The organism is Winogradskyella luteola (assembly GCF_019203985.1).
GTDB classification, from domain to species: Bacteria; Bacteroidota; Bacteroidia; order Flavobacteriales; family Flavobacteriaceae; genus Winogradskyella; species Winogradskyella luteola.
In genome coordinates, this window is record NZ_JAGSPD010000005.1 from 173014 (window position 1) to 230684 (window position 57671).

Consider the following 57671-nt stretch of genomic DNA (forward strand, 5'->3'; position numbering starts at 1 on the left):
AAGCCACTTCACTTTGCATTTCGTTACGTTCTGTACTTGTAGTATCTGTAAGGTTTTCGCGTTCGCGTTCATCTGTTTGTTCTGTTGTAAACTCTGAGCTTGTTAGACTTCTTGTGGAACGTTCCTTGTACTCACGGGCCATTACATTTTCTATATGAGATACCTCTCCCGGTACATAGCAGCATACTTCTTGCTCTACGCGTCTAAAATCTGCTATACCTAAATTGGTGACTCCATAGATTTTACCAAATGTCGAGACACTTTCTTCTGGTGTTTCTTCTTCACTTTCACAACTAAAATCCAAAACTTTAACTCCGCTAAGACTTCTAAGTGATGGAAGCATTACTATGGTTTCGGTGAGCTCTAACTCTGTACCGTTTGTTAAGGTAATAGTTACAGTTAGTATCGGATTGCCCACTTGATCGGGCTTTGTAATATCCCCTAAATCACCAAACAAACGAACTTTAGTGTGGTTAGGCAATGTACTAAAGACTCCTAAAGCACTACTTGTTATAGCACTAGCGTCGTTTGTAAAACTTAATGATTGCTGTACAGATGCAATAGTTGAAATTTCATCATTATAAGTAACTCCTAGAACAAAGCTCCAATCTCGATTACCTTCTTTGGTTTTTGGAGATGCGCTTGCTACAACGCTAACTTTATAGCAAGATGATGAATCTGCCTGTTTAGGGTCGATCTCTGAAGCTACATAAAGCGGAATATATTCGTTGGAAACCTCATCTTCTATCATTTGTGCAGCTATCGAATCTGCATCACCAAAATTGGACAATGCTTCATTAAAAGGGTCTTCAAGACGCATGTTAACGCCTCCTTTTAATACTGACTTGCTTGTCTTAGGCAACAATTGTTCTACTTTATTCGACTTTTCCTTTAAAAGGAGTTTAACCTCCTTAAAAATGGCATTATACGATGTAAGATTATCTAGTTTGTGATCTGTAATATATTTATAACTTAGATCAGATAACCCTGCTTGTAATGTTTGAGTGTCTATCTCAACAGCCTTTGTATATGTAAATTCAGGTAACGGCTCATGGACCAGTTTTTCTACTTGAATGTATACCTGCTTTTCGACATCCCATTGATCTACTAATTGTACAGTTCCGTTATTTAAAATGAGATCTACATCCTTTTGATGGTTGTCCAAAGCTGTTTTATACTGGGCAGCTTCACTGGCCTCATACGATTTTTGAAGATCCTTTAATTCTCCCGTAAGCTTCTTTAGGGCTACTCTATCGTACTTTGCGGTTAGCAAATCGCTTAATCTTTTTTGATGTTTTGTATCCGCTCGCTTAGTTTTTGTGTTTACGGGTTCATCATTATAAGTTTCCAATAACAACTCCTTAGAAATTACAACGCTTGCATTGGCAAATCGTTTAAATTGTTTTTCTTGGTCTTCCGTAAATGTAATATCCCCTGATAAGCCTTCTGAAAATTTATTAAAGTGCTCTAAAAACTTATTAGCTATTAATAGTTGAATTAATGCCTCTCTAACATACACAGATTTTTTTGCGATGGTTTGGTAGATTAAATTATCCCAAACAAGGTACAAATCCTCATCTCCTAAAGTCTCTGCGCTATTTAAGTTATTGGAAATTTCCGCGTATGATAATGCATTTTTGTTTCGCATTAACCAAGATGAAAAGTTATAAAGATCTTCATTGACTTCTTTAACATCAGCTTTCTTTTCGAAAAGTAAAGGAGAACTAGCGAAACTGTTTTTTGAATCTATTAATGCTTGTTTTTTTTCGCCTTCTAATGCGGCATTAAGCGGAGGGTAAAAAATTCCACTCTGTTTATGTGGATGATATACAAAGCCTAATTGCTTGTCCTTTTCGTCTATTAATTGTGGACTTCGCAATGTTACAAACCTAAATAGGTTGTTTTTAATGTTTTGACTCATTTTAATTGTTTTAAAGTTTATACTAATTATTAAGCTCCTATTTAGGAACTGTTATATTTTTCGCTTTTCTAACAGTTTACCCTAATACAAAGTCTTAATACTTAAGACATAAACTTTCATCACATTCCGTATAATGTTGGAACATGTTACCGCCAAATTATCTTTTTATGTAAAAATGATTTTAAATTCTAGAAATTTTGCTTTTAAAACACCACAAATGTTTAATTTTAAAGTGTTTTTTGTATATTAGCAATTATTCAGATTACAAATATAAAACATTTTACAAATATAAACTAACATAATTTTAATTTTTTTGTAAAAAGTTTAATTTAAAAACTTGCGGCTTATGGAGGGAATCGACGAAAAAATATCGGCAATAATCAGTCATTTTAACCTTAACAATTTTTCATTTTCAAAACGTATTGGTGTTACTGGAACCACTATAGATAGTATAGTTAACGGTAGGCCGCAATCGGACGGTACAAGAAAAAAAACCAAACCAGGGTACGATGTTCTTAACTCAATTATAGAGACATTCAACATCAATCCTGATTTTTTATTTGGTAAAAGTACGGTAATGCTAAAATCGGATATTACAAAAAACCAAACATATTCGGGAATGCCACAGGTTATTGCCGTAAACCAGACCGGAGATGAAAATGTAGTCTATGTTCCCGTTAAAGCCAGAGCCGGTTATTTAGATGGTTATGGAGATCCTGAATACATAGAAACCTTGCCATCGTTTAACATGCCGCATCTCACTAACGGCACGTATCGTTGTTTTGAGGTAAAGGGAAACTCTATGGTTAGAACATTTTTTGATGGTGATCTCGTTTTTGGTAAATATGTTGAAGACCTAAGGGATATTAAAGATGGCAGGGTTTACATTATTGTTAGTAAAAACGATGGTATTGTCCTAAAGCGTGTTATCAATAGAATTGCTGAACGCGATAAGCTAATTTTAAAAAGTGACAATAAGGACGGTAACTATCCTACCTATACAATTAATGCTGAGGAAATTGTTGAGGTATGGTACGTTACCATGTATGCTTCTAAGCAAATGCCAGAACCTGTAGATATTTACGATCGTTTACATGAATTAGAAAGTAAGATTGTAGATTTAGAAGGTGCGCTGCAGCGTAAGGCTTTAAGTTAATTCTTAAACCACGACTCATTTTGGTACATCTTTTCTTTAGAAACACGTTCTCTATTGTATAAAAGCACGTGATTCTCATCTATTTGTTTATTCCTGTAGCCAAATAAATGAAATATAGATTTCGCCATAAATCGTGTTATAGATAGATTGGCTTTTAAAATACCTTTTTCTTTGTTGTGCCAAGTAATTCCTGGAAGAAATGTTAATAAGCCATCAGCCTTTATGTTTCTCAAAATTTCTGAAAGCTTCAAGAAAAATTTTGGTATTGGTCTTATTATAAAAAATCCATCATTACCTGATTTCTGATAGAGTGGCATAAAAAGTTTAGCATTAAACCTTGAATGTATTTCAATACCATCTGATATTGCCAACAGTCTTCCTTTCTTAATATTTTCAAAGCTTTTAAAGCCTTTTAACATTTCAAAGTCTTGGTTAGGTTGTATGTGATGCTTATAAATGACTTCAAAAATTGAAGTGATATTATTGCATGATTTTTTCAGAATATTTTCGTGCTTGGCTACATCTGTCAGCTTTAGATGTCCGGCATGCTTAAGTGTTAAACAAATAAAAGCTTCACAATTAGAGATGGCAACTGGGTCTACATGCTGCCCTGCCTCAAAACCAAGCGACACATAGCCCAAAGTATTTAGATAGCTTAAAAGTGGGCCGTCTAAGTACTCTTCAATACCCAACACAATTGGTACAGGAAAACAACTCGAAAACTTTCTGTTGATTAAAGCATCGTTTATGGTAATAAACGGAAGCGACTTGCTAGAAGTTGTGTGCAAATCTATAAAATATAAGGGATTTTCATTTGTGTTTAAAAGTTGACTTAGAAAACGAAATATATTTTCTTGTTCCTGCTCTTCCTCATTTAAAGAGGACTTATTTTTTAAAGCATTTAATTGTTTTGCAGTCCACATTCTATTAAGGTCGGACTTTAGAAAACGCTTATTTTTTTCTAACGCTTTCATGTTTCCGTAAACACCATAAATATCCCCACAAACATCTTTAGTTTTAATGGTCTTCAATACATTATCCAACGCCCTAACACCTGCATATTCATTACCGTGTACACCTGCAAAAAAAACGATTGTAGCCCCTGGTTTTTCACCTTTAATATGATGAAAAATTCGATTCTGAGGTTTTGTATTTGTTTTATTTACCTTAAGTGCAGTATACATCATTCTATAGATCATTAGAGGTTAAAATACCTAATAATTCCTTATTTCTAACAACAGGTAAACAGTTGATACTGTGTTTCTCCATCAACGCTTTAGCTTTGTTCAAAGGTGATTCTTGCGAAATTGTAATTAAATCTTTTGTCATTACATCCTTAACACGTAAGTGCAAGTCTTTATTGCCAAGTTTTATTAAATCTGTCCAAGTTAGTAGTCCTGTCAGTTGCTTTTTCTTGTTTATTACCGGTAAATGGTGAATCTTTTTCCATTTCATTATATTGCTTACCAGCTCTAAGCTATCGTTTTGATCTACAAGAAGCATCTTTGTATTCATATTGTGCTTTACAATTCGGCTAATATCTATTTTTAAATTTTCATCTGGATCGAAAATTCCCCATTGATCTACAGTAGCTTCTTCGAGTTGATGCTTGTGCATAAAAGCTGCTATGTTCTGTAACGCTTCAAAATTGGTTTTGTTTTTTTGAAGGTTTCTAAAGTTTTCTACCATCCACTGCGATCCATTGTTAGACCTCGCACGCTTCTCTATAATTGAAAGGTATTTGTTAATATCACCTTCATCTATTTCAATACTACGTAAACCATTATAAGCCATAGGTAAAAATTCGTTTAATATTAAATCTTTGGCAGGTATTAACTTACCGTCCCAATTAAACTGAGTTTCCATTCCGTTTCTAGCCGCTTTAAAGAAATTACTTTTAATGTCCTTAAAATCCATTTTAGTACGGATGTTTTTATACTTTTCTGGTTGCCCAAGCATTAAACCCACCCAAAATACCATGTTGGCAATTTCATCTAACAATGTTGGTCCCGAAGGTATGTAACGACATTCTATTCTCAAGTGGGGTTTTCCGCCACCAACACCATAACACACACGATTCCATTTGTAAACCGTGCCATTGTGAAGTTGTAATGCTTTCAATTTGGGGATTTCTCCACGTTCTAGTTTATCTAAACTATCGTCGTGCTCGTCTGAAGTCAATAAACTTCTAAATCTTGATATATGATCTCTAAAAATATCGGTCACTGTGCCACTTTCCCAATCAGAGCCAAAGCTAACACGCGATTGTTTTTCATTATAAATAAATGAGTTCGCTCTTGTGTCTATGCTTTGCGTAAATAATGCAATTCGTGTTTCTGCCCAAAGTTCTCTACCAAATAAAATAGGCGAATTGGTGCAACTACTCAATACTGGTCCAGAAATCGCTTGGGCCCAGTTGTATTTTTCTACAAACTCGTCTGGATGAATTTGTAAATGTGTTTGAAAACTCGTGTTGCAAGCTTCTAACATTACACTATCGTGAATTAAATTTAACTCATCAACACCCTTAATATGCACATTAAAACATTCTCTTCTAGTACTCTTTAAAGCATTATTCAATACGTGATACCTTGGCATATCTGTCATATAATTTTCTGAAATATGCTTAAGCCGAAGGGTAGGAAGAATGCCTGTTAACACAATTTTTGAATCATTTTTCTTGGCGGCTTCTTTTGCTTTTTTAAGCAGCTTATTGAGTTGGTCTTGTAATATTGAAAAGCAATTTCCTTTTAAAACTAAAGGATCTGAGTTAATTTCAAGATTGTATTTTCCAATTTCTGTTGTAAAATGTTCATCGTTAATAGCTTCTAAAACATCAATGTTGTTGTTATTGGGGAAAAATTGATTGGTCGTAACACAAAACTCTTGTTCTGCACCAATTCTAATAGGCTCTTTTTCAATTAAATCGTTTTTAAGCATTATATCTAAAGCTTCAAGATCTCTAACAAGATGATGAATATATAATGCCTTATCTTTGGGGTTTTTAAGTTGTTTTACGTCTAAATATCCCATAATTTAAGGGGTAAAATTAATTAGTTCTTGTAAGTTACTCTAAATAAAGGGTTTAAAATATGATTTTTATCATGGACAATTCCTGAGTTGCTTTGGTAATGTAAAATACTATTCTAAATTTATGCCTGCAACACAATCCTTATATGTCGTTTAAATACAATAAAAAAGATAAGCTTAAAAGTAAAAAACTCATTGATAAGTTATTCAATGAGGGTAAGGCAATTACGGTTTATCCGTTGCGCTTGGTTTATCTAAAAACTGATTTTGATGATGGCAGCACTTTAAAGACTGGGGTTTCAGTTAGTAAAAAACTTCATAAAACAGCTGTAGCAAGAAACAGAATTAAAAGACTCTTAAGGGAGGCTTATAGACTAAATAAACCACTATACTTTAACAATAGTTCAACATCTTATGCGTTTATGATTTTATACCTTAGCAAGGATGGAACAACTTTTGATGCATTAAATGACAGTATGAAAAGAGTGTTTAAAAAATTTGTCGATAAAACTTCAGATTCATTAAATTGATGCGTTTTTTAGATTTTATTTTAAAAACACCGAAGATTCCAAATAGGACGATAAAAAATTTACAAATGAAAAAACTTTTACATAAAAAAATTCTTATTCCAACATTAGCGATTGTTGTGTTTTTCAGTACAACCGCTTTTAAAAACGATTTTTTTGAAATCGCCAAACAAATAGAAATCTTTACTACACTCTTTAAAGAACTCAACATGAATTATGTTGATGAAACCAATCCTGGTGATTTAATGGATACTGCTATTAAAAGTATGTTAGATGATTTGGATCCCTACACACGTTTTTTTAACGAACAAGATGTTGAGTCTGCAAGAATTAACAATGCTGGTGATTATACAGGTATTGGTGCTAAAGTATTAACCTTAGAGGATAAATTGGTTATTGTAGAACCGTACAAAAATTATGCTGCTGATAAGGCCGGTCTAAAAGCTGGTGACGAAATTATAAAAGTGGACAATGTTGTGGTTTCAGACTTTAAGGAGGATGCTGCAAATCTTCTTCAAGGTGCTGCTGGTACAGAAGTTAATGTTACTTACAAGCGACAAGGAAAAACCAATACCGTAAAAATAGTTAGAGAATCCCTAGAGATAAAAGCGGTTCCCCACTATTCAATGATTAATGAAAAAACAGGTTATATCGTTTTAAGAAAGTTTAATGAAAAAGCTTCTGTAGAAACGCTTGGTGCATTGCGCGCGCTAAAAAACCAAGGAGCTACACAACTTGTTTTAGATTTAAGGGGAAATCCTGGCGGATTGTTAAATGAAGCTGTTAATGTCACTAATATTTTTGTGCCTAAAAATCAGCTGGTGGTGACCACAAAATCTAAGGTTAAAAAATATAATAAGACCTATTATACCAAGCGAGATGCTATTGACACCGAAATTCCTCTAGTGGTTTTAATTGATGGACAAAGTGCTTCTGCTAGCGAAATTGTCTCTGGTGCTTTGCAAGATATGGATAGAGCTGTAGTGGTTGGTGCACGTAGTTTTGGTAAAGGTTTGGTGCAAAGACCAAAATCTTTGACTTACGGTACTCAGATGAAAATAACTATTTCGAGATACTATACACCTTCCGGACGTTGTATACAAGCTCTAGATTACTGGAATAGAGATGAAAACGGGAAAGCTACACGGGTAAAAAAAGAAAACTTCAATGCGTTTAAAACCCGTAATGGCCGTGATGTTTTTGATGGTGGAGGAGTACAGCCAGATGTAGAAATAAAGTTATCTAAACAAACACCAATAACAAAAGCTATATTGAATGAAAATTTAGTTTTCAACTTTGCAACACAATACTATTATGAAAATAAAGTTGAAGATTTAAATAGTTTTAAATTATCCGATTCGGATTTTAATGCGTTTAAATCTTATTTAAAAACCACAGGTTTTAATTTTGAAACTAAAACTGAAAAAGCTTTAGATGATGCTATTCTTATTGCAAAGGAAGAAGAACTTAGTGGTGCAATAAAATCGGAAATAAATAATTTAACTAATGCATTACAGACCTATAAATCTAATGCCATTAATGTAAATAAAGTGCAATTAAAGTCACTATTAACTGATGAAATAATAAAACGTTTTTTTTACAGCGAAGGCTTGTACGACTATTATACAGCGAATAATACAGAGATTAAAAAGGCTTTAGAAATCCTTAATAATCCTAAGCAATATGCTAGTATTTTGAGATAGAACATAAAATTATCTATATTTATAATTATAGAATTTTTATAATTATAAGAAAATTCAACACAAATGAAGGCCCTACTCCTTTTTATAACTCTTAGTTTTCAACTAGCTTTTGCTCAAAAAGAGATAAAGCACCAAGTTTACTTTCTCACAGACCAATATGAAATCCCAGAGACTGAAGAAAGCCGTCTTTTACTATTCTTATCTGAAATTGAAAATATGGATATCAAAAAAGTTTCTATTTATGGCTTTTGCGACGACAGAGGTAGCGATTCATATAACATGGTTTTATCTCAACAACGTGCAGATGCTATAAAAACAGTATTTTCTAACAATGAGTTTGACGAATCTGTTATTACCAATGTGGATGGAAAAGGAGAAATTCTTTTAAATGTTGTCAATGATAAAGACCTTTATAAAATCCGTGGGTTGAATCGTAAAGTGGAAATTATAGTACAGCCTTACGATCCTCCTCGAGTAAAAGTAGAACAACCTAAAAAAGAAACTACCGAAGAGCTTTTAAGTGGCGAACTTAAAGAAGGTGATAAAATTAAACTAGAAAATATTTTATTTAGAACGGGTTATAGTTACCTCACTAAACAATCTAAAGCTGTTTTAGATAATATTGCAGAAATTCTTGTAAAACGAACAGATGTCTATTTCACCATAGAAGGTCATGTGTGTTGTACACACGGCACCCGAGATGCTATAGATCGTAAAACTAAAAAACGAAATCTGTCTTTGGCTAGGGCAAAAACGGTTTATGATTATTTGGCTGATAAAGGAGTAAAGCGTTACAGGATGAAGTTTGTAGGGCAAAAAAGAAAGTTTCCTTTAGGTGGTGAGCCAGAACTAGATAGGCGTGTTGAGATTGTGGTCACCAGAATTATTAAGCCTAAATCTTCTAACTAAGATTTAAGCATATTTATATGTGGAATACCGTCTTCTAGGTACTCCTCGCCTATTTCAAAAAATTCTAAATTATTATAAAAACGTTTGAGGTATGTTTGGGCAGAAATTCTTATTTCTGAAACGTTATAATAGTCTTCAATGACTTTGATTGAAGCCTTCATAATAGCATAACCGTATTTGTATTTTCGTTCAGATTGCTTTACCAATACTCTACCGATGCTGGCTTCTTTAAAATAATCGTTTGGTTTAAAAATACGGGCGTAGCCAACCAAAATTTCATTTTTATAAGCAAGAACGTGTAATGCTTTTTGGTCTTTACCATCAATATCTTGGTACACGCAATCTTGCTCAACTACAAAAACTTCACTTCTTAGTTGAAGCAGATCGTAAAGTTCTTTAGTAGTTAATCCTTGAAAGGTTTTGGTTTTAATTTCTAGCATAATATTTTACTTATCATTACAAGCATAATAACCTCTTTAACAATCAATAAATTTATCAATCTTGTACAATAACATCTTTGGCATCACACTTTCCAAATTCCGGTTGAATATTAATATGATTAATTTCATATTTACGGTAAACCAATTCTTCTATTTCATTAAGAATTAAATCAAATTCAGACAACGTAATGTCTTTATTAAAATCTATGTGTGCTTCTAAATGAATTTCATCTTCATTCAATTGCCAAATGTGAACATGATGTACATTTTTGATAACATCTATAGTTTGAATATCTGTAACAATAGCATCAACAGAGGTAGATTCTGGTGTAAATAACATCAGTACCTTAAACGAGTTTTTTAATAAATTCCAACCCATTACAATTAAATAAACTGCTATTGCAAATGTTAATACGCTATCTATCCACCAGATTTGGTAAAACTTCATCAGTAAACCACCAATTAAAACAGCCACACTCGCCATCATATCCGTTAATAAATGAAGGTAAGCACTTTTCATATTCATGTTATCATCTGCATTTCCTCTAAGTAATAAAACGCTAAAACCATTACCTAAAATAGCAATAATAGACAGCCAAATAACAAGATTCGATTCAATTTCTTGGGGATTTTGAAAACGTTCAAAAGCTTCAAAAATAAGTAGAATAGCCACTATTATTAATGTTGCAGCATTAATAAAAGCAGCTAATATCTCAGCGCGTTTGTAACCAAAAGTTCGTTTTAAAGAGGCCTTTTTCTTTACAAGTTTATTTGCAATTAAGCTGATAATTAGCGATAAAACATCACTAAAATTATGAAGCGCATCACTCAATAAAGCTAAACTACCAGATAACAGACCACCAATAACTTGTGCTGCAGTAATTGCAATGTTAAGAAGTATAGAAATAAATAAATTACGACCGTTAAGATCGTGTGTATGAGAGTGGTTATGCGAGTGCGAATGACTCATTTTATGCCAATTTTAAATTGGTATCAACATGATAACGGAATCTTATTTACTCTATTTTGATGACGACCACCTTCAAACTCTGTATTTAAAAATACATCCACCATTTTAATGGCTTGTGGTATGGATGTAAAACGCGCAGGTATACAAATAATATTTGCATTATTATGTAAACGCGTTAACTCTGTAATTTCACTTGTCCAACACACTCCTGCCCTAACCTTTTGATATTTATTGGCTGTCATGGCCACACCGTTAGCACTTCCACATATTAAAATACCACAATCTACCTTATTATCATTTACATCTTTAGCAACCGGATGTACAAAATCTGGGTAATCTACACTATCTAAAGTGTCCGTACCATAATTGGTAATGGTATGCCCTTTAGCTTCTAAGTGCTTCACAATAGCTTGTTTATATTCTGGACCAGCATGATCGTTACCTATAGAAATATTCATTACTTATTTTCTTAGTCTGCCACTTAGAGTAAATAGAAGAATTTTAAAATATAAAATAATCTTCAGTCACTTGTTCCTCTTGTTTGACAAAATGATTAATAACTTAACTTTTAACAAAATTACAAATAATAAAACCTAGTTGATAGTAGTATGCATTACTTGTTAATAACTGTTGACAAGTCTTAAAAAGAAAAATTAGGATTATCTATTTATTTTTTTAAACCAAAATACATTCTTAACAACCTAATTAGTTAATCCTTTTTTTCAAGGAAGTTATTAATAGTCGTATAAGACGAAATTAACAGTATGTTTTTAAAAACATATCATTTTATTCTATTAACATCAGTTATCAACAGTTGTTTACAAGAAGTTTACTTAGCTTGATTTATAAGTGATTACATGTAAATTTAATGTTAACTAAACCGTAATAAAATGTAAACTATAGGTTTTCAAAATAAAAGCTAAAAAAGTTATACTACCTATTAACACACTATAATAACCATTATTTTATTTTTTAAATTTTAAAAGAAAAATGATAATATGTATATATCTGTTAATAAGTTAAAATTCTAAATTTAGGTAGGTAATTTTTATATAGAATTGTTATATAAGAAATAGATTTTATGAAAAATTTTGCTTTATTTTTTATGTTATTTCCTCTTATGAATTTTTGTCAAATTCAAATAGGTCAAGATATTGAAGGTACAAGTTCAGATAGACTAGGATCCAGCGTTGCATTATCAGCAAACGGTAATATTTTAGCCGTTGGAGCGGAATTTGGTGATGGTACTGCTTTTAACTCTGGTATTATACGTGTCTATGAAAATATAAATAATTCTTGGATACAAATAGGAAATGATATTAATGGTTCGCAAAATAATGGAGCTATGGGATTTAGTATGGATATGTCTGCAGACGGAACCATTTTTGTAGTAGGTGCACTTGGAGAAGATACTACACTAACCAATCCTGGAAGAGTATCTGTATATAAATATGAAAATAACACATGGTCTTTACTTGGTGGTGTATTAAGTGGTGCTACAGCTTCTGAACAATTTGGTAGATCTGTTGCTATTTCAGCAGATGGAAACATTATAGCTGTTGGTGCTATGCAAAGTGATGCTAATGGAGATATATCCGGGCAAGCACGTATTTATGAATTTCAAAATAATACTTGGGTACAATTGGGTGGTCCTATAAATGGTATTGCTCAATTTAATAGACTTGGCGCTAGTATTGATTTATCAGCTGACGGAACTATTTTTGCTGTAGGTGCTGTAGGTTATATTTCAGATACCTTTGGTAGTGGACAGGTAAGAATATATGAATATATAGGTAGTGATTGGAATTTAATGGGAAACCCTATTGAGGGTCAACCTGGTGTTGGTGTTGAACAGTCTGGATCTAGTTTAAGTTTATCCTCAGATGGTAAGTCTATTGCTATTGGTGCGCCAGGTAATAATGTTAATGGGAATATTTCAGGAAGAGTTAGTGTCTTTGAATATCAAAATGATTCATGGCAACAAGTTGGAAATGATATGTTAGGTATACAACAAGATGATAATTTTGGTTTTAGTTTAGCTCTAAATGGAGATGCAAGTGTAGTTGCTGTTGGTGCTTATAAAAGCGATGGTAATGGTGTAAATTCTGGGCAAGCACGTTTTTTTAAAAAAGAAAATAATGCTTGGATTCAAATAGGAAATGAAGTTAATGGTGTAGCTTCCGAAGATAAATTTGGATATAGTATTGCTATCTCAAACGATGGATTAACAGTTGTAGCTGGTGCGCCAGATAATAATGAAAATGCAATAAGTTCTGGACAAGTTAGAGCATTTGATTTAACAGAAGCATTGTCAGTAGAGAAATTTAAAAAATCAGATATTAAAATATTTCCAAACCCAACAAGTAATGAATTCTCTATTCAATTAGATAGCTCTTTAGAATTATATAAAGTAGACATATATAATAGCATAGGTCAACAAGTATTAACTTCTAAAGAAAAAATTATAGATATATCAAAACTAGCTTCTGGTATGTATCTTGTGGAAATAGAAACCACTAAAGGAAAAGGCTCTAAAAAGCTTATTATAGAGTAGTTTAATTATTTAATATAAAAAAAGCACTGTGAATTTCACAGTGCTTTTTCATTTATTTAACAGTATCTAAACACTATTAAAATTTAATACCGTAGCTTTGCATCAAACTTAATATCTTATTAACGTGGTCACTGAGCGTAGTCGAAGTGAAAAACGTTTACCTTCTTCGCCTTAAGAATTAAGTAACAAAACAATAAGATTCCTTTTTCAAAGGAATAAAATGATTACAATTTAAATGACAAGAAAGAAAAAAAGGAAATCTAGAAACAATAAGATTTCTAACCTTACAAATACAATCTTAAGTATATTAAAAAAGGAGAGAAACAAATCCTTTAACTATAAACAAATTGCAGCCAAACTTGGTGTTAACGACGCAAGTAGCCGTAACCAGATTATTAAAAAATTACAGCAATTAAAGGCTAAACAAGAAATTGAAGAAGTTGAACATGGCAAGTTTAAAGCTCTTGTAACTACTGAATATCATACAGGTATTTTAGACTTATCTTCTAAAGGAAATGGTTATGTTATATGTGATGATTTTGAAGAGGATATTTTTATTGCTTCAAACAACCTCAATAAAGCTTTAGATGGTGACGAAGTAGAATTCTATGCCTACAGAAGAAAGCATAGAGGCAAGCAAGAAGGGGAAATAACCAATATCATCAAACGTGCTAAAAGCGAATATGTTGGTACCATTCAAATTCAAGATAAAAAGAACTTTGCTTTTGTAGTACCAGATAGCACAAAAATGTATAAGGATATTTTTGTTCCCATCAATAAAACCAAAAAGGCCGAAGATGGCGATAAGGTTTTAGTATCATTAACGGATTGGCCAGAAAAAGCCGATTCCCCATATGGAAAAGTTTTGGAAGTGCTAGGAAAACCAGGAGAGCACAGCACAGAAATTCATTCCATTTTAGCAGAATATGGTTTACCTCACGAGTTTCCACAAGAGGTTGAAGCCTATGCCAACAAACTAGATACGTCTATTGCTGAAGAAGAAATCGCAAACCGACGCGATATGCGTAAAGATTTAACCTTTACCATAGATCCTAAGGATGCTAAAGATTTTGATGATGCCTTATCCTTTAAAATTTTAGAAAACGGCTTATATGAAGTCGGCATACATATTGCAGATGTTTCGCACTATCTTGAACCCGGAACAGTTTTAGATGACGAAGCTTACGAGCGCGCTACTTCAATTTATTTGGTAGATCGTGTAGTGCCAATGCTACCAGAAATATTATCTAATGGAGCATGTTCATTACGGCCACATGAAGAAAAATATACGTTTTCTGCAGTTTTTAAAATGAATAATAAGTGCGAAATTAAACATGAATGGTTTGGTAGAACAGTAACCTATTCCGACGCACGTTTTGCTTATGAAGAAGCACAGGCAATCATAGAGAACAACCCAGACTTTGTGGTGACTTGGCGAAGTCGAAGCGAAGTCGACCCATCTCATTTAAATATTCAGATTCCACAAGAAGTTTCACTGACAGGAAAACAATACAATACAAAACCAGAAATCGCTGAAGCCGTTTTGGTTTTAGACAGATTGGCTAAAAAAATGCGCTCTCAACGTATGCGCTCGGGTGCCATATCTTTTGATAAAGTTGAAGTAAAATTCAATTTAGATGAAGAGGCCAACCCAACAGGAATTCATTTTAAGACCAGTAAAGATGCCAATAAACTCATTGAAGAGTTTATGCTATTAGCCAACCGAAAGGTGTCAGAATTTATTGGTAAGCAAAACCCAAAGAAGACCTTTGTATACCGTGTACACGATGAACCAGACGAAGCCAAGCTTGCACAACTACAAACTGTTGTTGGTCGTTTTGGTCATAAACTTAATTTTAAGGATCGTAACAGTGTAGCTTCATCACTTAATAAACTATTATCTGATGTAGTTGGAAAAAAAGAACAGAATTTAGTGGATACACTTACGATTCGTACCATGTCCAAAGCAGAATATACAACACATAATATAGGGCATTATGGCTTAGCGTTCGATTATTATAGTCATTTTACGTCGCCAATTCGTCGTTATCCAGATGTTATGGCACATCGTTTATTACAACATTATTTAGATGGTGGCAAGTCGGCCAACGAAGAGGTTTACGAAGAAAAGTGTAAGCATAGCAGTAATATGGAATATTTGGCAACAAAAGCAGAACGCGATTCTATAAAGTATATGCAAATTCGTTTTATGCAAGATCATCAGGATGAAGAGTTTTTGGGAGTGATTTCTGGTGTTACGGATTGGGGAATTTATGTTGAGATAATTTCTAACAAATGCGAAGGTATGGTTAGTGTTAGGGATATGAAAGATGACCATTACGAATTTGATCAGACACATTATGCCATGGTTGGACGAAAATCGGGTGTAGTATACCAATTAGGCGATGAGGTTGTTGTAAAAGTTAAAAACACAGATTTGATAAAAAAACATTTAGATTTCTATATGGTTGGCAAGCCAAAAGACTAAATTTTATGTAACAAAAGATATATAGCTGTGACTCATATAAAACAATTTAAAGTATATAAATTATGAAAACAGATATATGTAGCGTATGTGGTTCTTCAAAAATAATGCACGATATGCGAATTGTTGATTTTGGACATGGAAATGCAAAAAATGATTTATCCATAGAGATTAAGACAACAGATAGATTACTTTTTAATAATTTTGAAAAAGGAGCTTTAAAAGCACAAATCTGTGGGTCTTGTGGTAAAGTAGATTTATTGGTCAACAACCCAAGTGATTTGTGGCAAGCCTACTTAAAAGCAAAAGCATTATGATACTAACAACCACAAACTCTATCGAAGGCTTTAAAATAATAGATTATTTAGGTATCGTCACTGGTGTTGCCATGAATGAAGATACCATAACAATGGGCTTTAGTATATCTAAATACTATAAAAAAATTCAAGAAAGTATAGATAAAGTTAAGGAAACAGCATTTCAACGTTTGCAAGACAACGCCAAGCAATTAAATGCTAATGCCATTGTTGGGATAAAGGTTGAAATAGAATTAACCACAAGTAATTATGCCATGGTTTCAGTAACCGGAACCGCAGTAAAAGTAGTCGCCTAGTTATGAAAACAAGTACTAAAGCAGGTCTATACGTTTTTCTTATTTTTCTCGTTATTTATCTCATAGTTAGATTTATACTTCAAATCATTTTCAGTGATATAAACATTTATTTGCTTTCGGCCATATCAGCTGCAATAACAGTAGTTTTATCACCCCAAAGACGAATAATTAAAAAACAATCTGGAGAAGAAATTCAGCTTAAATGGTTATTCAGTAAAAAAGTAATTATCTTAAAATAGCATCATGAAAAAAGTCGTTTTTATTCTAATTTTATTGGTAGGATCTATAACCAATGCACAAGAAACCATTGAAAAAACAATTGGTGAGTTTAAAACTGTAAAAGTCTATGATTTAATAAATCTTAAAATGATGAAATCCAATGAAAACAAAGTAGTCATATCGGGAGAAAATCGTAAAGATGTAGATATAGTTAATAAAAACGGAAAACTTAAAATAAGAATGAGCCTAGAGGAAAGCTACGACGGAAATGATACAATGGTTATTCTTTATTATACTTCAGTGGATGTTATTGATGCTAATGAAGGATCTCAAGTAGTTGTAAATAAGCTTATTGAACAGTTTGAAATTGACTTAAAAACCCAAGAAGGTGCAGAAATCACAGCAGAGATAAAAACAACCTATGCTAATTTTAGAGCGGTTACAGGTGGAATAATCAATGTTACGGGGAATTCCAAAAATCAAGATATTTCCATTTACACGGGAGGTATTTTTAATGGCGAACATTTTATCACAGAACAAACAGAAGTTTCTATAAACGCAGCAGGAGAAGCTTATATTAATGCTACAGAATATGTAGATGTTAGAGTAAAAGCTGGAGGAGATGTTTTTATTTATGGAGAACCAAAAATAGTTGACGAAAACCGAGTTCTTGGTGGCAGAATAAAACGTATGTAGTTAGCTTAAGCCAAACTAGTAAATACATTTCGAAAACCTCGAAGGGTTTTCAAATTAAAATTATGGAGTAATTTCCTATTAGATTTTGTTACATTTGTGTAAACTGCAAGTTTACATGTTTGATGACATATTAACAGCCATTCCTTTTGGGATTATCTTAGCTTTTACCATTGGCCCAGTATTTTTTGTACTTTTAGAAACCAGTGCAACAAAGGGGTTTACAAGTGCGTTGATTTTTGATCTAGGGGTTATTTTAGCAGATGTTATCTTTATTCTTTTAATCTTTAAAAGCACAGACACACTTTTAGATAAAATAAAAGACGATCCTAAGCTTTTGGTTTTCGGTGGTGTTTTACTTGTAATTTATGGTATTATAAGTTTTATTAAAACATCAAAATCTTTCCGATCTATCGTTAGGGAACACCATAGAATACAACTTCCAAAAAAGGATTATGGCAAGCTTTTTATGAAAGGCTTTTTACTCAATTTCATCAACATTGGTGTGCTTTTGGGTTGGCTTGGCTTTATTGTTATTGGCACATCCATAACAACGTCTAAAAATGGGGTTTCTATTTTTATAACGACTATGTTAATATCTTATTTTGTATGTGATCTTTTTAAAATAGCAGCAGCAAAACGTCTTAAAAGCAAACTTACTCCCAGACGAATATTCAAAACCAAGAAAATAGTTGCTTTGGTCATTTTAGGTTTTGGAATTTTGCTATTGTCACAAGGCCTTTTTCCTGATTTATATGAAAAAGGAAAAGAGCAGATTGATAAGGTAAATCCTCTTCAAAAAGACTAGCCATATATAAAATACTTATGCTAGGTTAAAAATAAGAATTAACGCAGTTGTTGTTTTAATTGTTTGAGCATAATTTTGGTGTAGAAGCTAATTTAAGAATACGAGTTCAATTAATATTTTTAACTAACTCATTTATCATAAATACAACTCGTTTTAGACAGGAATTTCTGCAAGGTTTTTTGACAACTTGTGGGTATAGCATGAGCTACCAATATTAGCTCATTATTAATCTGACACAGATTAGAAATTGCATTATTAAGGAGATGCTCACTAAAATGCATATTTTCAATCTAATTGAAAAACAAAGCAGGAGATCCAAATTAAGGAAATCCTGCTTTTGAGTTATTTTATTTACTGGATACAAACAGTTTAAAAAATAACAATAGATAACATTATAGTTTTAATTTATCGGGTAACAGAAATAGACCCACCAGTTACTGTAAAGTGACCATAGCCTTCCATAATATAAAAGTGAGTAGTGTATTTGTTTTTCCAAACCGCAACTCCTTGAACGGTTATTTGCTGATTAGCATCCAAACCAAAGTTGTTGCCCGGATCTGTATCTGAGGCAATTGCAAGTGCCATGGCATTATTTGGTCTTGCCCAGTTACCAGCAAATAGGTAAGACATTGCATTATCAGCAGCTGATGCAACAGCCTCCGTAAGTGAACCTGACACTACATATTTATCATCTGGAAATGGCGTTGAGAAATCTATTCTAAACACCCCCTGGCTCATTCGCTTAACTCTCGATATTCCTTTTGCAGCAAATAAGTTTTGTAATGATCCATTCGCAGTTATACCACTACCAGACGTACCATCAAAACTAACTTGGGCATATTGTGAAATTGCTTCAGGAGTACCCTGACCAACAGTTGCATTACAAGATTGACCACCAGCACTTACAGAAAATGTCGTAGTTACTGGGCTACTTACTGTAGGTGTACCAGTAACTGAGTAGACTAAATTACCTGACCCGAAATCAAAATTATCCTCAGCCAAAGTTGCCGTTAACCCATTTATAGGACCAATGGTATCAGCCCCGTAAACGCCTCCGTTACCACCGCTGTAAGGAATAGTTAAAGTACCATTATAACTATTACCCGCTGTATAACTAGCAGGCTCTAATTTTGCCCCTGCGCAGTCTAATACACTAACAGTACCTGGCTGTAAAGAGTTAACTACGAAACTTAACCATTCTGAACCATTCCAGTAAAAATAACCAACAGAAGAAAGTCCTGCGGTTCCTAAATTATAAATTAATAAGCCCGTAGCAGGTGAAGGGATTGTAGTTGTATCCGTATTTGATGTTAAGGCTACTTGAGGTCCTAAAAACCCTTTTTTTCCATTAGCTGGTAATGAAGAAGCATCTAAGTGCAACATTGCTGAAGGATCTGGTGCGTCTGTACCAATTCCTGTTTGTGCATTTCCAAACATAAAAGATAACAAAACTAATGTTAGGATTAATTTTTTCATATTCTTAAATTTTTTAATTTTTGTTAAAAAACATATTTATTTTTTAATAAAACAAGATTAATACAAGAAAAGTTACATTAATTAACTGTTAATCTAAAAAGTGTGTATTTGGACGGTTTTGTTGCTTTTAAATATCATTAATAATAAGTCATTGAGATACTTGTTTTGAAAGTAATATCTTTCAAAAAAACGCTTTAATAGCACATTGTTTAGATCATTTCCCTCTAAAAAAGTGGCTCTTATTTATAACTTTATGTGATGCTGTAGTAGGTTTAAAATGTAGTTAGTTTAAAGTCCTTTTAATATTTGTAAACAAACCTATCATATTTATAAAACAAAAAAAGAGACACTATAAAGCATCTCTTTTGAGGTGTCGAGCGGATTCGAACCGCTGTAGATGGTGTTGCAGACCACTGCCTAGCCACTCGGCCACGACACCTTATTGCGAGGGCAAATATATAAATTATATACGTTTTACCCTATATAGGCTTACTTTTTTCGTTTCTGGGATAATTTTATGGTTACCTTTTCCACATCCCCACCTATTGGAGGGTTAATTTTACTTACCGAAACTGAAGCTTTAGAAATTAATTTATCCTCATTAAAAAATCGGTTTAAAATACGTTGAGCTACAGTTTCAAGTAGTTTTGAAGGCATTGCCATTTCTTCTCTAACGACTTTATTTAAAAACACGTAGTCAACGGTATCACTGAGCTCATCTGATTTTGAAGAATTTCTTAAATTAGCTTTAACCACGACGTCAACCCGATAATCACTACCAATAATAGTCTCTTCTTTTAAGCATCCATGATGTGCAAATACACGAATATTTTCGACTTTAATTATTCCCATAATACAAAAATACACTAAAGACTTGATTCCAGACTCTAAGAATCAAGCTAACTAAAGCTTAAATTAATTTGTAAACAAATCAAAGATATTACTCAGTGCACTTGTTTTCGCTTTAAAGAATTCTGTGTAATAACATTTTTTACAAGTAACAGAAGTAAATTTTTTATTTTGAATATCAAATATTTTAGATAATCTTCCTCCAGTGGCTCTCATCTCGCCAATTTCGTAAGTGGTGTTGTGGCATTTTGGGCATTTATAATTCATTACAATTTGTATTTTTAGGTTCATACTATAAGTATAAAATGCTATATAAATGTTACAATTTGCTTAGTTTTGTAAGTCGAATTAGTGATTACTTGTTTAGGCAATTTTCTGCCCAATATCTAAAACCTAATTCTTAACATCCTTTAACATGTCAGAAGAAACAAAATCACTCAATTTTATTGAGCATATTATAGAAGAAGATTTAGCAAATGGGTTGTCTAAAGACAAACTGCGTTTCCGATTTCCACCAGAACCTAACGGCTATCTGCATATTGGACATACCAAAGCTATAGGTATTAGTTTTGGTTTAGGAGAGAAATATAGTGCACCCGTAAATCTTCGTTTTGATGATACAAATCCGGCGAAAGAAGAGCAAGAATATGTAGATGCCATAAAACAAGATATTGCATGGTTGGGCTATCAATGGGAAAATGAATTATATTCTTCGGATTATTTCGATACGCTTTACGAATGGGCCATTAAAATGATTAAGGACGGCAAGGCTTATGTTGATAGCCAATCGTCCGAAGCCATGGCCGAGCAAAAAGGAACACCGACACAACCTGGAACTAATAGTCCGTTTAGGGATAGAAGTGTAGAGGAGAACCTAGACTTATTTCAACGTATGAAGTCTGGCGAGTTTGAAGCTGGCACACATGTATTGCGTGCTAAAATTGATATGGAAGATCCCAATATGTTGATGCGCGATCCGATAATGTACAGAATTTTATATGCACACCACCATAGAACAGGAGACGAATGGTGCATTTACCCTATGTACGATTGGACACATGGGGAAAGCGACTATATAGAGCAGGTTTCACATTCGTTATGCTCATTAGAATTTAAGCCACACAGAAAGCTATATAATTGGTTTAGGGACCATGTTTACGAATACAATAAGAACAAACTGCCCTTACCACCAAAACAACGCGAATTTGCACGCTTAAATCTTAGTTACACCATAATGAGCAAGCGTAAATTATTACGTTTAGTTGAAGAAGGAATCGTGTCGGGTTGGGACGACCCGCGTATGCCAACCATTTCAGGACTACGCAGAAGAGGCTATACTCCAAATTCCATACGTCAGTTTATTGAAAAAGTTGGTGTCGCTAAGCGCGAAAATATAATTGACGTGTCATTGTTGGAATTTTGTATTCGTGAGGATTTAAACAAAACTGCAAATCGGGTGATGGCAGTGTTGAATCCAGTAAAAGTGGTGATTACCAATTATCCTGAAAATAAGGAAGAATGGCTCGAAGCCGAAAATAATCAGGAAGATGCTTCCGCAGGTTATAGAAAAGTGCCATTTTCTAGAGAAATATATATTGAAAAAGAAGACTTTAAAGAAGAAGCGGGTAACAAGTTTTTTAGGTTAACATTGGGAGGTGAAGTTCGGCTTAAAAATGCCTATATCATCAAAGCTAATGATATTGTGAAAGCTACAAATGGTGACATCACAGAAATTCATTGCACCTATGACACAGACACCGCTAAGAAAGTAAAGGGCACTTTGCATTGGGTATCCATAAAGCATGCCATAAAAGCTGAAATAAGAGCATACGACCGTTTATTTATGCACGAAGCGCCAGACAGTGATAAGGATAAAGATTTTATGGAATTTTTGAACCCTAATTCATTAAAAGTAACGACAGGCTATTTAGAACCAAGTTTGTCTAATGCAAAAGCAGGTGAACGATTTCAGTTTCAACGTATAGGTTATTTTGTGGTTGACAAAGATTCTTCTAAGGAGACGTTAGTGTTTAACAAAACTGTTGGATTACGAGATAGTTGGGCAAAACAAAGGCCTAAGCCACAGAACAACAACCAAAACAAACCGAAACAGCCACAGCAGAAACGATCGGCAATTAGTATAGTTCAACAATTGGGTAAAAAGTACACTAATTATCCCGAAGAAAAGCAAGCGAAAGCCAAAGCCGAAATTCAAGAGCTTGCAAAAGATATTTCTTATAACGAATTAGAGCCGCTATTTAGCACTGCTGTTAAAAAAGCAGGCACACGTATAGCAGTAATGATTTCGTTGAAACAATTGCTTAAAAATGGCTTAGAACGTAATGAGGCTATTGATGAGTTTATAAATAAAGCTTTAGAGGATAAAAATGAACTATTAGTAAAAGAAGCTAGTGAAATATAGATTTTTATTAACGTTTTTAAAACCATATAAAACCTCTGAGTAATTAACTTAGAGGTTTTTTTGTACTTTTAAAACATACTAACTATAAAATCAATACAATATGGAAATGAATTTTTTAGCAATTGTGGTCGCTGCAATTGTGCCTTTGGTAATTGGAGCTATTTGGTATAACCCAAAAGTATTAGGAACAGCTTGGATGAAAGCCTCCGGTATGACTGAAGAAAAAATGAAAGGAGCAAACATGGGCGTTATATTTGGTGTAACTTTAGTGTTATCCTTTTTGTTAGCAATGACCGTAAACGGAATGGTAATTCATCAGATTTCGGCATCACAGATAGTATATCCAAACATGGAAGCCGAAACCTACAAAGCGTTTATGGCAGAATTTGGAAATGCACATCGTAATTTTCGTCATGGAGCACTTCATGGAGCAATAGGTGCCATATTTTTTGTATTACCGGTTTTAGGAATAAATGCACTTTTTGAAAGAAAAGGTTGGAAATACATCCTAATCAACGTAGGTTATTGGGTTGTTACCTTAGCAATAATGGGGTCCATTCTCTGCGGCTGGAAATAAGCTACTTATTAAAAAACCCGAAGAATTTAACTTCGGGTTTTTTAATTCAGTTTATTAATCTATTTTTCAGTGTTAAAAACACTTCAATTTTATTCTTTAAGACTTATTCCTCACCTTTCTTTTTATTATTACTTGCAGCATTTTTCATAGCCTCACCAATCTGGTTACTAGCCGTAAAACTTGCGACCATATCATTTAGCATATTACTTCCTGCTTGTGGGGAATTTGGTAACAAAATTAAGTTACTGTTGGTTTCTCCACCGATAGCCTGTAAAGTATCGTAATGTTGAGTTACAACAATTAGTGCCGAAGCTTCTTGGGAATTAATACCTACTTTGTTCAACACTTCTACAGACTCTTCAAGCCCACGAGCAATTTCACGTCTTTGATCGGCAATGCCCTGACCTTGCAGACGCTTACTTTCGGCTTCTGCCTTCGCTTTTTCTACAATAAGAATACGTGCAGCATCACCTTCAAACTGTGCAGCAATCTTCTCACGCTCAGAGGCATTAATTCGGTTCATAGCTGCTTTAACTTGAGAATCTGGGTCTATATCAGTTACAAGTGTTTTAATGATATCGTAACCATATTCTATCATAGCATCGTTAAGCTCAGCTTTTACGGCAATAGCAATATCATCTTTACGAACAAAAACGTCATCTAATTTCATTTTCGGAACTTCAGCACGTACCACATCAAACACATAAGAGGTGATTTGGTCGTGTGGGTAATCTAACTTGTAAAAAGCGTCATATACCTTGTCACGAATCACTTTATACTGAACTGAAACCTTTAAACGCACAAACACATCATCAAGCGTTTTGGTTTCTATAATAACATCTAACTGTTGAATTTTAAGACTTAATTTTCCGGCAATACGATCCACCAATGGTATTTTTAGTTGTAAACCAGAATGACGAATACTTTGAAACTTTCCAAAACGCTCTATAATAGCAGCCGTTTGCTGTTTTACAATAAAGAATGCAGAAATTAAAACGATTAATCCGAAGAATATAATCGGAATGAAAATAAATTGACCCATAAGACGTTTTTTAGGTTAAAAAATAAGAGATACTAAATGTAAATAATTTTACTTAGGTTTGCCCCAATCAGCTATAAAATCGCATGAAAAAAGCAAAATACCTCTTATTAGTAGCTATTTGTATGACTTTTGTTACACTTAGCCATGCACAGCACAAGCGTTACAGTATAAAAAACGGTATTGGCATACAAGGGGGAATTACCCAATTCGATATTATTACAGATAATTTTGAGACTAAAAAGAGCACAGGATATATAGGTGGTTTAACGGCATCTGTTGATATTCCACATAAGTGGTATAATGTGAGCTATAACATTCAGCTCTCCGAAAACAATATCGATATAGCGGCTTTTTCATTGACAAATCCAACGAAAGAGTTTATAGAATACAAGATGCTTACCGCTCAAATATCTTTTTTACTTCACGCTAAACTTATTGGTAACAATTTGACTTTAGATGTTGGACCAATGTTGCAATACAATAGTGATTTAGAATTAAAAGATGACTCTAATGAAGGCTTAATTGTATCAAATTACGATACCTTACTTACGGAAGACATCACGGATATTTCTAACTTCAATGTGAATGGTGCTGCTGGTCTATCTGTTGGCTTTGGAGCTTTTAGATTAAGAGCGCAATACATTTATGGTTTCACCAATATTTTCGGAAATTTAAATGATGAAGACCTTAACATTGGCACTAACGACAAAAAATTTAAAGGCAATCAGTCTATGCTTGCTTTTAGTGCTATAATTACGTTTTAAGTAATTGTTTTCAGAGCTTCAATACGCTTAATGGTTTCTGCCTTTCCGATCATAAATATTATATCAAAAACATCAGGCCCTTGTAAGGCACCAACTAAAGCTAAACGCAAAGGCATCATTACTTTACCAAACCCAATGTCATTAGCGGTTATCCAACCTTTAATATTGGTTTGAAGGTTTTCGACCGTAAAATCGTCTATAGTGTTTACAAGTTCAGCAACCTTGTTAAGAATGTCAGCTGTTCCTTCTTTTAAAGCTTTTTTTGATGCTTTTTCGTCATAATCAGTGGGCGCTATAAAGAAGAAATGACTTAATTCCCATAAATCGCTAACGAAAGTAGCACGTTCTTTAATTAATCCAATCACTAGCGCTATATAATTTATATCAATGTCATTTCGAGTTGAACGAGAAATCTCATCAGATTCTACGCTGTCGCTCTGAATGACATCTAATTTTTGTTCTAAAATAGGTTTGAATTCGTGTGCCAAATCTAAATCCAGCTGTTGTTGCATATAGTGTTGGTTGAACCAATCCGCTTTTTTAATATCAAAACGTGCCCCTGCTTTATTGATTCGCTCTAAATCAAAATCGCTTATAAGCTGATCTAGGTTAAACATTTCTTGTTCAGTACCAGGGTTCCAACCCAAGAACGCTAGGAAGTTAATAACAGCTTCAGGGAAGTAGCCTTCGTCTTTGAATCCCATATATAGCTGATCCTCCTTCTCATCATTCCATTCCATTGGGAAAACAGGAAAACCAAATTTAGCACCATCACGTTTACTTAATTTCCCCTTTCCTGTTGGTTTTAGGATTAATGGTAAATGCGCAAAAGCCGGAGCCTCCCATTCAAATGAACGATATAACAAATAATGTAGCGCCAAGGATGGCAACCACTCTTCACCACGAATGACATGTGTGATCTGCATTAAGTGGTCATCTACTATATTAGCTAGATGATAGGTTGGCATACCATCACTTTTAAATAATACTTTATCATCTAAAATATTGGTATCAATCTTTACATCACCACGAACAATATCTATTAAATGTAAAGTTTCATCTTGTGGAGATTTGTAACGAATAACGTACGGTTCACCGGCATCCAATTTAGCCTGCACCTCTTCTGCGGATAGCGATAATGAGTTGGTTAGCTTTAAACGATTGTGCCAATTATAAATAAATGTCTTTCCTTTAGCCTCGTGGTCTTTACGATGTCCATCCAAAGCTTCCGGAGTATCAAAGGCGTAATAGGCGTGACCTTTATCTACGAGTTGATCCGCATATTGCTTATATAAATGTTTGCGTTCGCTCTGTCTGTATGGACCAAACTTTTCATTTTTTCCAGGGCCTTCGTCAAAAGGAATACCGCACCAATTTAAGGCTTCTACAATATAATCTTCAGCACCTTCCACATAACGATTTTGATCAGTATCTTCAATTCTAAGCACAAAATCACCACCATGTTTTTTAGCAAACAAATAGTTGAATAATGCGGTCCTTACACCACCAATATGTAAAGGGCCTGTTGGACTTGGTGCAAAACGCACACGTACTTTTTGACTCATTTTTTTATCTCTTGTCAGGCTGAGCGCAGTCGAAGCCTAAAATTAAAGCGCAAAGATAGTTTGATAAGATTTCTGAACAAAGAAAATAAGAACTCTATAATTAAACAGAAAAGTTAATTATAAATTTGACAAAACTTTTATATGGAAGAAGACGGAAGGGTTTCTACATGGGCAGGGACTTTTAATAATGAAATTGAACTTACGAACTACATGGAAGAGATTTTTGATGATGAAGGTGATTCAACGTCTCAATTTATGACAGATTTTCAAATAGATTATATAGACCCACAGTTTCAAGAAGTTGATTTCAATAATTATGAAACGCCTTTTACAGAAAAACTAAAAGGCTTCTCGTATATAAACTCTTTTATTGAAAAACTTGAGAAATATAAAGTTAGCTGTAACGCAATAGTATGCCTTTATAGTTTTGAATATCATAAATCAACCAAAGATTTACACAGGCTTCAATATATTGGATGTTTTGATTATAAAGAAAACTAAGAAACAATCATTTCCTTAGGCACGCGCTTATTCATAATCTTAAACCAAAGTGGCGGAATCATAGAAAGCACCATGGAGGTAGGATAACCATAAGGCATTTGCGGACTTTCGTCATGGCAGTCTAAAATTTGGTATTTCTTAGAAGACTTATAATGATGATCACTATGTCTGGTGAGCTCATATAACACAATGCGCCCAATAACGTGGTTAGAATTCCAAGAGTGCATTTCCTTAACACGTTCGTAACGACCAGACTTAGTCTTTAAGCGCAATAAGCCATAATGTTCAATATAATTCACCGTTTCGAGCAAAATAAAACCAACTATTCCAGAGAAAAAAGCAAACCATAATGCGGTTGTCCCTAAAGCAGACACAATCAATACCAAATAACTTATTTGAAAAACGGTATACCAAAGCATGTCGTTCTTAATCGAGAAAAAGGATAGGGTATTATTCTTTAACAATTTCATTTGAATATTCCAAGCATTAAAATACTGTCTAATGGTTGAAGTGAACCAAAATGAATACACAGATTGATTGTATCTCGCTGTTGCTGGATCTTCAGGTGTTGCAGCATGTAAATGATGGCCAAAATTATGTTCAATATAAAAGTGCATGTAGAACGATGGTAAAAGCAAAGCCTTGCCAATAAAACGTTCTTTTGTGGTTTGTCTGTGGCCTAACTCATGAGCCACATTGATACCATTAACCCCAAGAACAATCCCAATAGAAAAGATTAACCCAACAAACTCATAGGTTTCAAAGGCACGATTGGAAACCAAAACCAAAGCACACAAGACCAACCCAAAAACTATAGGTAAATTAAGGTATAACAACCAATCAAAGAGTTTGCGTTTTAACTTACTATCGGCTTCTTCAGGTTGAATATTGTCTGTATCAACAGGAAAAATCAATTCTAAAATAGGAATACACACAAAGGCAAAAACTGGTGTTGCCCAAACCCAATAGCCTCTAAAAGACAGCCCAAGAAAAGCTATTACTGGAATAGAAAATGCCGCTAAATATTTAAGATCTTTCATCAAAAAACTTGTTTTTTATTCCCGCGAAAGCGGGAACCTGTTAAAGTTATATGTTATTTAACACACAATTCTTCTAAATTAACAGAATCTTACCAAATTTAAAGAATTGACAATTAAAATAAAATTGTAGATTAGTCAGTTGTTAGTGGTGGTGGGTTTTGAGTTTATGAGTTTTGAGCCATTGATTTTTAACCTTGAATTATAATTGTGGGTTAAATGTTGAATGAATTCCCAAAACACTACCGCACTTGAAGTTTCGACAAAGTCGGAAATAACGATTTTCAGAAATAATGAGCAAATCACACGATTTGAAAGCCAAAACAGGGATTAAAGTTTATTGCTCTGTTCGGACAAAGATTATTCAATTTGTGGAGAATGGTGCTTTAGCAATTTACTAACAAATCGTTTTGATTTTTTGATTCGTTTTGTATCGAGACAAAATGAACAAAGAGAAAACAAAAATAAATGAGCAATTTCGAAACCATAAAAAACAAGTTACAAGAGTTCATTAAAAAGTACTACACCAATGAACTACTAAAGGGAGCAATACTATTTTTCGCTATAGGCTTGTTATACCTTATAGTAACTTTATTGGTAGAATACATGCTATGGCTTAACCCAACGGCCAGAACTGTTCTGTTTTGGACATTCATTGCTGTTGAACTTGGGTTGTTTATTAAGTTTATTGCTATTCCGCTATTGCACTTATTCAATCTACGAAAGGGCATCAATTACGAAACCGCATCAAAACTTATCGGAAACCATTTTCCTGAGGTTAATGATAAATTATTAAATGTCTTACAGCTTAATCAGAATCCCGCTCAGTCGGACTTATTGATTGCCAGTATAGAACAGAAATCACAAGAATTACAGCCTATCCCGTTTAAATCGGCGATTAATTTTAAATCCAATACCAAATACTTAAAGTATGCCGCAATTCCGATTGCAATATTGCTTTTATCATTCTTAACGGGAAAAATCAATTGGTTTAGTGATAGTTATGAGCGAGTGGTGAATTATAAAACCGCTTATGAACCGCCAGCACCATTTCAATTTTTTGTGCTGAATGAATCGCTTCAGGCCATTGAGGGCAAGGACTTTAAATTAAAAGTGTCTACAGCTGGGGATGTTATTCCCGAGAATGCACAGATTCAGTTTAATGGACAATCCTACTATTTACAACAATTGGCGCCAGGCGAGTTCCAATACACGTTTAATTTACCAAAAGAAACTATAGAATTTACACTTTCGGCTAATGATGTCAACTCTAAACCGTACCAATTGGAGGTGGTTAATACACCAAATTTGGTGAATTTTGAAATGGCACTAGATTATCCTTCGTATACCAGAAAGCAGGATGAGGTACTTAAAAGTACAGGTTCTGCTGTGATTCCTGAAGGCACAAAAGTCACATGGAGAGCACTCACCAAATCTACAAGCAAAGTCAATATCTACTCTAATGACACCCTAAGCTTTACACAAAATGAAGATGGAAAGTTTGAAGCCACAAAGCGTCTCTACAGAAATTATAACTACAGCATATCCACAAGTAACGATAAGCTTAAAGATTACGAAAATTTAGCTTATAGCATAAGTGTTGTTAAAGACTTAAGTCCAGAATTAGACATTAAGGTTCAAAAAGATTCTATTGACCAGCAGAGCCTTTATTTCTATGGACAGGCAAGTGACGATTTTGGATTAACAAAGTTGAATTTGGTGTATTATCCGGTTGACGATGAAGCGAATAAAGTTGTTGAACCTATTTCTATTTCAAAATCAAATTTCAGTGAGTTTGTAAGTGCGTTTCCAAATCAGTTTAATTTGGAAGAAGGAGTAAGTTATCAATTGTATTTTGAAGTGTTTGATAATGACGCACTTCACAATTACAAACGTACAAAAAGTAGCGTGTTTAGCTATAGAAAGCGCACAAAAGAAGAAGAAGAACAAAAGCAATTACAAGAGCAAAACGAAACCATTAAAGATATTGGTAAAACGTTTGAAAAGCTTCAGGAACAAGATAAAAAGCTCGAAGAATTTTCTAAAACCCAAAAAGAAAAACAGCAACTCAACTTTAATGATAAGAAGAAGTTTGAAGACTTTTTAAAACGTCAGAAGCAGCAGGAGCAGTTGATGAAAAACTTCAACAAAAAACTACAGGATAATCTCAAAGAATTCCAAGAAGAGAAGAAAGAAGACCAGTTTAAAGAGGATTTAAAAGAACGTCTAAAAGAGAATGAAGAGCAGCTTAAAAAAGACGAGAAGCTTTTAGAAGAGCTAGAGGAATTAAAGGATAAGATCAATAAAGAAGAATTCACGCAAAAACTTGAAGAACTTGCAAAGCAAAATAAAAACAAGAAACGTAGCATGAAACAGCTCTTAGAGCTGACAAAGCGTTTCTATGTAATGAAGAAGGCCGAAAAAATTGCGAATCAACTAGAAGATTTATCAAAAAAGCAAGAAGAGCTTTCAAACAAGGACAAAGAGAACACCAAAGAAAAGCAAGACGAATTAAATAAAGAATTTGAAAAGCTACAAAAGGATATCGAAGATTTAAAACAAGAAGATAGACGGCTTCAAAAGCCAATGAAAATTCCTGTGGATGAGTTTTTGGAAGATGGTGTAAAGTTTGACCAAAAAGAAGCAAAAGAAGCCCTAGAAAAGAAGGCGCAAAGCGAAGAAGAACAAAAACCACAAGAAGCCCAAGAGCAACAGCAAAAGGCTCAGGAAAAGCAAAAAAAGGCCGCAAACAAGATGAAGCAAATGAGCGAAAAGATGATGCAGATGATGTCTGGCGGTGGTGGCGGAGGCAACCAAATGACTGAAGATATTGATATGCTTCGTCAGATTTTAGAAAATTTGTTGCTCTATTCCTTTGACCAAGAAGCGTTGATGAACACATTTGAAAGTATTGATGTGAACAATAATAAATATGGAAAGTATATTATTGAGCAAAGCAATCTCAGGGAGCATTTTGAGCACATTGACGATAGTTTGTTTGCATTGTCCTTGCGTCAGCCAAAAATTTCAGAGAAAGTCAACTCTCAGATCACAGAGGTTTATTTTAATATAGATAAAGCATTGGGGCAACTGACGGAGAACAGAATATACCAAGGAGTCTCATCCCAACAATATGCGATTACAGCTAGTAATGAATTGGCAAGCTTCTTAAGCGATGTGTTAGACAATATGGAAATGTCTATGAATCCCTCGCCAGGTTCTGGTGGTGGTGGCGATCAACAACTTCCGGATATTATCATGAAGCAGGAAGAATTGAATAAGCAAATGGAAGAAGGAGTTAAGAAGCAGGAAGAAGGCAAATCGGGAGAGGAAGGAAAAGAAGGCGAAGGAGAAAAACCAGGTGAAGACGGTAAAGATGGAAAAGAGAGTGAAGGAAAACAACCAGGCGAACAAGGTCAGAAAGGGCAAGAAGGCGAAAGCGGACAGAGTGGAGAAAATGGTAAGTCTGGCGAACAACAAGGCGAAGGTGGAGAAGGAGGACAAAATGGTGAAAATGGCAATCAGAATGGAGAAGGTAATCAAGATGGTAATAGTAAAGATGGAAAAGGGGGAAAGAACGGAAAAGATGGTAAAAATGGGGGAGATGGAACGGACGGTGAAGGCGAAAAGAATGACGGTTATGGTGAAGGAGGAAGTGAAGAACAAAATGCCGAATTATTTAAAATCTATCAGCAGCAACAGCAATTAAGACAAGCCTTAGAAGACCGTTTGGCTAAGGAGGGAAAGATAGAATCCGCGGGACAATTGATAAAGCAGATGGAAGAGGTTGAACTCGATTTGTTAAACTACGGTTTCACCAATCAAACACTTCAAAAGATGATGGATTTACAACATCAGTTGTTAAAACTTGAAAATGCGACTTTTATGCAAGGTCAAGACACCAAACGAGAATCTGAAACCAATACAAAGGAATTTGACAAGGCAAACCCCAATCAAATCCCTACAGCTAAACAATACTTTAATACCACCGAAATATTAAACCGGCAAGCCCTACCTTTGCAAAATCATTTTAAGAAGAAGATTCAAGAGTACTTTAAAAATAACTAAAACCTACAATATTTATGAAAACAATGTATACACTGGCCAGTGTTCTATTTCTGTTTATAACCAACCCAACAGCAAAAACGTCTAAAGACATTAGATTAGACAAAAAGTATAAAGTTGAAAGCACATTTTCGGGCAATACTTTAGGAGACGATAGCTTCCACTTAATTATCGCAAAAAACACATCATCTAAGGCTTACGACATTATTCCTTACCACTATAAAAATGGAGAAACAATACAATTAAAGCCTGTGTCATTTGCCAAAGAGCCTAATGTGTTATCATTTCATAATAATGAAGGCACTTTATCTTTAATCACAAAATCAAAAGAAGGAAAGTCAGAAAAGATACGAGTTGTCGATATTGACTTGGCCACAGGGGAGAGTAAAAAATCTGATAGTTTTTCAGCAGACGATTTTAAGGCAGTAATCAGAGAAAAAGATAAAAACATTTTACTTTATGCCGAAAAGGAATCCATTATATTGGTTAATGCCATAGGTACAGAATCTATAGAGACTGTTGAGGTTAAGCCAAGCGATGGAGCTCAAGAGTTTTTTAAATCACTTTCTAATAGCAATGTAGATGCAATTAATGCAAGTGAGTTTGTAAAAAACGGTTCTATAAAAGATTTTAGAGCCTATTTTGATGGTGGAGTGCTAACATTAACCCAAGAAGATTCTAAAGAAGGGGCAACAAGTGTTGTTCAAATTCCAGTAGTAAATAATAGTAAATCAATGGCAAATGTTGAAACGCTTAAAAACACTTCATTGAACGGTAAGATTAAAAAAAGCACCTCTTACTTTTCAAACGACAAACTATATCAACTAAAGTTAAAAAAAGATGAAGCCAAACTAGATATATTTGATATGAGTACAGTGACCAAAACAACAATAGACCTCTTAAACGAAGCATTTAAGAATGCGGTTTCTGATAAAAACAGTGCTGAAAAGTTTATAAAAAATGCTTCAAAAAATGCTAACGCACCAACTGTTACAATCAATAAAGCAGCAAAAGGTGGAGCCAAGGTAAGGTTTGACTATGTTAACAAAAACAGTTATAATTATCGTTATAACTGGTGGTGGCATCACCAATGGATGATGCAACAGATTATGTGGCAACAGCAGCAACAAATGCAAATGCACATGCGAGCATCAGGATTTGGGCCCAACGTTGTCGAAGACGTGTTTTTCGTTAAGGATGAAGAGAGTCATTTTGAAATCGGATTAGACGTAAACGGAAATATAACCAACCCAGAAGATTTAGAAACAATACATAAAGATATAGACAAGAAAAGTTATATTAATGACTTAGACGAAAACAAAAAATATAAACACTCCTCAACAGTCTTTACAGATAATAATTTTAGATACATAGCATACGATAAAAAATCTAAAACATTTGTAATTATAGACAAGGCTCTAAATGATTAGTTTTAACTACGAAACCAATTTTAAAATTAATAATCCTGAAAAGGCAACTTTATGGATTACAAACGCCATAAGTGAAGAAAAGTGTAAGCTGGGTGAGATTAATTACATCTTTTGCTCAGACAATTATTTGCACAAGATTAATGTTCAGTTCTTAAATCACGACACACTTACAGATATTATTAGTTTCGATTACTCAGTAGGAAAGGAACTACACGGGGATATTTATATTTCTGTTGACCGTGTTAAAGAAAATGCTTCTGAATATGATGTGAAATTTGAAGACGAATTGGCTCGTGTCCTCATTCATGGTGTTTTGCATTATTGTGGCTATAAAGACAAATCAGATAAGGAAGCCAAGTTAATGCGAAGCAAGGAAGATTACTACCTAAACAAGCGCTAGTGAAAATCACTATTTCAGTGTATCTTTGCACGCTGAAAATTTTAGATATTTAATGATGTTCCACGTGGAACAATAAGAATAGAATTATGTTTAACGAGGTTTACGATGTTATTGTAGTTGGTGCTGGTCATGCTGGTAGTGAAGCTGCTGCTGCTGCTGCCAATATGGGAAGCAAAACGTTGCTAATAACAATGAATCTTCAGAACATAGCACAGATGTCTTGTAATCCTGCTATGGGTGGTATTGCCAAAGGGCAAATTGTAAGAGAGATTGATGCACTTGGAGGTTATAGCGGTATTGTTTCCGACACGTCGGCAATTCAATTCAAAATGCTTAACAAATCAAAAGGCCCCGCAATGTGGAGTCCCAGAGTGCAATCCGACAGAATGCGTTTTGCCGAAGATTGGAGATTGCTTTTGGAGAATACACCAAATCTTGATTTCTACCAAGAAATGGTTTCTGGGTTACTTATAGAAAAGGATAAAATTGTTGGGGTAAAAACATCTTTAGGGATAGAGGTAAAAGCCAAAACTGTTGTTTTAACTAATGGAACCTTCTTAAATGGTTTAATTCATATCGGAGATAAAAACTTTGGAGGAGGAAGAGCAGGCGAAAGAGCTGCAACAGGAATTACAGAAGAGCTTATAGAAATGGGTTTTGATTCTGGTAGAATGAAAACGGGAACGCCACCAAGAGTTGATGGAAGATCTTTAGATTATTCTGTAATGATCGAACAGCCAGGAGATGAAAACCCAGAAAAGTTTTCTTATATAGATGTTACCAAACCGCTTAAAGAGCAACGTTCTTGTCATATGACTTATACAAGTCCAGAAGTACACGATTTGCTTCGTGAGGGTTTTGACCGTTCTCCAATGTTTAATGGCAGAATAAAAAGTGTGGGCCCTAGATATTGTCCTTCAATTGAGGATAAAATCAATCGCTTTGCTGATAAAGATAGGCATCAATTATTTGTGGAGCCAGAAGGTTGGAATACCGTTGAGGTTTATGTAAATGGCTTCTCAACATCTTTACCAGAAGATGTTCAATTCAATGCGCTTAAATCTGTAAAAGGTTTTGAAAACGTAAAATTTTTCAGACCAGGCTATGCTATTGAATACGATTATTTTCCACCAACACAACTAAAGCATACTCTTGAAACGAAATTAGTAGATGGTTTGTTTTTTGCCGGACAAATTAATGGGACTACTGGATATGAAGAAGCGGCTTCCCAAGGCCTAATGGCAGGTATAAATGCGAGCCTTAAAGTTCAGGAAAAAGACGCTTTTACTCTAAAGCGTGACGAAGCTTACATAGGCGTTTTAATAGATGATCTTATCACTAAAGGCACAGAAGAGCCATACCGCATGTTTACATCGCGAGCGGAATATAGAACATTGTTGAGACAGGATAATGCAGATTTCAGGTTGACACCCAAAGGCTATGAATTGGGACTGGCTTCTGAAAAACGATTAAAAAGAATGGAAGAAAAACAATCAAAATCTGATGCTTTTGTTCAGTTTTTTAAAGACACAAGTGTAAAGCCAGATGAGATAAACCCTGTTTTAGAATCTAAGAATTCGGCAAAAGTGAAACAGCAGGATAAGATGTTTAAGTTATATGCCCGGCCAAATATCACCATAGAAGACATGCGTAAAGTGCATTCTGTGGACGAATATATTACAGCGAATAATTTGGATGCTGAGATTATTGAGCAAACAGAAATACAGGTAAAATACGCAGGCTATATAGAGAAAGAAAAGAACAATGCAGACAAATTGAACCGTCTCGAAAACGTAAAGATTCCATCAAACTTTGATTACTCCAAGCTTAAGTCCATGAGTATGGAGGCAAGACAAAAGCTTACTGAAATTCAACCCGTCACTATATCCCAAGCATCAAGAATTAGTGGGGTTTCGCCCAATGATGTTTCGGTTTTGTTGGTGTATTTAGGAAGGTAGATTAAAATGTTCCACGTGGAACATTTTAATCTGAAAATAAAAAAAGCCATCATTCTTAATTTAGCCCGTAGTCTAATTAAATGAATAACAAACCAACATACCTCCACGTAAAAGACCATTCTGTTTCAGGTGAAGAGTTTCAGTTATTGTACAATGACGAATTGGATATGCTGGAAACCTATCCGCAACCAAAGTCTGAAAAACTTTCAGAATATTATAAAAGTGAAGACTACATTTCACATACGGATACCAAACGAAATCTTTTAGAAAAAGTCTATCACGTAGTTCGTGTCATTTCTTTAAAGCGAAAAATGAAACTGATCAATTCATTTGTTCTAAAAAGTTCAACAGCCAATAAAAGAACGCTTTTAGATATTGGATGTGGAACAGGCGATTTTTTAGAAACCGCACAAAAAGATAATTGGCAAATATCAGGAATAGAGCCCAACAAAAATGCAAGGCAAATTGCAAACTCAAAAACCAACAATTCTGTTTTTGAAATAGAACATTTAGCCAATCTTAAAGCAAACAGTTTTGATGTTATTACACTTTGGCACGTATTAGAGCATTTACCAAATTTAGAAATGCATACAAATGTGTTTAAGCATCTTTTAAAACCAAATGGCACTTTGGTCATTGCGGTTCCAAATTTTAAAAGTTATGATGCAGAGTATTACAAAAACTTTTGGGCGGCTTATGATGTGCCAAGACACCTCTGGCACTTTTCTAAAACTTCTATTAAAGAGCTTTTCAAAAAAGAAAATATGGTGTTAATGAAAACTTTACCGATGACTTTTGATTCTTATTATGTCTGTTTACTTTCTGAAAAATATAGATCAGGATTTATGAATCCGATTAAAGCATTTTGGATAGGTTGGCGTTCAAACTTAAAAGCAAAACGCACCAAAGAGTATTCTTCTCACATATATGTATTAAAACATCAAAATTCTTAATTCAAATACACAGGTTTAATCAATATTGCTTCAAATGCAATATTACAAGGATTGAAAAAGAAAAGGGCTTAAAACGCTTTATTTTGATTTATTTTCGATAAATTTTTAAAATAACGTAAGCAACTAAACATAGATTTTTTCTATAGTTAAAAAATTAGTTAAATCACAAGCTAACTTTTATACATTTGCAAAAATTAAATTTGAACATATAATCATGAAAAAAATAATTTTAGCCTTAATCGTCGTAGTATCATTTTCATCTTGTCAAGATCAAGAAAAAGTCGCATTTATTGATAATGGAAAAGTAATTAATGACTACCAAATGAAAATTGATCTTGAAGAAGAATATAAGGTAAAAGACGAAGCCTTTAAAAAGAGAACGGATAGTATAGGTAAAGCGTTTCAAATCGAAGCTCAGGCGTTTCAGATGGCATCATCAAAAATGTCTAAAAAAGCACAACAAGAAAAGTACCAGGAGCTCGGACAAAAACAACAAGTTTTACAACAGCAGATTCAGTACGAGCAGCAAATTATCCAGCAAGCATTTAATACTGAGATGGATTCTGTAATATTAAAAGTTAATGACTTTGTAGAAGATTACGGGAAAAGTAATGGGTATACATTTATTCTTGGAAAAAATCAAGCGGGTAGTGTAATGTATGGAGAGGAAACAAAAGATATTACTGAAGCTGTTACAAAAGCTATTAATGAGAGTTACGGAAAAAACGATGACACTAAAAAGGAAGATGCAAATTCAGATGAAAATAAAGATGAAGCAAAAGCTGAGTCAAGCTCTGAAGAATAAAACACTTGCACAACATTAACGATAGCCGAGCTTATGCTTGGCTTTTTTTATGCAATAACCTTGTTAATTTAATGGACAAATCCGTAAGAATAATCTTTGAATTTCCGTTGCGCTCAATATGATAAATAGCGTTTTGTAGTTCGTCTGAAATCTCTAAAATATTAAAATCGTGAACAAAGGGAGCAAATTTTTCGAGTTTAAAACTTTCTACTGTGGGTTCAATGTAAACCAAGGCATCAGCTTTGTAATTAAGTAACAGTGCTTGCCTAAAATAATTCAAACAAAAGGCTAAAAATTTCTTTTGGGTTTCACGCCCCGTTTTTGCAATTTCTTCTGACCACGAAATTAAATCGTGTATGGCACTTTTATTCCCTTTGGCTTTAAATGCAGATCTTACCCAAAGGATAAACCATTTTTCAAATTGAATATCTTCACTATCTTGATAGATGAGGTCACAAGCTTTATTGAAGTTTCCATTAGCTTGATGCGCAATTTTTTTGGCAACAGCAGTTTCAACATGGTATTTTGCTACTAGGGCATCAGCAATAGACTTTTCGGCTAAAGGGGGAAAATGAAGCACTTGGCAACGCGATCTAATGGTATTTATAAGCTGTTCTTCATCTTCTGCAATAAGAAGAAATATCGTCTTTTCTGGCGGTTCCTCAATAAGCTTAAGAAGTTTATTAGCTGCAGCGGTATTCATCTTTTCGGCCATCCATATAATCATCACTTTATAACCGCCCTCGTAAGCCTTGAGCGTCAGTGATTTTACAATCTCATGAGCCTCGTCTACACCAATTTGCCCTTGTTTATTGTCAACGCCAAGTAATTTGTACCAATCAAACAGATTACCATAGGGTTGTTGGTTAAGAAGTTGTCGCCATTCTTCTAAATAAAAATTAGAAACGGGCTTACTTTTTACTTTATCACTTGTTGTAACCGGAAAAGCAAAGTGTAAATCGGGATGCGAAAAGTTTTTAAACTTTAAATTACACGAGTCGTTACCACCAGTATTTTCGCCGTTGGAGTTGCCACAAAGTATATATTGTGCATAAGCCAGAGCCATTGGCAATGTACCAGAACCTTCTGGGCCAACAAACAACTGTGCGTGTGCAATTCTGCCTGCATCAACGCTAGTTGTAAGATGATTTTTAATATGCGTTTGCCCTAAAACGTCAGAAAATAACATATCGCAAAACTATGCAATATTTTACCGTTACAAAACTTTACACCTAGAGATTGATATTTGTTATAATTTTAAAATGGCAATGGGTTTCTGTTTGCCAAATGCCCATTATGGGCTTATATTTGTTTTTCAAAAATTTAAATAGATGAAAACACTAAACGATTTCAATTTCAATAATAAAAAAGCCTTAATCCGAGTAGATTTCAATGTACCGCTAAACGCTAATTTTGAAGTAACAGATGCGACAAGAATAGTGTCTGCAAAACCAACGATTATTAAAATTCTCGAAGATGGCGGAAGCTGTGTATTGATGTCACATTTGGGAAGACCAAAAGGCATTCAGGAAGAATTTTCTTTGAAACATATTGTACCAAAAATTGAAGATGTTTTAGGTGTTGAGGTAAAGTTTGCCAGTAATTGTGTAGGAGAAGAAGCTGAAGAAAAAGCAAATGCTTTACAGCCGGGCGAAATATTGTTATTAGAGAATCTACGCTTTCATGAAGAAGAAAAGAAAGGCGATAAAAATTTTGCTCAGCAACTCTCAAAGCTAGGTGATATCTATGTTAATGATGCTTTCGGAACTGCGCACAGAGCACATGCATCTACAACTATAGTTGCACAATTTTTTCCTGAAGCAAAATGTTTTGGGCATTTATTGGCTAAAGAAATTGAGAGCATAAAGAAAGTATTGGAAGATGGAGAAAAACCTGTTTTAGCAGTGCTTGGTGGTGCGAAAGTGTCTTCAAAAATCACTGTGATCGAAAATATATTAGACAAAGTTGACCATCTTATTATTGGTGGTGGGATGACCTTCACCTTTATTAAAGCACAAGGTGGAAAAATAGGAGATTCCATCTGTGAAGATGATAAAATGGAATTAGCTCTAGATATTATAAAACAGGCCGAAGCTAAAAATGTGAAAATTCACCTGCCAGTAGATGTTGTTGCAGCTGATGCTTTTAGTAACGATGCCAATACACAAGTTGTGGATGTAAACCAAATCCCCGATGGATGGCAAGGTCTCGATGCAGGACCAAAGTCTTTAGAAAATTTTGATGCTGTTGTTAATCAATGTAAAACCATACTTTGGAATGGACCGCTTGGTGTTTTTGAAATGGAAAGCTTCGCAAAAGGAACCGTTGCTTTAGGAGATTCAATTGCAAACTCAACTAAAAATGGAGCATTTTCTCTTGTTGGTGGAGGTGACTCGGTTGCGGCCGTTAAGCAGTTTGGTTTTGAAAACAAAGTGAGTTACGTCAGTACAGGTGGAGGTGCAATGCTAGAAAGCTTGGAAGGAAAGACTTTACCGGGAATTGCCGCAATTTTAGACTAAATCTCTAAAAAGCACTATTTTAGACCCTTGAGCGTTTAAATAAATATCAAATTAATATTTATGAGAATTAAGACAGTATTATCTGCATTAGTTTATATAACTGTGTGCTTTGGGTATTCTCAAACTAAAACAGATACTATTGTAAAACCTGTCCCTGAAACAAAAAAAGTTAATGGCTCGCCTATTGATGGCAAATCTGTGGTTGATAGTAAAACAATTCCTGCTGAATTAGATTCTTTAGGTATCAAAAACTTAGAAGATTTGCCAGAAGCTGCAGAATTAGATCAAAAATGGTTAGGTGAACTGTACAGTAACTCCCTTTTTGACACGATTTACAAATCAGTTACTGAATTAACTTATGAGCCTGTCGATTATCCAGAGTTAACTACCGATACACTTAAAGCTAGGTTAAAACGTCTAAATGCCAAGACCCCTTTTAATGTAGAATATAATCCGTCATTAGAAAGTGTTATAAAACGGTATTTAAAGTATAGAAGAAAATCTATGGAAAAACTTATGGGATTGAGTCATTTCTATTTCCCAATGTTTGAGGCCGAATTTGACAATTACAATATTCCGCTTGAGATGAAGTATTTATCGATTGTAGAGTCTGCATTAAAACCTAGAGCACGATCTAGAGTAGGTGCCACAGGATTATGGCAATTTATGTTTACTACTGGGAAAGAATACAAATTAGATGTAAGTAGTTATGTGGATGAACGAAGCGACCCCATAAAATCAACTACAGCTGCCGCACAATATCTGTCACGATTATATAAAATATTTGGTGACTGGGATTTGGCATTAGCAGCTTATAATTCTGGTCCAGGAAATGTAAATAAAGCCATAAGACGCTCGGGAGGTTATCAAAACTATTGGAATATTAGGCAAAATTTACCAAGAGAAACTGCAGGATATGTACCCGCTTTTTTGGCCACTATGTATATTTTTGAATTCGCTGAAGAACACGGCTTTAAACCAGAACGACCACCTTTTCAGCATATACAAACCGATACTATCCATGTAAAGCAAATGATTACCTTAGATCAGGTAGCAGAAACTACTGGCGTAAATATTGAGGAGCTTCAGTTTTTAAACCCTTCATACAAATTAGATATTATACCAAAAGTAGATGGAAAAACCTATGTCTTACGATTGCCTAGAGAAGCTGTAGGTATATTTACTACAAATGAAGATAAAATTTATGCCTTTGCAAAAGCTGAATTTGATAAGCGCGAAAAACCACTACCGCAACTTTTTAATGCAGATACTAAAGTTAGGTATCGTGTTAGAAGCGGTGATTATCTGGGGAAGATTGCAAGACGGTACGGAGTGCGTGTTAGCCAGATAAAACGCTGGAACGGACTAAGAAGCAATAACCTTAAAATTGGTCAACGTCTTACCATTTACCCAAGAACCCCTAGTGCTACATCACAGACTAAAACAGTAAAAAAAACGGTTAATTCTAAAGGCAAACAGACCTATAAAGTAAAGTCTGGGGACTCGCTATGGAGTATTGCTCAAAAATTTTCTGGAGTTTCTGTTCAAAATATCAAAGATTGGAACGATATTAGTGGTAATAAACTCAAAATAGGAATGACACTTATTGTGTCTCAATAAATAATACCAACAAAACTTATACTCATGAGAGCTTTATACACCACAATCTTATGCATGCTATTGCTGGCATGTGGGGATAGTAAAAAAGAAGATAATCAAACGTATTTACCCGAATCTAACGGAAAACTCAATCATATTTCTGTTGTAGTTGACAACATTTTGTGGGAAAACAGTGTGGGTGAATCCATCAGAACTATTTTTGCCGCACCTTTAACAGGTTTGCCTGTAGATGAACCTATGTTCAATTTAAAACAAATTCCCCCACAAGTTTTTGATGGTTTTACAACACGAAGTAGAATTATACTTAAAATTGAAAAAGGCGCAGAAGAATCTACAGTGAAAATTGCCAACCAAGCTTTTGCAAAACCGCAGACCGTAGTCATAGTAAGTGGAAAAACAAACCAAGACATTATAAACCAACTAACTGAAAATAAGGTAAAAATTATTGATGCCTTTAATAAAGAAGAAGTTAAGGAAAAACAAAAACGCATAAACAAATCATTATTAGATGTTAGCGAAATAGAAAAGCGTATGGGTGTTTCGGTCAACGTTCCTTCGGTATACAGAATCTCTAAAGCAGAGGATAAATTTTTCTGGGTGAGAAAAAACTTGAGCAGTACCAAAACTATTGAGTTAATGCTTTACGAAGTGCCAATGGAAACCATTTCAAAAGAAGATAGCACTATTGTCGATATTGTGAACATGCGTAACAAGATTACAAAAACAAAGATTCCTGGTGAAGATGGCATATATATGGCCGTTGAGGATGCTTACGCCCCAGGTTTATTCAATACCATTATAGATAACAAACCAGCTTACGAAGTGAGAGGACTTTGGGAAATGGTGGGTTACACCATGGCTGGGCCATTTATTACCTATGCCATAGAGGATAAAGTTAACAACCGCTATGTTATAGCAGATGGTTATATCTATGCGCCATCATTAGACAAAAGAGATTTTGTTTTTGAACTGGAATCTATAATAAAATCGATAACTATTAAATAGAAAAAGCCAACATTTAATGTTGGCTTTTTTATCTTAACTAAAGAAATATTATTTTTCTTTTTCTTTATTATCTGTGGAATCGTCTTTACTTGCGTCTTTAAATTCTTTGATGCCGCTTCCTAATCCTCTCATTAATTCAGGGATTTTTTTACCTCCAAAAAGTAATAAAATGGCAATTACAATTAGAATTATTTGAGGTGCGCCAATTGCTAATGGAACAATGCTTAAAGTCATAATTAAAAATTTAGACTACAAAGTTAGTAATTATAGTTTAATTATAACGTTACAAATCTAACTTTAGCACTTTACAGTAGTGCTATTTCACTATTTTAATTAATTTTGTTTTGATGGCGAAAAAGAAAAAAAAAGAAAAGAAATTTGCGAAAAAACTTCTGCATAAGTATCGTTTGGTTATCCTTAACGAAGATACTTTTGAAGAGCGCTTTGCTATTAAACTCACTCGCCTTAATGTCTTTGTATTAACATCTTTATCCGCAATTTTGTTGGTGTTTTTCACCATTCTATTGATAGCTTTTACACCTTTACGAGAATATATCCCAGGGTATTCTTCTTCAAAACTTAAAAAAGAAGCTTCGATATTAAATTACAAAACCGATTCCCTTGTTCAAGAATTAGAACTAAATAAACGCTATTATGCCTCAATAAGAAAGGTTTTAACGGGCGACGTTGCTACGGTAGATTTTGATAGAGACTCGTTAATCAAAGCTGCCCAAAGCGATATTGATATTCTTCAGGTTACCACAAATAAAGAAGACTCCTTGCTAAGAGAAAAAGTAGAAAAAGAAGATAAATATAATTTGTTTGAAGCGTCAACGAATCAAAATAGTTTTGTGTTATTTCCACCAGTTAACGGAACCATTTCAGAAGCCTACAATATTGAAGAAAAACACTTCGCGGTTGATGTTGTCGTCGCAGCAAACACACCAGTTAAGGCTACCGCCAATGGTACTGTTATTTTTGCTGAGTGGACTGTAGAGACAGGTTATGTAATTATTATAGAGCACAATCAAGAACTGATATCTGTTTACAAACACAATTCCGCCATTACAAAATACCAAGGAGATTTAGTAAAAGCGGGTGAAGTTATTGCAATGTCTGGCAGTACAGGCGAGTTAAGTACAGGGCCACATCTTCATTTTGAGCTTTGGAGTAAGGGCTATCCTGTAAATCCAACTAACTTTATTGATTTTCAGTAATGCCATCAGTTAAAGCAGCACTATCTAAACCATTTGCCAAATACGTTGCAAAGCGCATTAAGAAATGGGCTTCAAAACCTATTGAAACCCAAGAAAAAGTATTTCAAAATTTAATTTCTGAAGCAAAACATACCGTTTTTGGGAAAGACCATAACTTTAATGAGATTAAGACCTATGAAGATTTTAAATCCCAAGTTCCGATAAGGGATTATGAAGAGTTGAAACCTTACGTAGAGCGAGTTGTGGCAGGAGAAGAAAACATTCTTTGGAGGGGAAAGCCCATTTATTTTGCGAAAACATCTGGTACAACGTCTGGCGCAAAGTATATTCCCATAACCAAGGAAAGTATGCCAACACATGTAGAAGCGGCGAGAAATGCTATTTTAATGTACATCTATGAAACAGGACATTCAAAATTTGTTGATGGTAAAATGATTTTTCTACAGGGAAGTCCGATACTGGAAGAAAAAAACGGAATTAAACTTGGTCGATTATCGGGGATCGTAGCACATTATGTACCTAAATATCTTCAAAAAAACAGAATGCCAAGTCTCGACACCAATTGTATTGAAGATTGGGAAACCAAGGTAGACGCTATCGTAGAAGAGACTATCAATGAAGATATGACCATCATTTCTGGGATTCCGTCTTGGGTACAGATGTATTTTGAGAAACTTATTGAAAAAGCAGATAAAAAAGTTGGTGATATTTTCAACAATTTCAACCTGTTCATCTTTGGGGGTGTTAATTATGAACCCTATCGTGCAAAATTTGAAAATCTCATTGGTAGAAAAGTAGATAGTATAGAATTGTATCCGGCAAGCGAAGGTTTCTTTGCCTTTCAAGATAAACAAGATGAAAAAGGGATGCTGCTGCAGTTAAACTCTGGTATTTTTTACGAGTTTGTTGAAGCGGACCATTTTTTTGAAGCGCATCCCAAACGCATCACGATTAAAGATGTAAAGGTAGGCGTAAATTATGTAATGATTATTTCAACCACAGCAGGACTTTGGGCTTATAACATTGGCGACACAATACAATTTACATCATTGAGTCCTTATCGCGTCATTGTGAGTGGTCGGATTAAGCATTTTATTTCGGCATTTGGGGAACATGTTATTGGCAAAGAAGTAGAACAAGCACTAAAAGAAGCAACAGAAAATACGTCTATTGCTGTTAACGAGTTTACAGTAGCACCACAAATTAATCCCGAAAAAGGGTTACCATATCACGAGTGGTTTATTGAATTTGAAAAAGAGCCAGAAAATGAGCTAGAATTTATTCAAAAATTAGAGCAATCGCTTCAATCGCAAAACAGTTATTATTTAGATTTAATAGAGGGAAAAGTCTTAAAACCCTTGAGGATTACTAGAGTTAAGAAGGATGGATTTCATAATTACATGAAATCCATCGGAAAATTAGGAGGACAAAATAAGATACCCAGACTATCTAATGATAGAAAAATTGCCGATAAAATACACGAACTACAATTAACTAAATAAAGCTATATTTGCAGGTTAAAATAGCATATGAGCACAACCAAGAGAAGACATAAAAGAACTAGAGCACAAGAAAGTTCTAATGCTATAGAACGCATGTATATAACTATGCGTCACTTGTTTAATCGTGGATTCTATAAACCAATGGGAGTTTCGGGAGAGACTTTACGTGAGGCATTGCTCTTATTAAGACCAGAAATTTATGGCTCAATAGCCGAAGAAAAAGCGGAGCTCGAAGGCTTACTTTATGTTATTGACCGCTTGCCTCAAGGCATAGAAGAGTGTACATTTATAAACTTAACAAGTGACGAGGGATATGCCAATTCACATTTTAAACCTATAATTCCACCAAAACGACGACGTAATTGCTATCGTATTGATGATGAGCAAATGAACATTGAGATTACTAGGGGACGATCTGAAATTTATGATATTCTAACCCACCTTACCTTTCTATTTGTAGAGTCTCATAAAATAAGCAAACGTATTATTATTAATGAGGAAGGCGCAACAGTTAGAGACTGGCAGAAGTTGGAAAACGCTGTAAGCTCAACAAAAAAACTGACTCAGAAAGAACGAGAAATAGCAATAACCCATACTGCAAATATTTTAGGAAGGACCTTTAACGAATTAACTGAAGCTTATCCAAAATTTGCTACTGATAATCAACCTGAGCGACTACTTCATATTGTGTATTGGCTAGGTAAGTTAGCCATTGAAGAAGTCGTAAACGGAAACAAAAGGACAATAACATTCAGTCCAGTTCTAAGAGAGCGTTTAGGTCATCATATTCATGGTGAAATATGGGCAGACAACATAAAAGCTGTTTTGCATAAGAATGGACTATTGGAGCGTCCAATTCATATTATCAGTGCTAATATGCACAGCGTGATGAATTCTATTTTTGCAAAAGGCACATTAAAGGGAGCTGAGGCTAAAAAAGATATTTTCGAGGTTTTTGAAACATTGAGTAATTCAAAAAATGGAGCATTACGCAATAAAGTAGAAAAATCAGCGTTGCAAAACGGAATGCTGTATATTAAAGATGCCTCTGGCACCAACATAGACGTTCAGGTTTTTGATACAGACAGTATAGATTTTACTAAAACAGATTTCGAATATAATCAGTCTAGCAAGGACGATAAAGCAGTTATTTTTGTTATGGATTATGCTTTTGGTGAACAGGCTTATGAGACCTTAGATGAGTTTTTAAAGCCAATAAAAGCGGATGGCAAGAAAGTGCATTTAGACGTGAGATCCATTTCAATAATGGGAAAAGCAGGTATTCTAGAAGGAGGTAAAGGAGACGTTATGATTCCTTCAGCACATATTTTTGAAGGTACTGCAGATAATTATCCATTTAAAAACGAACTAAGTAAAAACGATTTGCTAGATTGCGGAGTTGATGTTTTTGAAGGCACAATGGTTACTGTTTTGGGTACATCACTTCAAAATAAAGAGATTTTAAAATTCTTTAAGAACTCCACATGGAATGTCATTGGTTTGGAAATGGAAGGGGCGCATTATCAAAAGGCAATCCAAGCGGCATCAAAAGTGAGAGGTAGCATTAACGAAGATGTAAAAGTAAGATATGCATACTATGCTAGTGACAACCCTTTAGAAACGGGTAGCACATTAGCATCTGGGGGTTTAGGAGCTTCAGGTGTTAAACCGACATACGTTATAACAAAAAAGATACTGGAACAAATATTTAATTCATAAAATATGAGTGATAAATTACCTAATTCGCAACCTAATGACGAAATCGATTTGGTGCAATTATTCAAATATATTGGTAAAGCATTTGAAATGTTTTTTAGATTCATTGCCAACATTTTTAAAACTATATTTTCGGCTTTTGTTTATTCCTTAAAGCCATTAGTGAATAATTTTAAGATTGTGTCAATTACAATTATGATTGCAGCTGTTACTGGAGTAATAATAGATAGTTATAAACCTTCAGTTTACATGTCTGATATGTTAGTAAAACCTTATTTTGAATCAAAATATCAATTAGCAAATGACATTGACTATTTTAACGCTCTTATTTCCTCTAATAACCATTCTGAGTTAGCAAATAAATTTCAAATTGACACAACTGATGCCAAGGAGCTTATAGGCTTTGAAATAGAAATTGGGCCAGAAACCCAAAACGATTTGATTATTCAATACGATGAATATATTAGTTCAATAGATAGCACTCTTGCTATTGATATCACATATGATGATTACGTGCTTAATAGAGATATATTAGCGGGCAAGGTTTTTTCAATAATTGCTAAATCTCATAAAAAAGATATCTTTAAAAGCTTAGAGAAAGGGTTCATAAACACTTTTGAAAACGATTATTCAAAGAAATTAAAAAGATTAAGAGACTCTGCTTTATACTCAGAAAAACTATCCTACCAGAAAGAGTTAATGAATATAGATAGCTTGCAAAATTTATACTTGAATGTTCTTAAAACTGAATCTGAAAACGGCAAGTTAAATTTAGGGTCTGGCACATTGTTTCCTTTAATTCAAGAAAAAACACAGACTCGAGAATATGATTTATTTCAAGAAGAACTTAAAATTAGGGGTAAGTTAAGAGTTTTAGATGAAAAACTGATAGTTGAAAGTGATTATTATGATATTTTATCTGGTTTTGAGGAGGTAGGTACCAAAGAGTCAAATATACAAAATAAGTCCTCGATAATTTTTCCAATTTTAGCATTAGCACTTTTAGTCCTTGCATTTATTTTCTTGAAAGTTTTTAAATTTATTAGAGACTATGAACATAAATAAGAGAGTATTAATTACTGGAGGTGCAGGTTTTATTGGTTCTCATTTGGTTCGCTTGTTCTCCAATAAATATGAAGATTATCATATATATAATATAGATACACTTACATATGCTGGGAACTTAGAAAACCTAAAAGATGTTGAACTTAGACCCAACTATACGTTCATTAAAGGTAACATAACGGATGAGGCTTTTATAGGCAAAATTTTTGAAGACTATGAGTTTACGCATGTTATACACTTAGCAGCAGAATCACATGTGGATCGTTCTATTGAAGACCCGTTTGCGTTTGTAAAAACAAATGTCATTGGTACGGTAGTGTTGCTAAATGCTTTTAGGAATTTGTGGAAAAATAATTTTAAAGATAAACTGTTTTATCATATAAGCACAGATGAAGTGTATGGAAGCTTAGGGGTATCGGGGTTATTTACAGAAACAACACCTTATGACCCTAATTCGCCCTATTCTGCATCAAAAGCAAGTTCTGATCATTTTGTTAGAGCATATGGGGAGACTTATAGGTTACCATATGTGATAACTAATTGTTCCAATAACTATGGACAAAACCAATTCCCAGAAAAATTGATTCCATTATTTATCAATAATATTTTAAACAACAAGCCTTTACCCGTATATGGTGATGGCAATTATACAAGAGACTGGCTTTACGTTAAAGACCATGCTATTGCTATAGATATGGTTTTTCATAATGGAAAGGTTGCTGAGACTTATAATATTGGGGGATTTAATGAATGGAAAAATATAGACCTTGTTAGGTTGTTGTGTAAGCAAATGGATGATAGATTGGGTAAAGCACCAGGCAGTTCAGAAAAACTCATAACGTTTGTAAAAGATAGACCAGGTCATGACCTAAGATATGCAATTGACGCAAATAAAATAAAGCAAGAACTTGGGTGGTCTCCTTCTGTAACCTTTGAAGAAGGTCTAAAAGAAACAATAGATTGGTATTTGAGCAATGAACAATGGCTTAAAAATGTAACAACAGGCCAATACCAATCATACTACAAAAAGCAATATAGCTAACCATGAAAGGAATAATTTTAGCTGGTGGATCGGGCACCAGACTACACCCCTTAACATTAACCATAAGCAAGCAGTTAATGCCTATTTATGATAAGCCCATGATATATTACCCTCTATCTACATTAATGTATGCAGGTATAAGAGAGGTTCTAATAATTTCAACACCTAAAGACCTACCCTTGTTTAAAGATCTTTTAGGTAATGGCGAAAAGTATGGATGTAATTTTAGTTATGCAGTACAGCATGCCCCTAAAGGATTGGCTGAAGCATTTTTAATAGGGGAGAAATTTATAGGCTCAGATAAAGTAGCCCTAATATTAGGGGATAATATTTTTTATGGATCTGGTTTGGCAAGATTACTACAAAGTAATAATAACCCCAATGGAGGAATCATTTATGCGTATAGAGTTCATGACCCTGAACGTTATGGAGTTGTAGAATTTGATATTAATGGAAATGCGATATCCATAGAAGAAAAGCCAAAAACACCAAAATCTAATTACGCCGTACCAGGAGTATATTTTTATGACAACTCAGTGGTAGAGATAGCCAAAAACATTAAACCTAGTAAAAGAGGGGAGTTAGAGATTACGGATGTTAATAAAGAATTTTTAAAACTAGGCAAGTTAAGCGTTAGCATTTTAGATAGGGGAACAGCTTGGTTAGACACAGGAACTTTTGATTCATTAATGCAAGCTTCTCAATTCGTTGAGGTTATTGAGAATAGGCAAGGGCTAAAAATAGGATCTATAGAGGCAGCAGCATTTGAGATGAATTATATCAACGAAGAAGAATTTAAAAACTTAGCAAAGCCTTTACTAAAAAGTGGTTACGGCAAAAATTTATTAGGTTTATTGAAACAAAAAAATGATAATTAAGCATACAAAAATAAAAGATTGCATAATAATTGAACCTAAAACATTTATAGACAAAAGAGGTTATTTCTTTGAAAGTTATAACAAGCAACTCTTTGATTTAAATATAGGTTATAGTGTAGATTTTGTACAAGATAACGAATCATACTCTTCTAAAAATGTTTTAAGAGGCTTACATTTTCAAAAAGGTGAACATGCCCAAGCTAAATTAGTTAGAGTAGTTAAAGGGGAAGTGCTTGATGTAGCAGTAGATTTAAGGGCAAGTTCAGAAACGTATGGCGCATATGTTTCCGTTATCTTATCTGAAGAGAACAAAAGACAATTATTTGTTCCAAGAGGTTTTGCACATGGTTTTTTGGTATTATCAGATACGGCTATTTTTTCATATAAATGCGATAATTATTATAACAAAAATTCAGAGGGCGGCATAATTTATAATGACCCTGCATTAAACATAGATTGGGAAATTTCTGAAAAGGAATTAATCATTTCTGAAAAAGACTTGGAGCTACCTAAGTTTAATACTATTGTACTATGATGAATGTATTGGTGACTGGAGGTATGGGGCAATTAGCAAAAAGTATAAAAGATATAGAAGCGAAATACCCCAATATAAAATTGCATTTCAAATCTTCTACAGAATTAGATATAACAAAAAAAGACACTGTAAAAACAATTTTTAATAATCAAACATTTGATTATTGTATTAATTGTGCTGCTTATACAGCTGTTGATAATGCCGAAAAGGATAGCGATTCTGCATACAAGGTAAATGAACTTGGAGTAAAAAATTTAGCAAAAGAATGTCACATTGATAAGGTGATATTAATTCATATCTCTACAGATTTTGTTTTTGGAGGTAGTGGCCCTATTGCATATACAGAGAAAGATGAAACCAACCCTCAAAATGTTTATGGTTTTTCAAAACTAAAAGGTGAATTGGCTATAGAAAAAAGCATGAATCAGTATTTTATTTTAAGAACTTCATGGTTATATTCCGAGCATAATAAGAATTTCATGAAAACCATGATTAAATTGGCCTCCGATAGGCAAAATTTAAATGTTGTGGATGATCAGATAGGGACACCAACTTATACGAAAGATTTAGCTGAAGTAATCTTTAAAATTATTGATACTAAACATGATAATTATGGTACATATCATTATAGTAATGAGGGTATTGCTAGCTGGTATGATTTTGCATATTCTATTTTTGATGAGATAAATTCTGATATTAAATTGCTCCCCATAAAAACCATAGACTACCCAACCCCAGCTAAAAGGCCATTATTTAGTGTTTTAGATAAATCCAAGATTAAAGAAAACTTAAATATACATATCCCACATTGGCGATCTAGTTTAAGAGAAGCGATTTCTAACTTAAAACAATAATGACACTAATAAACAATATGATTTGCATATATGACAGGTACAATCAAAAATAACTTAAAAACAGCAATAAAAGCGTCTTTAAAAGCAGGTGAGGCTATAATGCATGTTTATGATATAGCTTTTAATGTGGAGTTCAAAGATGACAAGTCTCCATTGACTGAGGCAGACAGAGAAGCTAATGAAATTATCAACTCGTTTTTAAAGGAAACACCAATACCTATAATTAGTGAAGAAAACAAGCAGATAGATTATTCAATACGAAAAAACTGGAATATTTGCTGGATAGTCGATCCTGTGGATGGGACAAAAGAGTTTATTAAACGCAATGGTGAGTTTACCGTTAACATTGCTTTAGTTGAAAACGGAATGCCGCAACTCGGGGTAATCTATGTGCCAGCTACAAAGCACTTATATTTTGCTGATGTTACAAAAAAGCAAGCGTTTTCTGCTGAGTTATCGTCACATAATACAACAATCGAAGATGTAATGAACGCCTCTAAACCTCTTCAACCCAAGACCAAATCAAATGCTGTTGAGGTTGTGGGTAGCCGATCTCATATGAGTCAAGAGACTTTAGATTTTGTTGAAAGTCTAAAAAAATCAGGAAAGGAGGTAAGCATTGTTTCAAAAGGAAGTTCTTTAAAATTTTGTTTAGTTGCAGAAGGTAATGCCGATATCTACCCTAGATTTGCACCTACTATGGAATGGGATACTGCTGCAGGACAGGCCATTTGCAATGCCATTGGTATAGATGTTATCGCAGAAGACACAAAAGAAGTGCTTTTATACAACAAAGAAAACTTGCTCAATCCATGGTTTATAGTTTCTAAACGCTAAGAACTATGGCTAAGTACAAAACAGAATCCCACCTTAGAAGCCTTATAAAAGGAATATCGTGGCGTATTGTTGCTACTTCAGATACAATTTTGGTGGTGTTGCTAATCACTTGTTTAAGTGGTCAATGCAGTTTAGAAAATGCTGTTAAAATTGGTTCAATAGAGTTTTTGGTCAAGTTTTTAATCTATTATGTTCACGAAAGAATTTGGCAAAAAATACTCATAAACAAGGAAGTCACAAAAAAGCAAACACTTCAAAAAACAATATCATGGCGCATTATTGCAACGACAATGACATTCATAATATCTGGCGCAATTTTAGAAGCGTTTAACGAAATAGCATTATATATTGCTATTACAGAATTATTTACGAAATTCGTATTGTACTATCTACACGAAAGACTTTGGCTAAAATTACCCTTAGGTAGAATTAGACAATTTTTTTTCGGTAAAAAAAGATAAAATGTCCAAACATATTATTCCTCATAATTATCATGTTTCAAAGACAGATAGAGTTGCCTCTAACAAGCACAATTCATTTTTAATCTGGTTCACTGGCCTTTCAGGTTCTGGCAAATCAACAATTGCCAACCTTGTTGAGCGGAATCTATTTCAAAAAGGCATAAAAACCTATTCTCTAGATGGTGATAATATTAGAAAGGGAATAAATAATGACCTTTCATTTTCGCCAGAGGACAGAACAGAAAACATAAGACGTATTGCTGAAGTTGCTAACCTAATGGTAGATGCCGGTTTAGTTGTTTTAGCAGCATTTGTGTCACCGTATAAAAAAGATAGAGAGAATATTAGAACTATCGTCAAAGATGTTAACTTTGTCGAGATTTATATCAACACAAGTATTGAAGAGTGCGAACGTAGAGATGTAAAGGGCTTATACAAAAAAGCCAGAGCAGGAGAGATAAAAAACATGACGGGTATTTCGGCCCCTTATGAAGCACCAGATAACCCAAATATTGAGATTAAAACCGAAAACGAATCCATTGAAGATGCTGTAAAAAGAATTGTGGATTATATAACACCAAAATTAGAACTCAAAAATGAGTAGATATTACTTAAATTATTTAGACGAATTAGAGAGCGAGGCTATTTATGTCTTACGAGAAGTTTGGGCACAATTTGATAACCCTGTAATATTGTTTTCGGGAGGAAAAGATTCTATTTTGGTAACACACTTGGCAAAAAAAGCATTTTACCCAGCAAAGATTCCTTTTCCATTAATGCATGTTGATACAGGTCATAATTTTCCCGAGACCATTCAGTTTAGAGATAATATAATAAAAGATTTAGGAGTAGAACTCATTGTAGGTTCTGTACAAGAATCTATAGATGAAGGCAGGGTTGCAGAGGAAAAAGGTAAAAATGCTACAAGAAATGCATTGCAGATCACAACACTTTTAGATGCCATTGAATCTAACAAAATTGATTGTGCTATTGGTGGAGGAAGACGAGACGAAGAAAAGGCAAGGGCCAAAGAACGTTTCTTTTCTCACAGAGATGATTTTGGACAATGGGATCCAAAAAATCAGAGACCAGAGCTTTGGAATATTTTTAACGGTAAACATTTTGAAGGAGAACACTTTAGAGCTTTTCCCATAAGTAACTGGACCGAAATGGACGTATGGAACTATATAAAAAGAGAGCATATAGCAATACCTTCATTATATTTTGCTCATGAGCGTGAAGTCGTATGGAGACAAGACAGTTGGATACCCAATTCAGAGTTTTTAGTGCTAGAAGAGCACGAAGAAATTGTAACAAAAAAGATTCGCTTTAGAACTTTGGGTGATATCACAATTACAGGAGGTATAGAATCCGATGCAGATACTTTAGAAAAAATTGCAGATGAAGTATCTGGGATGAGACAGACGGAACGTGGAAACAGAAGTGATGATAAACGGTCAGAGTCCGCAATGGAAGATAGAAAACGTCAGGGATATTTTTAAAAGAAACAGAGGATGTTAGATAATAACCAATTATTACGTTTTACTACAGCAGGAAGTGTAGACGACGGAAAAAGTACTTTAATAGGACGCTTGCTTTACGATTCGAAATCTATATTCGAAGACCAACTTCAGGCTATAGAAAACACCAGTAAAAAGAAAGGTCATGATGGTGTGGATTTAGCACTATTTACTGATGGTCTTAGGGACGAAAGAGAACAAGGAATAACTATTGATGTAGCTTACAGGTACTTTACAACACCAAAACGTAAGTTTATAATTGCAGATACGCCAGGTCATATACAGTATACCAGAAATATGGTTACGGGAGCATCTACAGCTAATGCTGCTATTATTTTAGTTGATGCCAGACATGGTGTTATTGAGCAAACTAAAAGACATTCCTTTATTGCTTCATTACTACAAATACCCCATGTTATCGTATGTATTAATAAGATGGACTTGGTTGATTATTCCGAAGAAGTCTATAATAATGTTATCAATCAATTTGAAGAGTTTGCTTCAAAGTTATTAGTTAATGATATACGCTTTATACCGATTAGTGCTTTAAATGGGGATAACGTTGTCAATAGATCCACAAATATGGATTGGTATCAGGGTGCACCGTTATTACACACCTTAGAAACCATGCACATAAGTAGTGACATCAATAAGGTTGATGCACGATTTCCGGTACAAACTGTGTTGAGACCACAAAGTGAAAGCCACAGAGATTACAGAGGTTATGCAGGTAGAATGGCGAGTGGTATCTTTAGACTAGGAGATGAGGTTACAGTATTACCATCTGGTTTTACCTCAAAAATCAAAACGATAGATACTTTAGACAAATCACTTGAAGAAGCGTATGCGCCAATGTCTATTTCTGTTACCTTAGAAGATGATATAGATATTAGCAGAGGCGATATGATCGTGAAATCTAATAACAAGCCTGAACCTTCTCAAGATATAGAGGTAATGCTTTGTTGGTTGCATAATAATCCAGCTAAACCAAGAGCTAAATACAGCATTAGACACACATCCAATGAGCAAAAGGCAATGATAAAGGAGATCGTGTATAAGTTTGATATCAATACTTTAGAAAGAAAGAGTGAGGATAAGGATATAAAAATGAATGACATTTCTAAAGTTAAAATTAGAACAACTAAACCACTAATGGTTGATTCTTACAGGGAGAACAGAACTACAGGCAGTATAATTTTAATAGATGAAGCAACAAATGAAACTGTTGCTGCTGGGATGGTTGTTTAAAAAACTTTGGGAATGAAAAAATTTATTAAATATTTTCTTATATTAATAGTAGCCACGAACTGTAATGGCAATGAAAAAAGCCCTACTGACAATAAAGTAAAAGAGCCTAAAATTGTAGAAATACACAAGGAAAATAAAACCAAGACAGATTATTTTACTCTAAAACTGGAAGCTGTAGTTGAAGAAGATGATGATTTCACGTTATTTTATTTAAATGAAAACCAAAGACAGATATCTAAGAGAAATTCAGTTTCAATACCTGTTAAAGGCAGTGATAACTATCAGACATTTTTCTTTCAATTAAACGAAGATGTTTTGCCCAATAAACTAATTTTAAAATTTGGAAATAAAGACAAAATTCAGAAAATTATAGTTAATAGTTTAGAATTGAGTTACAATGGCAATAAGATTACTATCACTAAACAAGTTTTTTTTAATCATTTCAACCCTAATGAATTTATAGAATACAATAAAGTTAATTTTACTGCTGTTGCTTTAGAAAAAGAGGGTATGTATAATCCGTTTTTTGTATCAAGAAAATCGCTTCAAGATAGAATGAATTTAGAGCTACCTTAGCTATTTATCCCACTTAATCATTTTTAATGAAACTTAAAAACATGAACAAGATTCAAAAACTTCTTAGGGTTTATGGATTAGAAAAGTTGATTCTAAACTCTGGAAGCGTATTTTTAAGAAGAATATTTGGTATGGTATTGAGTTTTATCTGGGTGTTTATTATAACCAACCTTTTTGGCTCAAAAGTTTATGGGCTTATTGCCATAAGCCAAGTAATAATTAGCTTCTTAGGTGTTTTTTTTTGCTTGGGTATAGACAATGTATTGGTGAAGCTAGGCTCAATGAAGGAGCATTATAGAGGCAACTATATACAATCTGATTTTTTAAGAAAAGCGTTTGTCATTGTCGTCATTTCGTCATTTCTATGCGGATTTTTAATGATTTCATTTAAAGATGTCTTAGCCGTACAAATATTCAAAAAAGAAGATTTAGCAAGCTACTTTAATTGCATAGGTTTGCTATCAATTTTATTCTTATCTCATAAGGCCTTTATTGGCTTTTTAGCTGTTGAAGGTAAATTCAATAAGTATGGGAATTTTTACTTTCTATATCCTAATATGCTTATTTTAATACTTGTTTGTATAACATATCATTATAAGTTGCCTCCATATTTTATAATCATCGGATATATTTTATCGTATGGAATTTTCGGATTAACCTATAGTGTCTCTTTGTTAAGAATTCCAATTAAGCTTAAGAATACTATAAGTTACAAGAAGATACTCAAGCTCTCAACGCCAATGATGATTAGCTCCTCGTTTTTGCTAATATCTAGCTGGACAGATGTTTTAATGTTGGGAGCAATGGTGAGTGAGAGTGATGTAGGTGTGTATAATGCAGCATTTAAGTTGGGAAGTTTAGTGTTAATTGTTGTTGCCGCTGTTAACACAGTGTTGTCACCTAAAATTTCTAAACTTTTTGAAGGCAAGAACATTGAAGGCATAAAAAAGGAAGTACAAAAAGCAACCAAACTTATCTCATTTTTAAGCTTACCCATTGTTGTTTTCATGATTATATTTAGAAAGCCAATACTTGGTTTATTTGGGGAAGAGTTTATATCTGGTCAATTAGTATTGGTGATAGTTTCCTTAGGGATGCTTTTTAATGCCATGTCTGGAAGTGTGGGCCAGATTTTAAATATGACAATATATCAGAAGCAATTTCGAAATTTCACATTTATTTGTGCTTTCACAAATATTATTTT

53 protein-coding genes and 1 tRNA gene (2 of these 54 only partly in view) are annotated in these 57671 nt (G+C 34.0%); 39 read left to right on the forward strand and 15 right to left on the reverse strand.

The window, feature by feature from the left end; translation table 11 throughout:
* Window positions 1–1921: the 5' portion of a hypothetical protein gene (locus KCG49_RS07915; RefSeq protein ID WP_218545672.1), read on the reverse strand. It extends 1766 nt beyond the left edge of the window; 1921 of the gene's 3687 nt are visible here — the first part of the coding sequence; its start codon is at window positions 1919–1921; the stop codon falls past the left edge of the window.
* Window positions 1922–2267: 346 nt separating this feature from the next.
* On the opposite strand from KCG49_RS07915, the gene KCG49_RS07920 reads away from it, so the two are divergent.
* Entirely contained in the window at window positions 2268–3077 is an 810-nt protein-coding gene (locus KCG49_RS07920) for a S24 family peptidase (protein WP_218545673.1), read from the forward strand.
* On the opposite strand, the gene KCG49_RS07925 is transcribed toward KCG49_RS07920, so the two are convergent.
* Both KCG49_RS07925 and KCG49_RS07930 read right to left on the reverse strand, forming a co-directional pair.
* Window positions 3074–4264 carry a succinylglutamate desuccinylase/aspartoacylase family protein gene (locus tag KCG49_RS07925; RefSeq protein WP_256259918.1) on the reverse strand — a complete coding sequence of 397 codons (1191 nt, stop codon included), beginning with the start codon at window positions 4262–4264 and terminating at the stop codon, window positions 3074–3076. The genes KCG49_RS07920 and KCG49_RS07925 overlap by 4 nt on opposite strands.
* Before the next feature lies 1 nt (window position 4265).
* A complete protein-coding gene (locus KCG49_RS07930; RefSeq protein ID WP_218545674.1) occupies window positions 4266–6110 on the reverse strand; it encodes a glutamate-cysteine ligase family protein in 1845 nt (614 codons plus the stop codon).
* A gap of 143 nt (window positions 6111–6253) precedes the next feature.
* Between KCG49_RS07930 and rnpA the strand changes: the two genes are divergently transcribed.
* The 3 genes from rnpA (at window position 6254) to KCG49_RS07945 (ending at window position 9246) form a co-directional block, all read left to right on the forward strand.
* Complete coding sequence (gene rnpA, locus KCG49_RS07935) at window positions 6254–6637, forward strand: ribonuclease P protein component (RefSeq protein ID WP_218545675.1); 384 nt, start codon at window positions 6254–6256, stop codon at window positions 6635–6637.
* A gap of 65 nt (window positions 6638–6702) precedes the next feature.
* Window positions 6703–8337, forward strand: a complete 1635-nt coding sequence (locus KCG49_RS07940) for a S41 family peptidase (protein ID WP_218545676.1) — start codon at window positions 6703–6705, stop codon at window positions 8335–8337.
* Window positions 8338–8400: 63 nt separating this feature from the next.
* On the forward strand, window positions 8401–9246 hold the full coding sequence (locus KCG49_RS07945; RefSeq protein ID WP_218545677.1) for an OmpA family protein: 846 nt from the start codon (window positions 8401–8403) through the stop codon (window positions 9244–9246).
* Here the strand turns inward: KCG49_RS07945 and KCG49_RS07950 are convergent.
* Genes KCG49_RS07950 through rpiB form a run of 3 tightly spaced genes read right to left on the reverse strand, consistent with a single transcriptional unit; the run spans window position 9243 to window position 11114 of the window.
* Window positions 9243–9686 (reverse strand): GNAT family N-acetyltransferase, encoded by a 444-nt coding sequence (locus KCG49_RS07950; RefSeq protein ID WP_218545679.1) that lies wholly within the window; start codon window positions 9684–9686, stop codon window positions 9243–9245. The genes KCG49_RS07945 and KCG49_RS07950 overlap by 4 nt on opposite strands.
* Window positions 9687–9741: 55 nt before the next feature.
* The gene (locus KCG49_RS07955) at window positions 9742–10656 is read right to left on the reverse strand and encodes a cation diffusion facilitator family transporter (RefSeq protein ID WP_218545680.1); all 915 of its coding nucleotides are present in this window, start codon (window positions 10654–10656) and stop codon (window positions 9742–9744) included.
* 23 nt (window positions 10657–10679) lie between these two features.
* Window positions 10680–11114 carry a ribose 5-phosphate isomerase B gene (gene rpiB, locus KCG49_RS07960; protein WP_218545681.1) on the reverse strand — a complete coding sequence of 145 codons (435 nt, stop codon included), beginning with the start codon at window positions 11112–11114 and terminating at the stop codon, window positions 10680–10682.
* 662 nt (window positions 11115–11776) lie between these two features.
* Between rpiB and KCG49_RS07965 the strand changes: the two genes are divergently transcribed.
* From KCG49_RS07965 to KCG49_RS07995, 7 genes are all read left to right on the forward strand, one after another.
* The gene (locus tag KCG49_RS07965; RefSeq protein WP_218545682.1) at window positions 11777–13210 is read left to right on the forward strand and encodes a T9SS type A sorting domain-containing protein; all 1434 of its coding nucleotides are present in this window, start codon (window positions 11777–11779) and stop codon (window positions 13208–13210) included.
* Between the two features lie 235 nt (window positions 13211–13445).
* On the forward strand, window positions 13446–15698 hold the full coding sequence (locus tag KCG49_RS07970) for a ribonuclease R family protein (RefSeq protein WP_218545683.1): 2253 nt from the start codon (window positions 13446–13448) through the stop codon (window positions 15696–15698).
* Between the two features lie 62 nt (window positions 15699–15760).
* Window positions 15761–16012 carry a hypothetical protein gene (locus tag KCG49_RS07975; protein ID WP_218545684.1) on the forward strand — a complete coding sequence of 84 codons (252 nt, stop codon included), beginning with the start codon at window positions 15761–15763 and terminating at the stop codon, window positions 16010–16012.
* Window positions 16009–16308 carry a YbjQ family protein gene (locus KCG49_RS07980; protein WP_218545685.1) on the forward strand — a complete coding sequence of 100 codons (300 nt, stop codon included), beginning with the start codon at window positions 16009–16011 and terminating at the stop codon, window positions 16306–16308. Before KCG49_RS07975 ends, KCG49_RS07980 begins: the two co-directional genes overlap by 4 nt.
* Before the next feature lie 2 nt (window positions 16309–16310).
* Window positions 16311–16547, forward strand: a complete 237-nt coding sequence (locus KCG49_RS07985; protein ID WP_218545686.1) for a hypothetical protein — start codon at window positions 16311–16313, stop codon at window positions 16545–16547.
* Window positions 16548–16551: 4 nt separating this feature from the next.
* Window positions 16552–17223: a head GIN domain-containing protein gene (locus tag KCG49_RS07990; protein ID WP_218545687.1), complete on the forward strand. Its 672-nt coding sequence runs from the start codon at window positions 16552–16554 to the stop codon at window positions 17221–17223.
* A gap of 115 nt (window positions 17224–17338) precedes the next feature.
* A complete protein-coding gene (locus tag KCG49_RS07995) occupies window positions 17339–18028 on the forward strand; it encodes a LysE family translocator (protein WP_218545688.1) in 690 nt (229 codons plus the stop codon).
* Window positions 18029–18433: 405 nt separating this feature from the next.
* Here KCG49_RS07995 and KCG49_RS08000 read toward each other — a convergent pair whose 3' ends face one another.
* The 4 genes from KCG49_RS08000 to KCG49_RS08015 all read right to left on the reverse strand — a co-directional run bounded on the left by KCG49_RS08000 (window position 18434) and on the right by KCG49_RS08015 (window position 20620).
* Window positions 18434–19504, reverse strand: coding sequence for a phage tail-like protein (locus KCG49_RS08000; RefSeq protein ID WP_218545690.1), 1071 nt, complete (start codon window positions 19502–19504; stop codon window positions 18434–18436).
* Window positions 19505–19872: 368 nt separating this feature from the next.
* A tRNA-Cys gene (locus KCG49_RS08005) sits at window positions 19873–19943 on the reverse strand.
* 50 nt (window positions 19944–19993) lie between these two features.
* The gene (gene folB / locus KCG49_RS08010) at window positions 19994–20356 is read right to left on the reverse strand and encodes a dihydroneopterin aldolase (protein WP_218545691.1); all 363 of its coding nucleotides are present in this window, start codon (window positions 20354–20356) and stop codon (window positions 19994–19996) included.
* Window positions 20357–20419: 63 nt separating this feature from the next.
* On the reverse strand, window positions 20420–20620 hold the full coding sequence (locus KCG49_RS08015) for a zinc ribbon domain-containing protein (protein WP_218545692.1): 201 nt from the start codon (window positions 20618–20620) through the stop codon (window positions 20420–20422).
* Window positions 20621–20768: 148 nt separating this feature from the next.
* On the opposite strand from KCG49_RS08015, the gene KCG49_RS08020 reads away from it, so the two are divergent.
* Together KCG49_RS08020 and KCG49_RS08025 are read left to right on the forward strand one after the other, a co-directional pair.
* Window positions 20769–22775, forward strand: a complete 2007-nt coding sequence (locus KCG49_RS08020; protein ID WP_218545693.1) for a glutamine--tRNA ligase/YqeY domain fusion protein — start codon at window positions 20769–20771, stop codon at window positions 22773–22775.
* A 106-nt stretch (window positions 22776–22881) separates the two neighbouring features.
* Window positions 22882–23352 carry a DUF1761 domain-containing protein gene (locus tag KCG49_RS08025; protein WP_369680353.1) on the forward strand — a complete coding sequence of 157 codons (471 nt, stop codon included), beginning with the start codon at window positions 22882–22884 and terminating at the stop codon, window positions 23350–23352.
* A 103-nt stretch (window positions 23353–23455) separates the two neighbouring features.
* Here the strand turns inward: KCG49_RS08025 and KCG49_RS08030 are convergent, their stop codons facing one another.
* On the reverse strand, window positions 23456–24394 hold the full coding sequence (locus KCG49_RS08030; protein WP_218545695.1) for an SPFH domain-containing protein: 939 nt from the start codon (window positions 24392–24394) through the stop codon (window positions 23456–23458).
* A gap of 83 nt (window positions 24395–24477) precedes the next feature.
* Here KCG49_RS08030 and KCG49_RS08035 point away from each other — a divergent pair, with 83 nt between their 5' ends.
* The gene (locus KCG49_RS08035; protein WP_218545696.1) at window positions 24478–25158 is read left to right on the forward strand and encodes a hypothetical protein; all 681 of its coding nucleotides are present in this window, start codon (window positions 24478–24480) and stop codon (window positions 25156–25158) included.
* Here KCG49_RS08035 and gltX read toward each other — a convergent pair.
* On the reverse strand, window positions 25155–26723 hold the full coding sequence (gltX, locus tag KCG49_RS08040) for a glutamate--tRNA ligase (RefSeq protein WP_218545697.1): 1569 nt from the start codon (window positions 26721–26723) through the stop codon (window positions 25155–25157). The two genes, KCG49_RS08035 and gltX, sit on opposite strands and share 4 nt — an antisense overlap.
* Window positions 26724–26864: 141 nt before the next feature.
* Between gltX and KCG49_RS08045 the strand changes: the two genes are divergently transcribed.
* On the forward strand, window positions 26865–27224 hold the full coding sequence (locus KCG49_RS08045; RefSeq protein ID WP_218545698.1) for an immunity 22 family protein: 360 nt from the start codon (window positions 26865–26867) through the stop codon (window positions 27222–27224).
* Here the strand turns inward: KCG49_RS08045 and KCG49_RS08050 are convergent.
* Window positions 27221–28264 carry an alkane 1-monooxygenase gene (locus KCG49_RS08050; protein WP_218545699.1) on the reverse strand — a complete coding sequence of 348 codons (1044 nt, stop codon included), beginning with the start codon at window positions 28262–28264 and terminating at the stop codon, window positions 27221–27223. The two genes, KCG49_RS08045 and KCG49_RS08050, sit on opposite strands and share 4 nt — an antisense overlap.
* Before the next feature lie 465 nt (window positions 28265–28729).
* Here KCG49_RS08050 and KCG49_RS08055 point away from each other — a divergent pair, with 465 nt between their 5' ends.
* The 6 genes from KCG49_RS08055 (at window position 28730) to KCG49_RS08080 (ending at window position 37872) form a co-directional block, all read left to right on the forward strand.
* Window positions 28730–32329 (forward strand): DUF4175 family protein, encoded by a 3600-nt coding sequence (locus tag KCG49_RS08055; RefSeq protein WP_218545701.1) that lies wholly within the window; start codon window positions 28730–28732, stop codon window positions 32327–32329.
* A 14-nt stretch (window positions 32330–32343) separates the two neighbouring features.
* The gene (locus KCG49_RS08060; RefSeq protein ID WP_218545702.1) at window positions 32344–33756 is read left to right on the forward strand and encodes a hypothetical protein; all 1413 of its coding nucleotides are present in this window, start codon (window positions 32344–32346) and stop codon (window positions 33754–33756) included.
* Window positions 33749–34156: an rRNA maturation RNase YbeY gene (gene ybeY, locus KCG49_RS08065; protein WP_218545703.1), complete on the forward strand. Its 408-nt coding sequence runs from the start codon at window positions 33749–33751 to the stop codon at window positions 34154–34156. The genes KCG49_RS08060 and ybeY overlap by 8 nt, the downstream gene beginning before the upstream one ends.
* Before the next feature lie 86 nt (window positions 34157–34242).
* Entirely contained in the window at window positions 34243–36114 is a 1872-nt protein-coding gene (gene mnmG, locus KCG49_RS08070) for a tRNA uridine-5-carboxymethylaminomethyl(34) synthesis enzyme MnmG (protein ID WP_218545704.1), read from the forward strand.
* 80 nt (window positions 36115–36194) lie between these two features.
* Window positions 36195–37067, forward strand: coding sequence for a class I SAM-dependent methyltransferase (locus tag KCG49_RS08075; RefSeq protein WP_218545705.1), 873 nt, complete (start codon window positions 36195–36197; stop codon window positions 37065–37067).
* Window positions 37068–37281: 214 nt separating this feature from the next.
* Window positions 37282–37872: an OmpH/Skp family outer membrane protein gene (locus KCG49_RS08080; protein ID WP_218545706.1), complete on the forward strand. Its 591-nt coding sequence runs from the start codon at window positions 37282–37284 to the stop codon at window positions 37870–37872.
* Window positions 37873–37903: 31 nt separating this feature from the next.
* On the opposite strand, the gene KCG49_RS08085 is transcribed toward KCG49_RS08080, so the two are convergent.
* Window positions 37904–39061, reverse strand: coding sequence for a DNA polymerase III subunit (locus tag KCG49_RS08085; protein WP_218545707.1), 1158 nt, complete (start codon window positions 39059–39061; stop codon window positions 37904–37906).
* Window positions 39062–39203: 142 nt separating this feature from the next.
* Between KCG49_RS08085 and KCG49_RS08090 the strand changes: the two genes are divergently transcribed.
* The 3 genes from KCG49_RS08090 to KCG49_RS08100 are packed head-to-tail and all read left to right on the forward strand — an operon-like array spanning window position 39204 to window position 43016.
* Window positions 39204–40391, forward strand: coding sequence for a phosphoglycerate kinase (locus KCG49_RS08090; RefSeq protein WP_218545708.1), 1188 nt, complete (start codon window positions 39204–39206; stop codon window positions 40389–40391).
* 60 nt (window positions 40392–40451) lie between these two features.
* Entirely contained in the window at window positions 40452–42011 is a 1560-nt protein-coding gene (locus KCG49_RS08095; RefSeq protein ID WP_218545709.1) for a LysM peptidoglycan-binding domain-containing protein, read from the forward strand.
* Between the two features lie 24 nt (window positions 42012–42035).
* On the forward strand, window positions 42036–43016 hold the full coding sequence (locus KCG49_RS08100) for a DUF4837 family protein (protein ID WP_218545711.1): 981 nt from the start codon (window positions 42036–42038) through the stop codon (window positions 43014–43016).
* A gap of 48 nt (window positions 43017–43064) precedes the next feature.
* Here the strand turns inward: KCG49_RS08100 and tatA are convergent, their stop codons facing one another.
* On the reverse strand, window positions 43065–43250 hold the full coding sequence (tatA, locus tag KCG49_RS08105) for a twin-arginine translocase TatA/TatE family subunit (protein WP_218545712.1): 186 nt from the start codon (window positions 43248–43250) through the stop codon (window positions 43065–43067).
* A gap of 113 nt (window positions 43251–43363) precedes the next feature.
* Here tatA and KCG49_RS08110 point away from each other — a divergent pair, with 113 nt between their 5' ends.
* The 15 genes in view from KCG49_RS08110 to KCG49_RS08180 are tightly spaced (at most 41 nt apart) and all read left to right on the forward strand, a layout consistent with a single transcriptional unit that may run on beyond the window.
* On the forward strand, window positions 43364–44233 hold the full coding sequence (locus KCG49_RS08110; RefSeq protein WP_218545714.1) for a M23 family metallopeptidase: 870 nt from the start codon (window positions 43364–43366) through the stop codon (window positions 44231–44233).
* Window positions 44233–45735 carry a GH3 auxin-responsive promoter family protein gene (locus KCG49_RS08115; protein ID WP_218545715.1) on the forward strand — a complete coding sequence of 501 codons (1503 nt, stop codon included), beginning with the start codon at window positions 44233–44235 and terminating at the stop codon, window positions 45733–45735. Before KCG49_RS08110 ends, KCG49_RS08115 begins: the two co-directional genes overlap by 1 nt.
* A gap of 27 nt (window positions 45736–45762) precedes the next feature.
* The gene (locus KCG49_RS08120; protein WP_218545716.1) at window positions 45763–47454 is read left to right on the forward strand and encodes a DUF6909 family protein; all 1692 of its coding nucleotides are present in this window, start codon (window positions 45763–45765) and stop codon (window positions 47452–47454) included.
* 3 nt (window positions 47455–47457) lie between these two features.
* The gene (locus KCG49_RS08125; RefSeq protein WP_218545717.1) at window positions 47458–48516 is read left to right on the forward strand and encodes a hypothetical protein; all 1059 of its coding nucleotides are present in this window, start codon (window positions 47458–47460) and stop codon (window positions 48514–48516) included.
* Window positions 48503–49558, forward strand: a complete 1056-nt coding sequence (rfbB, locus tag KCG49_RS08130) for a dTDP-glucose 4,6-dehydratase (protein WP_218545718.1) — start codon at window positions 48503–48505, stop codon at window positions 49556–49558. Before KCG49_RS08125 ends, rfbB begins: the two co-directional genes overlap by 14 nt.
* Window positions 49559–49560: 2 nt before the next feature.
* Window positions 49561–50436, forward strand: a complete 876-nt coding sequence (gene rfbA, locus KCG49_RS08135; protein ID WP_218545719.1) for a glucose-1-phosphate thymidylyltransferase RfbA — start codon at window positions 49561–49563, stop codon at window positions 50434–50436.
* Window positions 50426–50971 (forward strand): dTDP-4-dehydrorhamnose 3,5-epimerase, encoded by a 546-nt coding sequence (rfbC, locus tag KCG49_RS08140; protein ID WP_218545720.1) that lies wholly within the window; start codon window positions 50426–50428, stop codon window positions 50969–50971. Before rfbA ends, rfbC begins: the two co-directional genes overlap by 11 nt.
* Complete coding sequence (gene rfbD / locus KCG49_RS08145; RefSeq protein WP_369680354.1) at window positions 50968–51825, forward strand: dTDP-4-dehydrorhamnose reductase; 858 nt, start codon at window positions 50968–50970, stop codon at window positions 51823–51825. The genes rfbC and rfbD overlap by 4 nt, the downstream gene beginning before the upstream one ends.
* Window positions 51826–51855: 30 nt before the next feature.
* The gene (cysQ, locus tag KCG49_RS08150) at window positions 51856–52662 is read left to right on the forward strand and encodes a 3'(2'),5'-bisphosphate nucleotidase CysQ (protein WP_218545721.1); all 807 of its coding nucleotides are present in this window, start codon (window positions 51856–51858) and stop codon (window positions 52660–52662) included.
* 5 nt (window positions 52663–52667) lie between these two features.
* Window positions 52668–53123, forward strand: a complete 456-nt coding sequence (locus KCG49_RS08155) for a DUF2061 domain-containing protein (RefSeq protein ID WP_218545723.1) — start codon at window positions 52668–52670, stop codon at window positions 53121–53123.
* A gap of 1 nt (window position 53124) precedes the next feature.
* The gene (gene cysC / locus KCG49_RS08160) at window positions 53125–53727 is read left to right on the forward strand and encodes an adenylyl-sulfate kinase (protein WP_218545724.1); all 603 of its coding nucleotides are present in this window, start codon (window positions 53125–53127) and stop codon (window positions 53725–53727) included.
* Entirely contained in the window at window positions 53720–54625 is a 906-nt protein-coding gene (gene cysD / locus KCG49_RS08165; RefSeq protein ID WP_218545725.1) for a sulfate adenylyltransferase subunit CysD, read from the forward strand. Before cysC ends, cysD begins: the two co-directional genes overlap by 8 nt.
* Before the next feature lie 12 nt (window positions 54626–54637).
* The gene (cysN, locus tag KCG49_RS08170; protein ID WP_218545726.1) at window positions 54638–55891 is read left to right on the forward strand and encodes a sulfate adenylyltransferase subunit CysN; all 1254 of its coding nucleotides are present in this window, start codon (window positions 54638–54640) and stop codon (window positions 55889–55891) included.
* Between the two features lie 12 nt (window positions 55892–55903).
* Window positions 55904–56467: a DEAD/DEAH box helicase family protein gene (locus tag KCG49_RS08175; RefSeq protein ID WP_218545727.1), complete on the forward strand. Its 564-nt coding sequence runs from the start codon at window positions 55904–55906 to the stop codon at window positions 56465–56467.
* Between the two features lie 41 nt (window positions 56468–56508).
* Window positions 56509–57671: the 5' portion of a flippase gene (locus KCG49_RS08180; RefSeq protein ID WP_218545728.1), read on the forward strand. 136 nt of this gene lie beyond the right edge of the window; the window shows 1163 of its 1299 coding nt (coding positions 1–1163); it begins with the start codon at window positions 56509–56511; the stop codon falls past the right edge of the window.

Bases quoted from the DNA above. Each gene is read 5' to 3' on its own strand.
- KCG49_RS07920 (WP_218545673.1), top strand. From the start codon at position 2,268: ATGGAGGGAATCGACGAAAAAATATCGGCAATAATCAGTCATTTTAAC.
- KCG49_RS07925 (WP_256259918.1), bottom strand. From the start codon at position 4,264: ATGATGTATACTGCACTTAAGGTAAATAAAACAAATACAAAACCTCAG.
- KCG49_RS07930 (WP_218545674.1), bottom strand. From the start codon at position 6,110: ATGGGATATTTAGACGTAAAACAACTTAAAAACCCCAAAGATAAGGCA.
- rnpA (WP_218545675.1), top strand. From the start codon at position 6,254: ATGTCGTTTAAATACAATAAAAAAGATAAGCTTAAAAGTAAAAAACTC.
- KCG49_RS07940 (WP_218545676.1), top strand. From the start codon at position 6,703: ATGAAAAAACTTTTACATAAAAAAATTCTTATTCCAACATTAGCGATT.
- KCG49_RS07945 (WP_218545677.1), top strand. From the start codon at position 8,401: ATGAAGGCCCTACTCCTTTTTATAACTCTTAGTTTTCAACTAGCTTTT.
- KCG49_RS07950 (WP_218545679.1), bottom strand. From the start codon at position 9,686: ATGCTAGAAATTAAAACCAAAACCTTTCAAGGATTAACTACTAAAGAA.
- KCG49_RS07955 (WP_218545680.1), bottom strand. From the start codon at position 10,656: ATGAGTCATTCGCACTCGCATAACCACTCTCATACACACGATCTTAAC.
- rpiB (WP_218545681.1), bottom strand. From the start codon at position 11,114: ATGAATATTTCTATAGGTAACGATCATGCTGGTCCAGAATATAAACAA.
- KCG49_RS07965 (WP_218545682.1), top strand. From the start codon at position 11,777: ATGAATTTTTGTCAAATTCAAATAGGTCAAGATATTGAAGGTACAAGT.
- KCG49_RS07970 (WP_218545683.1), top strand. From the start codon at position 13,446: ATGACAAGAAAGAAAAAAAGGAAATCTAGAAACAATAAGATTTCTAAC.
- KCG49_RS07975 (WP_218545684.1), top strand. From the start codon at position 15,761: ATGAAAACAGATATATGTAGCGTATGTGGTTCTTCAAAAATAATGCAC.
- KCG49_RS07980 (WP_218545685.1), top strand. From the start codon at position 16,009: ATGATACTAACAACCACAAACTCTATCGAAGGCTTTAAAATAATAGAT.
- KCG49_RS07985 (WP_218545686.1), top strand. From the start codon at position 16,311: ATGAAAACAAGTACTAAAGCAGGTCTATACGTTTTTCTTATTTTTCTC.
- KCG49_RS07990 (WP_218545687.1), top strand. From the start codon at position 16,552: ATGAAAAAAGTCGTTTTTATTCTAATTTTATTGGTAGGATCTATAACC.
- KCG49_RS07995 (WP_218545688.1), top strand. From the start codon at position 17,339: ATGTTTGATGACATATTAACAGCCATTCCTTTTGGGATTATCTTAGCT.
- KCG49_RS08000 (WP_218545690.1), bottom strand. From the start codon at position 19,504: ATGAAAAAATTAATCCTAACATTAGTTTTGTTATCTTTTATGTTTGGA.
- folB (WP_218545691.1), bottom strand. From the start codon at position 20,356: ATGGGAATAATTAAAGTCGAAAATATTCGTGTATTTGCACATCATGGA.
- KCG49_RS08015 (WP_218545692.1), bottom strand. From the start codon at position 20,620: ATGAATTATAAATGCCCAAAATGCCACAACACCACTTACGAAATTGGC.
- KCG49_RS08020 (WP_218545693.1), top strand. From the start codon at position 20,769: ATGTCAGAAGAAACAAAATCACTCAATTTTATTGAGCATATTATAGAA.
- KCG49_RS08025 (WP_369680353.1), top strand. From the start codon at position 22,882: ATGAATTTTTTAGCAATTGTGGTCGCTGCAATTGTGCCTTTGGTAATT.
- KCG49_RS08030 (WP_218545695.1), bottom strand. From the start codon at position 24,394: ATGGGTCAATTTATTTTCATTCCGATTATATTCTTCGGATTAATCGTT.
- KCG49_RS08035 (WP_218545696.1), top strand. From the start codon at position 24,478: ATGAAAAAAGCAAAATACCTCTTATTAGTAGCTATTTGTATGACTTTT.
- gltX (WP_218545697.1), bottom strand. From the start codon at position 26,723: ATGAGTCAAAAAGTACGTGTGCGTTTTGCACCAAGTCCAACAGGCCCT.
- KCG49_RS08045 (WP_218545698.1), top strand. From the start codon at position 26,865: ATGGAAGAAGACGGAAGGGTTTCTACATGGGCAGGGACTTTTAATAAT.
- KCG49_RS08050 (WP_218545699.1), bottom strand. From the start codon at position 28,264: ATGAAAGATCTTAAATATTTAGCGGCATTTTCTATTCCAGTAATAGCT.
- KCG49_RS08055 (WP_218545701.1), top strand. From the start codon at position 28,730: ATGAGCAATTTCGAAACCATAAAAAACAAGTTACAAGAGTTCATTAAA.
- KCG49_RS08060 (WP_218545702.1), top strand. From the start codon at position 32,344: ATGAAAACAATGTATACACTGGCCAGTGTTCTATTTCTGTTTATAACC.
- ybeY (WP_218545703.1), top strand. From the start codon at position 33,749: ATGATTAGTTTTAACTACGAAACCAATTTTAAAATTAATAATCCTGAA.
- mnmG (WP_218545704.1), top strand. From the start codon at position 34,243: ATGTTTAACGAGGTTTACGATGTTATTGTAGTTGGTGCTGGTCATGCT.
- KCG49_RS08075 (WP_218545705.1), top strand. From the start codon at position 36,195: ATGAATAACAAACCAACATACCTCCACGTAAAAGACCATTCTGTTTCA.
- KCG49_RS08080 (WP_218545706.1), top strand. From the start codon at position 37,282: ATGAAAAAAATAATTTTAGCCTTAATCGTCGTAGTATCATTTTCATCT.
- KCG49_RS08085 (WP_218545707.1), bottom strand. From the start codon at position 39,061: ATGTTATTTTCTGACGTTTTAGGGCAAACGCATATTAAAAATCATCTT.
- KCG49_RS08090 (WP_218545708.1), top strand. From the start codon at position 39,204: ATGAAAACACTAAACGATTTCAATTTCAATAATAAAAAAGCCTTAATC.
- KCG49_RS08095 (WP_218545709.1), top strand. From the start codon at position 40,452: ATGAGAATTAAGACAGTATTATCTGCATTAGTTTATATAACTGTGTGC.
- KCG49_RS08100 (WP_218545711.1), top strand. From the start codon at position 42,036: ATGAGAGCTTTATACACCACAATCTTATGCATGCTATTGCTGGCATGT.
- tatA (WP_218545712.1), bottom strand. From the start codon at position 43,250: ATGACTTTAAGCATTGTTCCATTAGCAATTGGCGCACCTCAAATAATT.
- KCG49_RS08110 (WP_218545714.1), top strand. From the start codon at position 43,364: ATGGCGAAAAAGAAAAAAAAAGAAAAGAAATTTGCGAAAAAACTTCTG.
- KCG49_RS08115 (WP_218545715.1), top strand. From the start codon at position 44,233: ATGCCATCAGTTAAAGCAGCACTATCTAAACCATTTGCCAAATACGTT.
- KCG49_RS08120 (WP_218545716.1), top strand. From the start codon at position 45,763: ATGAGCACAACCAAGAGAAGACATAAAAGAACTAGAGCACAAGAAAGT.
- KCG49_RS08125 (WP_218545717.1), top strand. From the start codon at position 47,458: ATGAGTGATAAATTACCTAATTCGCAACCTAATGACGAAATCGATTTG.
- rfbB (WP_218545718.1), top strand. From the start codon at position 48,503: ATGAACATAAATAAGAGAGTATTAATTACTGGAGGTGCAGGTTTTATT.
- rfbA (WP_218545719.1), top strand. From the start codon at position 49,561: ATGAAAGGAATAATTTTAGCTGGTGGATCGGGCACCAGACTACACCCC.
- rfbC (WP_218545720.1), top strand. From the start codon at position 50,426: ATGATAATTAAGCATACAAAAATAAAAGATTGCATAATAATTGAACCT.
- rfbD (WP_369680354.1), top strand. From the start codon at position 50,968: ATGATGAATGTATTGGTGACTGGAGGTATGGGGCAATTAGCAAAAAGT.
- cysQ (WP_218545721.1), top strand. From the start codon at position 51,856: ATGACAGGTACAATCAAAAATAACTTAAAAACAGCAATAAAAGCGTCT.
- KCG49_RS08155 (WP_218545723.1), top strand. From the start codon at position 52,668: ATGGCTAAGTACAAAACAGAATCCCACCTTAGAAGCCTTATAAAAGGA.
- cysC (WP_218545724.1), top strand. From the start codon at position 53,125: ATGTCCAAACATATTATTCCTCATAATTATCATGTTTCAAAGACAGAT.
- cysD (WP_218545725.1), top strand. From the start codon at position 53,720: ATGAGTAGATATTACTTAAATTATTTAGACGAATTAGAGAGCGAGGCT.
- cysN (WP_218545726.1), top strand. From the start codon at position 54,638: ATGTTAGATAATAACCAATTATTACGTTTTACTACAGCAGGAAGTGTA.
- KCG49_RS08175 (WP_218545727.1), top strand. From the start codon at position 55,904: ATGAAAAAATTTATTAAATATTTTCTTATATTAATAGTAGCCACGAAC.